Here is a 55,990-nt window from a genome sequence, read left to right as displayed (position 1 = left end):
TCATTTGGAACTGCTGCCGGCCGGATCGCTGGTCCCCGAAGTGTCTGTCCAGACGGCCACGGCGCATCCCGCCATGCTGGCTGCCCATCTGACTGCTGCTGCAGCCACCGTGCTGCTACTGCGCCGGGGCGAGCATGCTGCCGCCGCGCTGGCCGGAACAGTGGCCCTGGCTGCTCCCCGCAGATTGAGCAGCTGGCGGCCGATTCCCAGGGCCCGGCTGGCCGCCCCGGTGAAGCTGCTGGTCCAGCCCTTCGCGGCCTTGGGAGTGCCGCTGCTGGTCTTGCGGCACCGCGGTCCGCCATTGCGTCACGCTTTCTGACCCGCGCACTGCGCCCCCCTGACGAAAGAACGTGATGAACCACCCTTTGAACATCCCTGCTCCGGTCCGCGTCAGGACCGATGACTCTTCGGTCTCCCGGCGGCGCCAGGAGGAACGCCTCCGCGCTGCGCGGCAAGCCACGGCCCGCCGGCTGCTCGCCTCTGCCCTGATCGCCATGCTGCTCTGGCTGGCCTTGGCGCTGGCGGTGGCCCGCCCCGCCGCGGCCCACGACGAACTGATCGGCTCGACACCGGAGAACGGTGCCGTCCTGGACGCTCCGCCGACAGAAGTCACGCTCACGTTCAGCGCCAACGTGATGGACATCGGCGCCACCACCCAGATGCTGGACGGTGAGGGCACCGATTGGGCCGCCGGCGCGCCGGTGCTGAGCGGCAGCAAGGTCAGCATTCCGCTGCGGGACGGCATGCCGGACGGTGACTACCAGTTGGGTTGGCGGGTGGTTTCCAGTGACGGCCATCCCATCGAGGGCACCCTGAAGTTCTCGGTAGCAGCGGGGAGCCCTGCAGCGACAACAGCCGCCAACGCGTCGGCGGCTGCCGGACAAGAAGCTGGTCCCAGCAATCTCGGACTCTTCGTCGCGCTAGGGGCCGGCGCGCTGGCCATCGCCGCTGGTTTGGCCGCCTTCGTGCTCAGCAAGCGGGGCGGGGGCAAGGAGGCTCGTGGCTGAGCGGTTGGCTCCACCAGCTAAACCGCGTGCCGCGGCGATCACTGCGGACGGGGTCGGCAGGGGATGGGTCCTGGCCGGAGCCATTGTCCTGGTCCTGGCCCTGGTTGCCGCCCTGCTCTATTCCGGGGCTGCCGCCGCCCGGCAACTGTCCGATCCCGGTGCCCTGACCCGGTGGGCGCTGCCGGTGGCCAAGGCAGCAAACAACACGGCACTGGCTGCGGTGATCGCCTCGCTGCTGTTCGCCGTCGGGATCCTGCCCAAGCAGTTGCGTCCCAACCGCAGGCCCGGCAAGGGCGACGACGGGCCAGAGCACCCGGCATTCACGGCCGCGCTGAGGCTGGCCGCGGTCGCGGCAGTGGTCTGGACGCTGGCCGCGATGGCCGTACTGGTCTTCAGCTTCTCCGACATCGCCGGCCTGCCGGTCAGCGGGGATGCCAGCTACACCGCCGGATTCGTGGGATTCATGACGGATATCGGCACCGGCCAGGCGTGGCTTTCCATCACCATCGTGGCCGCCATCGTGGCCACGCTCATCTTAGGGATCCGCTCGCTTCCGGGGCTGGGCATGACGCTCGCGCTGGCCACGATCGGCGGACTGCTGCCGATGGCCCTGATCGGGCACTCCGCCGGCGGCGACGACCACTACGGAGCGGTCAACTCGATCGGCCTGCACCTGCTGGGCGCCTGCCTGTGGGTGGGCGGCATCATTGTGCTTGCGGTCATTTCCGGAACGCTGGGCACCAAGGACATCACCGGCCAAGTGCTGCGCCGCTACTCCTCGCTGGCGCTGATCAGCTTTTTCCTGGTTTTCTTCTCCGGCATCATCAACGCGTCGATCCGGATCACTTCGCTGGACCAGCTCTCCAGCCCTTACGGTGTGCTGGTGGTGATCAAGGCCCTCGCCACGCTGCTGCTGGGGGCGATCGGTTTGATGCACCGGCAGTGGATCATCCCCGAGTTGGGCACCAGGTCCGGCAAGCGGGTCCTGTGGCAGCTCATCACGGTGGAACTGCTGATCATGGCAGCGGTGTTCGGGATTGCCACGGCCTTGGCGCGCACGGCGCCGCCCACGCCGGAAGAGCTGCCGGTGGACGCCTCCCCGGCGCGCATTCTGACCGGCTACGACCTTCCGCCCGAACTGGTCAGCGGGAGCTGGCTGACGGTCTGGCGCTGGGACTGGCTGTGGGTCACGTTCGCCTTGGTTGCCGGAATTGCCTACCTTGTGGGCGCCGTCAGGCTGCACCGCCGCGGCGACCGCTGGCCGGTGGCACGGACCGTCAGCTGGATAGTGGGCTTGCTGGCGCTCACATACGTCACCTCCGGGGCCCCGGCCGTCTACGGGATGGTGCTCTTCAGCGTGCACATGCTCGACCACATGGCGCTGACCATGGTGGTGCCGCTGTTCCTGGTTCTGGGCTCGCCGATCACGCTGGCGCTGAAGGCACTGCCGCCCCGACGGGACGGGAGCATGGGCCCGCGTGAATGGATCCTCTGGCTGGTGCAGTCGAAATACTCGCAGATCGTCACCCACCCGCTCTTTGCCGCCGCGAACTTTGCCGGTTCGATCATCATCTTCTACTACTCTCCGCTGTTCCGGTTTGCCTTGGACGAACACACCGGCCACGAACTGATGAACCTGCACTTCCTGCTGACCGGCTATCTGTTCATCCTCACGATGATCGGCCAGGACCCGCTGCCGCGGCGGGCCCCGTACCCCATGCGGTTGTTGATCCTTTTCGCCACCATGGCCTTCCACGCCTTCTTCGGCGTGGCCCTGACCAGCTCGACCGCCTTGATCCAGGCCTCCTGGTTCGGCAGCATGGGCCGGGACTGGGGCCTGTCGGCCATGGAGGACCAGCAAGTCGGCGGCGCCATCATGTGGGGCGTCGGCGAAATCCCCACCCTCTGCGTCGCGGTCGGAGTGGCGATCAGGTGGTCGCGCTCGGATGCCCGGGAAACAAAGCGTAAAGATCGTTCAGCCGAGAGGAATAACGACGCCGAGCTGGCGGCTTATAACGATATGTTTGCCGAGATGGCCCGGCAGGACGCACGCATTGTCCCGCCCGGGGCCGTCAGGCCGGCCGCCGGTCACCGCGCGCCAGCCGGCAACCAGCACGTACCGAAAACCACCAACGGGCAGCAGCCCGCTCCGGACCCGGATAACGCCGGCCGGAGCCAAGGAGAATCCAGATGACTGAGGCAGCCGAGACCATCCGCACGAGCTACCGGGTCCGTGGCTCCGATCTTGTGGGCCGCAACTGGCTCAACACCGGCGGCAAACAGCTGGGACTGGAAGACCTGCGCGGCAAAATCGTGCTGTTGGATTTTTGGACTTTTTGCTGCATTAACTGCCTGCACGTGCTGGACGAGCTGCGGCCGCTGGAAGCGAAGTACAAGGACGTGCTGGTCACGGTCGGTGTGCACTCGCCCAAATTCGAGCATGAGGCCGACCCGGTGGCGCTGGCCGCGGCCGTGGAGCGCTACGAGATCCAGCATCCGGTGCTGGACGACCCGGAGCTCGACACCTGGCAGGCCTACGCCGCACGGGCGTGGCCGACGCTGGTGGTGATTGACCCGGAGGGCTACATCGTGGCGCACCTGTCCGGCGAAGGCCACGCCGGTGGCCTGGATTCGCTGATCAAGGAACTGGTGGCCGAGCACGAGGCCAAGGGCACGCTGCACCGCGGCGATGGCCCCTACGTTCCCGCGGAGACCACCGCCGGCGACCTGCGCTTCCCCGGCAAGGTCATACCGCTGCCGGACGGCGTGGGATCCGAGGGCGGATCCTTCCTGGTAACCGACACCGGACACCACCGGCTGGTGGAGCTGGCGGCTGACCTGTCCACGGTGCTCGCGACCTACGGCTCCGGCGAGAAGGGCTGGCAGGACGGAGCTGCCGGCGAGGCGAAGTTCAACGAACCCCAAGGCCTGGCCCTGCTGCCGGAGGAAATCCGCTCTCAGGCGGGCTACGACGTCGTGGTTGCAGACTCGGTGAACCATCGGCTGCGCGGTCTGTCGCTGGCCACCGGCGAGGTGACCACTGTGGCAGGCAACGGGGTGCAGCGCCTGCTGGATGCGGACACGCAGCGGACTGCTCCGGGGTTGGCGCAGGCGGGTCCCGGATCCGTCGCGGACGAGGCCCCGGCCGGCGACGCACTGGAAGAAGAGCTTGCCGAAGCCATCGCTGCCAGCTGGGCCCAGCTGGCAGCCGACCCGCTGGCTGTCTCGCTCAGTTCGCCCTGGGATGTCTACTGGTCGGAGCAGCTGAACGCTGTGGTGATCGCGATGGCCGGCGTGCACCAGATCTTCACTTTGGACCCGGTCTCCGGCCAAGTGGCCATTTTGGCCGGTACCGGGCTGGAAGGCCTGCAGGACGGCGACGCGACCGTGGCGTGGTTTGCCCAGTCCTCCGGCCTCGCCGGTGACGCGGCCGGCAACATCTGGGTTGCGGATTCGGAAACGTCGGCGCTGCGCAAGATCTCCTTCGTGGACGTCAACGGCGAAAACCGGGTGCAGGTGTCCACCGCCATCGGCGCCGGCCTCTTCGATTTTGGCTTCCGCGACGGCGCCGCCGCCGAGGCGCGGCTGCAGCATCCTCTGGGTGTGGCGGTCCTGCCGGACGGCTCCGTAGCAGTGGCCGACACCTACAACGGGGCGGTGCGCCGCTACGATCCTGCCACCGAGACCGTCTCCACGCTGGCGCGGGGGCTGGCCGAGCCGTCCGATGTGCTGCTGGATACTTCGGCCGTGGCTGATGGCGGCGAACCGCTGCTGCTGGTGGTTGAGGCGAACAAGCACCAGCTCATCCGGCTGCCCATCCCCAAGGAAGCGCTGACCGTGGACGAGGGCGCCTCGCAGACGCAGCGGCCCAAGACCGAGGTGTCGGCCGGTCCGCTGGCGCTGACCGTCCGCTTCGCCGCCCCCAAGGGCCAGAAGCTGGACGACCGCTGGGGCGATCCCACCCAGTTGAAGATTTCTTCCTCACCGGAGAACCTGCTGGTTTCCGGCGGCGGCACCTCGGTGGGCCTGCTGCGCGAACTGGTGCTGTCCGACGAAGTCACCGAGGGCGTCCTGCACATCACCGCCCGGGCGGCGGCGTGCGACGGCGAGCCCGGCGGCGAGATCCCCGACCACGCCGCCTGCCACCTGTACCAGCAGGACTGGGGCATCCCGGTAGTCATCGGCTCGGGAACCGGGGAGCTGACGCTGGACCTGCGCGGGCTGGACTAAACCGGCCGCGCACCCCACCAGACAACGGAGGCGGACAGAGAATCCTGTCCGCCTCCGTTGTTTCTGTGGTGGGCCGGGCTCTTAGTACTCCACCACGGGGGTGAGGGTCACATTCTTGTCATTGACGGACAGCTGGCCGGTGAAACGGAACCTTTGCTCCAGTTCGCGTTCCACAGACGCGCCGGTGAACAAGTCGATCTCCACCACGTTCAGCTTCGCCACTCCGCTCAGCGGGTTTAGTACCCAGCTGCCCTTGAACGGTTCCACCTTGACCTCGGGATACTTCACGATCGACCAGTCGATGGTGTTGTCCTGGACCCGGTCCATGGAGGCGCTGAACGGACAGCCGGAGGGCTGCAGCACGCGCTGCTCCGCACACGAGTCAAGGAATGCGTTGACCTGGCCGCTCAGGTCGTCCAGCAGCTTGGGCGTGGCGGCGGTCGCCAGCGAAAGCCGGGCGTCTTGGGCGTTCTGCGGGCCGGTCAGTACGGACTCGGCCACCGGTGCGGCGAAGTAGTCGCTGGCGTAGTGGGCCTCGAAGCTGCCGGGGTAGAACACGGCGAAGGAATTCTTGCCGTCCGGCAGGGCTACCCGGGTGCCGTTCAGCGAGGCTTCGTTTTCATTGACCACGTCCACGCTGATGGTGGGCAGTGTGCTGGGCACGAACGACCACTGGTTGAAAAACAGCCACGTGGTGCCGGTCTTCTCCAAGGCGAAGGTGGTGCTGTGGGCGACGCCGTCAACCGTGTAGCTGACCGTCTGGTCCACCCTGTTGTCGCCCGCCGGAACCGGGTCCTGGATTTCCAGGTTGGCCAGCGTGTCCACCGAGGCCTTGAGCGCGGCGCCGTCGAGCATGGCGGCGTTGGCGTCGGGCACGGTGGCGTGCAGCAGACCGAGCGCGGTCCCGCCGTCGCCGTCTTTCAAGGCGTTGAAGTAGGCCTTGACCTGGTGCTGCGGGCTGAACACGAATGCATTGACCAGCACAATAGTCAGCGCGGCAGCGGCCACGGCAAGCATCAGGCACAGCAGCCACGTGGCCACGGTCCTCAGTACTTTCGAATTTCCCACCATACCTACGTTACCCGCTGGCGGAACGTTCCCCCGGATCGGCAAGAGGCAGGTTGCAGCGTTGGCGACGGCGGTGCGGCTGCTACCAGCGCCGGCGCCGCCGCCTGGTTCCGAACAGTCCTCGCACCAGTTCCCGCCCCAGGACCGAGACGGTTTGCAAGGCAAAATCCTTGACGGCGTCGTTGTCTGCGCTGCCCTGCGGCGGCGCTTCCGTCCGGGGTGGCGGCGTTCTGCGCGGCTCGGGCTGCCGCGGGGGCGGGCTGTCCGGAGCCGGTGGGGCAGGCCTGGCGGGACGGGTGGACGGGCGGCCTAAGATGGTTTCTTCGATCCGGCGGGCCTCGGCGTCGATGTCTTCCGGGGTCGGTGGCGCGGTTGGCTGCGTCTGCGGGCCGTCCGCCGTCGTGCTGGCCTTGCCCGACCCCGAGCTGCCGGACGTGGAGGCGGCGGGAACCGGAGCGCCGGTGAGTTTCTCGAACGCCGAGCGGCTGTCCACCACTGGCCCGTAGACCGGCATCAACGAGGAGCCGTCCACAATGGCCTGCACGGTGGCAGCCGGGGAGGGGCCCATGGTGGAGCCGGGGGAGCAGAGCCGGGTCCAGGCCACCGGGGTGGGGGCGCCTTGCTCGTTCATCACCGTTACGACCGCTTCGCCGATCCCCGCGCTGGTCAGCACTTCCTCCAGGTCGTAGTCGCTGACCGGGAAGGTGGAGACGGTGGACTTCAGTGCCTTGGCGTCCTCGGGAGTGAAGGCGCGGAGCGCGTGCTGCACGCGGTTGGCCAGTTGGCCCAGCACGTCGGCCGGAACGTCGCGCGGCGTCTGGGTCACAAAGAAGATGCCGACGCCCTTGGAGCGGATCAGCCGCACCGTGGTGGCGATGGATTGCAGGAACGCTTTGGACGCGTCGCGGAAGAGCAGATGCGCCTCGTCCAAAAAGAACACCAGCTTGGGCTGTTCCGCGTCCCCCACCTCCGGTAATTCCTCGAATAGGTCGGCGATCAGCCACATCATGAAGGTGGAGAACAGCAGTGGCCGCTGCTGCAGCGCGGACAGCTCCAGGCAGGAGATGATGCCGCGGCCGTCGGCGGCGGTGCGCAGCAGATCAGCGGTGTCGAACTCGGTCTCGCCGAAGAACGTGCCCATGCCTTGGGCCTCCAGGGACACCAGTTCGCGCAGGATCACTCCGGCAGTGGCCTTGGAGAGACCACCCAGGTTCTCGAGGGCCTCTTTGCCCTCGTCGGAGACCAGGAACTGGATGACGGCGCGCAGGTCGGCCAGATTGTAGAGTTCCAGATCGTTCTGGTCCGCATAGTAGAAGACCAGCTGCAGGCTGGATTCCTGCGTCTCGTTCAGTTCCATCACTCGGGACAGCAGCAGCGGGCCGAAGTCGGAGATCCGGGCGCGGACGGAGACACCGGTGCCGTCACCGCCCAGCGAGAAATACTCCACCGGATAGGCAGCCGGCTTCCAGTCCTGCCCGACGGCTGCCGTCCGCGCGGCGAGCTTGGCGCTCCCCGCGGACGGGGTGGAAAGGCCGGTCAGGTCGCCCTTGATATCCGCCAGGAACACGGGGACACCGTGCGCCGAAAGCTGTTCGGCGATGACCTGAAGCGTGATCGTCTTGCCGGTGCCCGTGGCGCCGGAGATCAAGCCGTGCCGGTTCATCATGGACAGCGGCAGCCGGACCGCTGCCTCCGGCTGCACCTGGCCGTCCACCAGTGCCGCGCCCAGATGGATGGCCGGCCCGTCAAAGCTGTAGCCCTGCCGGATTACTGCCGTATGTTCTGCCGGAGTCCGCACCATGGCAGAAGCGTAGACCACGCAGGGTGTCAGCCAAAGAGCCGGCTGCGTCGGTCTCTGCCATAATCAGCGCATGGAACTGGCACCAGAGGACCTCAGGCATCTGCGCCGCTGCGTGGAACTGGCACGTGAAGCGTTGGACGACGGCGACGAACCGTTCGGCTCGGTGCTGGTCGATGCCGGCGGCAACGTGTTGTTCGAGGACCGCAACCGGGTCAAGGATGGGGACCAGACCCGGCATCCGGAGTTCGCGATTGCCCGCTGGGCGGCCAGCAACCTCGCCCCCGGGGAACGCCTCACCGCGACCGTTTACACCTCCGGCGAGCACTGTCCGATGTGTTCGGCGGCGCACGGCTGGGTAGGACTGGGCCGGATCATCTATGCCGCGTCGTCGGAACAGCTGGGCGGCTGGTTGGCGGAATGGGGCATCGGGCCGGCACCGGTGGCCGCGTTGCCGATCCAGATGGTGGCCCCGGGGATCGAGGTCGGCGGTCCGTCAGCGGAGCTCGCGGACGAGGTCCGCGGGCTGCACCAGCAGTTCCACCGGCGCTGAACGGGACCGCCGGCCGGGACCTCTACGCGGGGAGGCTACTTCACCGCGTACGGCGGGCGCATCAGCTCGTCGTCCACGGACTCCGCCGGGTCGGAGCCCAGTTCAACGATCTTGTTGCCCGCGTCCACGTGCACCACGGAGGGAACGAAGGACCGCGCCTCGGCGTCGGTCATGTCCGCGTAGGTGATCAGGATGACCAGGTCGCCTACATGCATCAGGTGCGCGGCCGCCCCGTTGATGCCGACGACGCCTGAACCGCGTTCACCGGCGATGGTGTAGGTCTCCAGCCGGGCGCCGTTGGTGACATCCACGATGGACACCAGCTCGCCGGGCAGGATATCGGCAGCGTCCAGCAGGTCAAGGTCCACGGTCACGGACCCGACGTAATGCAGATCGGCGTGCGTCACCGTCGCACGGTGGATCTTGGACTTGAACATTTTGCGCATCATCGGGTCCTAGTTTAGTCTCCCGTAGGCAACCGGTGAAACGGATCCGCTTCTGGTCTGCCAGAAGCGCCGCGACTAGGGTGGAGCCACCGGCAGGCGGCGATGTGATCCATCGAAGCGGGAGGCGTCCATGAGTTCGGATATCGGCAAGAATCGGTACGACGACGGCGGTCCGCGGCCGGCCGCCGATGCTCCGGCAGGAGCCGGGGAGCCTTTGGAGCCTGGGCCGGCGCCTACGGAGGCAGCAGCCCCGCCCACGCAGGCCATGCCTGCTGCCACCCCAACAGCTCCTGCGCCCACCCAGGCAGTACCCGCCGCGGACCTTGAGCCCCCGCCCACGACTGCTTTCGACCGCCCGCCCACCGCGGACAGCCTGGACCCGGATGCCCGCGCGCAGTTCATGGACCCGGACGAGGACCGGCCGATCGCCGCAGAACGGACCTACAGCGACACCAGCGCCTATCGGCCTGAAGCCGCCCTCGATGCGGAGTCACTGTACCTGCGGGAACACAATGCCTATGGCGGGATCAGGTTGGGCTCGGCCTTCTTCGGCTGGCTGACCGCATCGGCCTTGGTGGTGCTGATCGCGTCGGCGGTTGTCGGTGTCGCCGCCGCCTTCGGGATGGCCAATGAGACCGAAGTGCGCGGCTGGGTGGACAACATGATGGAAAGCAACGGTGCGACAGCCATCGCCGCGGCGGTAGCGCTTGCCGGCATCGTCTTGCTGGCCTATTTCGGCGGCGGCTATGTGGCGGGCCGGATGGCGCGGTTCGACGGCATCAGGCAGGGACTGGTGGTATGGCTTTGGGGCATTGTGATGTCGGTCGTGGCGGGACTGATCGGTCTGACCGTCGGCGGCTTCCGCTTGCTGACCGGGCCGGTCGTGCCTGTCGTTGAGCGGCCCCTCCAGGAGCTGACCTTCCCGGCGCTGATCACACTGGCAGTAGTGTTGTTGGCCAGTCTGGCCGGGGCCCTTTTAGGTGGCGCCGCCGGCATGCGCTACCACCGGGCAGTTGACCGATCCGGCTTCGAACCCGACGAGGACATCGACGAGTAGCAGGGCAAAGAGGAGCACCCCGGCCCAGGGGCCGGGGTGCTCGTGGAGCGGGCGACGGGAATCGAACCCGCGTATCGAGCTTGGGAAGCTAGCGCTCTACCATTGAGCTACGCCCGCACAGGATCCGGCGTGGAAGCCGGATCCGGTCAAACAATGAAACCGAGTTTACCCCAGGTCAGCGAGGAGCCGGAATTCAGACCGGCTGGCCCGCCGTGGCGGCTTCGCGCTCGCGGGCTTCGCTGATTTCTTCGGCCCGGGCAGCGTTGGCTTCTTGGGTCAGAGCGGCCCCGGCTTCGGCATCACGAGTCAGGTTTTCCCCGGTTTCAGGATCGAACAGGTGCATCTTGCGGGTGTCCAGCCAAAGTTCGGCCGAGCGCCCGCCGCGGATCCGGCTTGCGGCGTCCAGCGTCACCACGATCTGCGGCCGCAATTCGTCCGCGTCCATGTCCCTGGCCAGCGAATTCAGCAGGTCGCGGACCTCCGGATCCGGGTCGAAATCGATGTAGCCGTACTGTTCGTTGCCGAGCCACTCGGTGTGGGTCAGTTCGGCCGTGAACGTGGAACCCATGTCCTTCTTGTGCTCTTCCACCAGCGAAGCATCTTCGAAGAATTCCGGCCGCAGGCCCACCAGAACTATTTTCTTGCCCGCGGCGGCTCTGGCCTTGTCCTCGGTGACCGGAACATTTCCGATGGGGGTCCTGAGGACGTTGCCCTCCACGGTGGCCGGCAGGAAATTCATCGACGGAGATCCGATAAAGCCCGCCACGAACAGATTGACCGGCTGCTCGTACAGTTCACGCGGGGAAGCAATCTGCTGCAGCACCCCCTTCTTCAGTACGGCCACCCGGTCACCCAGGGTCATGGCCTCGGTCTGGTCGTGCGTGACGTAGACGCTGGTGACACCGAGCCGGCGTTGCATCTGGGAGATTTCGGACCGCATCTGGCCGCGCAGCTTCGCGTCCAGGTTGGACAGCGGTTCGTCGAACAAGAAGGCATCGGCTTGCCGGACGATCGCCCGCCCCATGGCCACGCGCTGCCGCTGGCCGCCGGAGAGATTGCCCGGTTTGCGCTCCAGGTGGTCGGTCAGCTCCAGGGTCTTGGCGGCGTCCGTAACGAGCTTCCGGATTTCGTCCTCGGTGTGCTTGCCCTTGGCCAACCTCAGCGGGAAGGCGATGTTCTCAAACACGGTCAGGTGCGGGTAGAGGGCGTAGTTCTGGAAGACCATGGCCAGGTTCCGGTCCCGGGGCGCCTTCTCGTTGACGCGCTTGCCGTCGATCAGCAGGTCACCCGAGGTGATGTCCTCGAGCCCCACGATCATGCGCAGCAAGGTTGATTTGCCGCAGCCGGAGGGGCCCACCAGGATGATGAATTCGCCGTCCTCGATGTCGATGCTGACGTCGTTGACTGCGGGGAAGCCGTCGCCATACTGCTTGACGAGGTTTTGCAACGTGATCGATGCCATGGGATGTCCTTTCCTGCCGCGGGCCTAGCCCTTGACGGCGCCTTGGGTCAGGCCGGAGACGATTTGGCGCTGGAACAGCAGGACCAGCAGCACAATGGGAATGGTGACGATGATGGCGGCCGCGGAGATCGCGCCGACCGGGGACTCGAACTGGGAAGCGCCGGTGAAAAAGGCCAACGCAGCAGGGACTGTCCGTGCGGCCTCGGTGGAGGTCAGCGAGATGCCGTAGACGAAGTCGTTCCAGGCGATGAAGAAGGCGATGATCGCCGTCGTGAAGACCCCCGGGGCGGCCAGCGGCACGATCGCCTTGCGGAACGCCTGCCACGTGGTGGCGCCGTCCACCTGCGCGGCTTGTTCCAGTTCCCACGGGATCTGGCGGAAGAACGCCGCCAGCGTCCAGATGGAGATGGGCAGGGTCAGCGACAGGTAGGGGATGATCAAGCCCGGCCAGGTGTCGTACAGCCCGATGCTCCGCCACAGGTTGAACAGAGGGGTGACGATTGAGATTACCGGGAAGATGGAGACTGCCAACGCGGTGGTGAGGATGACCTTCTTGCCGGGGAAATCCAGCCGGGCAATGGCGTAGGCGCAGAGCGTGGCCAGGACGACGGCGATGAATGTTGCGATCAGCGCGATGCCGATGGAGTTCCACAAGGAGCTCAGGAACAACTCCTGCGCTGTGCCGACCAGGATTTGTTCATAGTTGGTTCCCGTCCAGGTGGTGGGCAGGAACTTGCCTGTGGTCAGGTCACTGGGGAGTTTGAACGAGGTAGCCATGATGGACGCCACCGGGAACAGTGCGTAGAGCAGCACCAGTACGGAAATAATAATCCAGGTAACCCGCTCCTTGGTCCGTGATGCTCTCATCACCTACCTCCTCTCTGGCCGGCAAGGTCCACTTTGAACAGTTTGATGGCGATGAAACAGATCAGCAGCACGCAGACGAACAACAGCACGGACACCGCGGAGCCGAGGCCGATTTCCAAGCGCCCAATGGATGTCCGGTAGGCAAGGAGCGAGAGCACCTCGGTGTTGAACGCGCCGTTGGTCATGATGAAGACGTTGTCGAATATTCGGAACGCATCGAGCGCCCGGAACAGCACGGCCACCATGATCGCAGCCTTCATGTTCGGCAGGACCACCCGGCGCATCCGCTGCCACCACGTCGCGCCGTCCACTTCCGCGGCTTCGGTCAGCTCATCGGGCACCTGCGCCAGGCCGGCCAGCAGCAGCAGCGAAATGAACGGGGTGGTCTTCCAGATTTCGCTGGCCATGATCACTGCCAAGGACGTCCACGTCCCGGCGAACCAGTTGAGGTCAGGGCTGATTCCGGGCACCCAGTTAAACCAGGTGTTGACGAAGCCGGAGTTAATATCGAACATGTAAAACCAAGCAAACGCGGAGACCACGGTGATGATCCCGTACGGGACCAAGATGGCGGTGCGCAGCCAGCCGCGCACTGCCTTGAGCGCCTTGTGCATCACCAGCGCCAGTGCGAAACCCAGAATGAGTTCCACGACGACGGTCACCACCATGATCAGCAGCGTCACCCCGAGGTCCCGCCACCAGACCACGTCCGTCAGGACCACGCCGTAGTTGCCCAGTCCGACGAATGCGCGTTCGTCGGGGGCGGTGAGCCGGTAGCTGAACAGCGAGTCGAACACTGCTTGCAGGATCGGGTAGGCCGTGACGGCCAGCATGATGACAAAGGCCGGGCCTGCCAGCCACCAGCCCAGCCGGCGCTCCGCTTTGGCACGCTCACTGTACTGCTGGACGGCGCGGCGCTTGCTGGCCCGCCCGGTTTCGCCGTCCGGGAGAGTGGGCGTTTCGGTCGTGGTGCTCACAGCAGGTTCTCCCCCCGTAGGACGGAAACAATGAAGTCAGACGTCTCCTGCGGCGTGATGGAGGGATCCACCTGATCCGGCGGGGCGAAATTCTGCTGCAGGCTGGTGGAAACCTCGTTGTAGAAGACCGTCTGCGGACGCGGCGCCGCCAGTTCCAAGGACTCGCGGATGGTGTCGGCCATCGGGAAGGCTTCCTTGATCCGCGGATCGTTATAAGCCTCGGTGTTCGAGGGCGGGTTGCCATTGGTAATGAAGTACTCAGCCTGGTTCTCCGGGGAGACGATGCACTCGATGGCCGCATAGGCCAGATCGGGGTGTTCGCTGGCCGCCCCCACGCCCAGGTTGATGCCGCCGAGCGGCGGCGCAGATTGCTCGCCTTCCGTCATCCGCGGGTAGAGCGCCCAACCGATGTCCTTGAGCACCGATGGATCCAGGGAGCCATCCTCCACCGCGGCGTTGGTCGCCGGCCAGACGAACGGCCAGTTGACCATGAACGAGCCTTTGTCGCCTTGGAACAGGATCATCGAATTGTTCTCGTCCTGGGTGGGCAGCCCGGGCCCGCCCAGGCCGTCCTTGCCGATGGTGGAGATGACCTGGGCGGCTTCCTTGCCGGCCTTGCTGGCCAGACCCAATTGAATCTGGTCGGCCTTCGCCTCGGGGTTCTCCAGAATGTGGCCACCGGCCGATTCGACCAAGGCATTCAGCCAGACGGTCATGGATTCGCCGCGCTGGCCCTGCACGCCCAGGAACTTGTCTTCCTTGGAAGCGGCCTCGATCAGTTGTTGCCAGGTGACCGGTTTCGTCATGTCCAGTCCCGCCGCCTTGGCCACCGACTTCCGGTACCAGAGCAGTTGCGTGTTGGCCCAGAACGGAACGGCTACGAGTTTGTCTTTCCACGTGGCCCCGGTGAGAGCCCCCTCCACGACGTTCTGCGTGGTGCGCTGCGCGACCGTCTCCGGGACAGGAGCCAGGAATCCCGGCTCCGCCAGTTCGGGGATGAAGGGTGGATCAAGGCTCATAATGTCCAGCGACGAGTCGCCGGCTGCCAGCCGCCGGGCCAGCTGCTCCCGTTGCGATGCGGCGTCATTGGGCAACAACGAGGTCTCGATCCGGTACTCGCCGCCGGCGGCCTGGGTGCACTTTTCGGCAATCGCTGCCTGACCGCCGGCGTCCGGGTTGATGTACCAGGTCAGGGTGGGAGGGCCCTCGTCGGCGCTGCAACCAGCCAGCAGCGTGGCTCCCAGCGCCAGCACCACGGCTGCTCCGATTCCAGCTGTAGCGCGCCGGTTGCGCGGCCGGTCTCCGTCTCTGGGCATCAACTAGCCTCCACGTTCTGGTTGAGCTCCGGCTGCCCGGCTTCTGTCGCTTGTATGTGCCACGCAGCCTCGTAGGAGTAGAGCGTATTCTCCTGCAGGCAAATGCGCCATGGTTCGCGCAGGCGCGGGACCGGCCAGCGGTGGGAATACGGCGAGCAGGATGGGGTGTTGTGCCGCATACCGTCCGGCATCTGCGGGCGCAGTGTGAGGGGAAGGCGAACATGGGGAATTCACGCGGGAATGCAGCCAATGACGCCCGGCGGCGGGAAAGCTGGCTGCGCTTCCGGGATAACCGGAATCAGGCCTTGGCCGTCGATTACGGCTGGCTGACCCTGACCTCGCTGCAGTGGTTGCCCGCCGAGCCAGCACCGCTGGACCAGGTCACGGGCCTGTGGAGTGCCACAGGGCCGGCATCTGCCGGCGGACACGCCACCCTGACAGCCAACGCCGACGACGGCTTGTACTTCATGGAGACCGGCGAGCCGGCGGTGGGGACTTTTACGGCCACCTTGGGCAATGAGGAATCGCTGCTGTGGGTGCGCCGCGGCAGCATCGCCGTCGAACTCGCCGCGCGCGGCGACCGCTATGCGGTCCGGACGCGGGACAATAACTCACCGGTACATGCGGACTTCAAGGCTGTCCCGGTCTTCGATTACAACCCGGACCTGGTGGTGACCGGCCGATTCGACGAATACGACCAACCGCGGACCCTGCACATCACCACATCGAACCCAGACGTTCCCGGCGCCATCACCGCGGTGGGCACGGTCAGCTTCGAGCTGGACGGCTCCCGGCACACCCTGGTGGCCGAACCGGAAAAACTGGGTGCGTTGTCGCTGAACTTCCATGACGCCACCAACGGCGACACCACGGCGGGTTGGCGTTCCGTCGCCACACGCCGTCCCGGGCCCGACGGAACCGTGCTGATCGATTTCAACCGCGCCACGAATTTTCCCAGCGCTTTCACCGACTTCGGCACCTGCCCGATGCCGGTTGACGGCAACGTCATAACAGCCCCGGTGGAAGCCGGTGAACGCCGGGCGCGCTGACTTCCCACGATGGCGCCCAACGCCGGTCTGGGGGAGGATCGTCGAATGGGACCGACAGCGGACGACTTCCGCATCATCACAGACGACCTGACCGGCCGCTTCAGCGAATTGCCGGACGATGCCTGGCGCAAGCCGGCGCTGGAGCTGGCGTGGGACTGTCGCGAAACAGCCGCGCACCTCATGGACGACTTCGCGTTCTACGCGATGCAATTGTCCGGCCGCCAGCCGCCACAGGACGACTACGTGGCGCTGGTGGATCCGCCGGCTTGGCGGTCAGGCGGGCCGGACATCTTGTTTTGGCCCGATCCGGCCACGGGGACTGCCGGAATCGTCAGCTGCTTCGATGCCGCGGCCGGCCTGCTGTATGCCGTCACCGCCACTGCGCCGGCAGGGCACCGGGGCTACCACCCGGCGGGAATCTCGGACGCGTCCGGTTTTGCAGCCATGGGTGTGGCCGAAGCCGTGCTGCACGGCTTCGATATCCTCGCTGCCCAGGGGATCGACTACCGTCCGGACGACGGGGTGATCGCGCGGGCGATGGACCGGATTTTCCCGGCGGCGGAGCGGACGGGCGATGTCTGGCAGGACCTGCTGAGGGCCAGCGGCAGGACCCCCGAAACCCGCGGACAGAAGTGGCGGTGGGACTCGACGGTCCGCGGATGAGTCCGGCGGGCGGGAGCGGGGCGGGGGCCGTAGGCTGGTAGCAGTCCTGCGAGGATGCAGGGGAACCGACGGAAGCCGCTATGACCGTAGACAAGAACACCCGCCGGCTCGAAGACCATATCGAGACCGATTTTTCGGACAAGATGAGCTATGGCTCCTACCTGTCCCTGGACCAGTTGCTCTCTGCCCAGCACCCGGTGAGCCGTCCGGAGCACCACGACGAACTTCTGTTCATCATCCAGCACCAGACCTCCGAGCTGTGGCTGAAACTGGTGCTGCATGAGTTGCGCACGGTACGGCAGAAACTGCGCGACGACGACCTGCGCTTCGCGATGAAGGGCATCGCGCGGATCAAGCACATCCAGCGCTCGCTGACCGAGCAATGGTCGGTACTGGCAACGCTCACGCCGTCCGAATACGCGGAGTTCCGCGGGTCGCTGGGATCGTCGTCGGGCTTTCAGTCTTACCAGTACCGTGCCGTGGAGTTCATGCTGGGCAACAAGAACAAGGGCATGCTGGACGTCTTCTCGAATGATCCGGCCGCACAAGCCTTGCTCGCTGAACTGCTCAATCAGAGCAGTGTGTACGACGAGTTCTTGGCTTATCTGCACCGGCACGGCTACCGGGTCCCGCCGGAACTGCTGGACCGGGATGTGACCGAGGCGCACGTCTTCAACCCGGAACTCGTGGAAACCTTCACATCCGTCTACGAGAACGCCGGGCAAAACTGGGACGTCTACGAGGCCTGCGAGGAACTGGTGGACCTGGAAGACAACTTCCAGCTCTGGCGCTTCCGGCACCTGAAAACAGTGGAGCGGACCATCGGCATGAAGCGCGGCACCGGCGGGTCTTCCGGCGTTGGTTTCCTCCGCCGGGCGCTGGAGCTCACGTTCTTCCCCGAGCTCTATGCGGTGCGCACGGAGATCGGCCAAGCTGGACCGGTCGACTAAGGCGGTGCGGGAGGGCTGCCGGCGGAGGCCGTTCGTTCCCCCGCCAGCAGCGGCCTGGTGGCCGCCAACACACGTTGCGCGGCCCGACTGATTCCATGGTCGCACCCCGACGCGGTTCGGGACAGGGGGTGAAGCACGGAAGCTCCAGGCTGACGGCCGCGTCATGCGGCAGGGGAGGGGGCTGGTCCCGTGTATTTTTAGAGTGTGCTGATCTCCGACCGTGATATTCGTGCCGAAGTGGACTCCGAACGCATCATTCTTGATCCGTTCCAGCCGGACATGATCCAGCCCTCGAGCGTGGACGTGCGGCTTGACCGGTTCTTCCGGCTGTTCGACAACCACAAGTACGCACACATCGACCCGCAGCTGGAGCAGCCCGAGCTCACCCGGTTGGTGGAGGTGGACCCGGAAGAGCCACTCATCCTGCATCCGGGCGAATTTGTCCTCGGCTCCACGTACGAGACGGTGACACTGCCCGACGACATCGCCGCCCGGCTGGAGGGCAAGTCCTCGCTGGGACGGCTCGGCCTGCTGACCCACTCGACGGCAGGATTCATCGATCCCGGTTTTTCCGGACACGTGACGCTTGAGCTCTCCAACATGGCGACGCTGCCGATCAAGCTCTGGCCGGGCTCCAAGATCGGCCAGTTGTGCTTCTTCCGGCTGTCGTCGCCGGCCGAGCACCCATACGGTTCCGGCGAATACGGCAACCGCTACCAGGGCCAGCGCGGCCCCACCGCATCGCGCAGCTACCAGAATTTCCACCGCACGGTCATCGAACGCTGATCCGGCAGGCTGCAGCCCGCAGGAGTCAGGCCGCGGGAGTGGTGGCCCGCTGGATCTTTGCCGGCGTTTTGACCGGGAGCAGCATCAGCAGGCCAGCCAGCAGCACCACCAGGATGCCCAGGATGCCGTAGCGCTGTTCGCCGAAAACGGTAATAAACAGTGCGAACAGCGATGGTGCCAGAAAGCTGACGGCCCGGCCGGTGGTGGCGTAGAGGCCGAAGAACTCGCCTTCCTCGCCGCGGGGCGCGAGCCGGGCCAGATAGGCGCGCGACGACGACTGGGCCGGTCCGACGAACAGGCACAACAGCAGGCCAAACACCCAGAAAGTGGTATCGCCGGTCCAGGTGTTGCCGAAGAACACATGGTCGCCGGCGCCCAGCACGAAGATGGCGGCCGCCGCGACGATCAGTCCGGACAAGGCCCAAACGATGACGTTCTTCGGGCCGACCCGGTCGTCCAGCACCCCGCCGCAGACGGCACCGAGCGCCGCCACGACGTTGCCGGCGATCGCGAAGACGATCACCTGGCTGAGCGAGAAGCCGAAGGTGCCGGCGGCGATCACCCCGCCGAAGGTGAACACCGCGGCGAGCCCATCGCGGAAAATGGCACTGGCAATCAGGAAGAAAATTGTGTGGGGGCTGGAGCGGAAGATTGCCTTGATGCGGCGGAAGAGCAGCCCGTAGGACGCGAAGAAACCCAACGACGCGGCCGCCGGCTGCCGAGGGATCTCCGGAACGGCAAACAGCACTGGCAGCGCGAAGACCATGAACCAGACGGCGCAGAACACCGCCACCAGACGGATGTTCAGCCCGTTGTCCGCGGTGGCCCCGAACCAACCGGTCTCCGGCAAGACGAACCCGACGAGTACCAGGGCCAGCGCGACGACCCCGCCAACATAGCCCATCGCCCAGCCGAAGCCGCTGACTTTGCCGATCGTCGATGGGGTGGAGATTTGCGTGAGCATCGCGTAGTAGTTCACGTTCGCGAACTCGAAAAACACGTTGGCCAGCGCGATCAGTGCCACGCCGAGGAACAGGAACCCCGGCGACGGGAACACGAAGAAGCAAAGGCCGGTCAGCACGGCCACCGCCACACTGTTGACGCCAAGCCATAGTTTGCGGCGGCCGCCGGTGTCCGAACGCTGACCGGTAACCGGCGCCAGCAGTGCGATGGCCAGCCCGGCTATGGCCAGTCCGTAGCCGAGGATTTCCGAAGCGAACGCCTCGCCGCCGAATGCATCGCTGGTCAGGTAGACGGTAAAGACAAACGTTGTCATCACGGCGTTAAAAGCGGCTGACCCCCAGTCCCAGGAAGCCCAGGCCAAGACGTGCTTCTTATTCAGCCGTTCTGCTGCCGCACCGCCCGCTTCTTGGGTTGCCGGGATGCCCACCGAGTCAGTCATACCGCGATGCTATCCGTTTCGCCCGCTGCGAACTTTGAGCAGCGCCGCGAGCCCCGTGAATCTTTGCCGAACAGTGAGTCCGAAGGCCAGGCGGGGGAGGTCGGACGGCTGGAGATCACGCCCCGCGGGGGCGGAACCGTTTATGCCATGGGTAGAATGGAGCATCGCCCTGTCCGCCTAATCCTTGCAAAACCTGAAGGAAGTTCCGGAGTATCCTCGTGCTGATTGTGCTCACCATGCTTTTTGCGGTGGCCTTTGTAGCGCCTTTGATTTTCCGGAAACTCGGCCGGTCAACTTTCTACATTCTGGCTGCGGTTCCTGCCGCCGGCTTCATCTGGCTGATTGCCACGTTCGGCAACTACACCAACGCGAACCAGAAAGCACTTGACGGCGCTCCCAACGCTCCGCCGTCGGAAGTCTTCGCCTGGGTGCCGGGCCTGCAGCTGGAGCTGGCCTTCCGGATGGACACGCTGGCCGCGGTGCTCTGCATCCTTATTCTCGGTGTCGGGGCCCTGGTGCTGTTCTACTGCGCCCGCTATTTCAAGGCCGACGATCCTGACATCGGTCCTTTCGGTGCACAGTTGCTGGCCTTCAGCGGCGCCATGTTCGGCCTGGTCACCGCTGACGACCTGATCCTGATGTACATCTTCTGGGAGCTGACCAGCGTTCTCTCCTACCTGCTGATCGGGTATGCCAGGCACCGACTGTCGGCGCGTAGGTCGGCGCTGCAGGCCTTGATGGTCACCACCTTGGGCGGCCTGGCGATGCTGGTCGGCATCCTGATGATCGGGCAGACCGCCGGCACCTACCGGACGTCCGAGATCCTCGCCAATGCCGATTCGCTCCTTGCCCACGGACAGATCATCGACATCGCTATCCTGCTGGTGCTTGTTGGGGCAATCAGCAAGTCGGCCTTGGTGCCCTTCCACTTCTGGCTCCCGGCGGCGATGGCCGCGCCGACGCCGGTCAGCGCCTACCTGCACGCCGCGGCCATGGTCAAGGCCGGCATCTACTTGGTGGCCTTGCTGGCTCCCGCATTCTCCGGCACCGAGTACTGGCATCCTGTGGTGCTGGGACTCGGGCTGCTGACCATGCTGGTGGGGGGTTGGCAGGCCCTGCGCCAGCACGACCTGAAGCTGATCCTGGCCTACGGCACGGTCAGCCAGTTGGGTTTCCTGACCCTCGTGTTCGGACTGGGCTCCCAGGAAGCTGCCTTGGCCGGCATGGGCATGTTGCTGGCCCACGGCTTCTTCAAGGCGACGCTGTTTCTGGTGGTGGGCATCATTGACCACCAGTCCGGAACGCGTGACATTCGCGAACTGTCCCATCTGTACCGCCAAGCTCCGAAGCTCTTCGTGGTCGCCTTGATCGGCACTGCCTCGATGGCCGGCCTGCCTCCGTTGTTGGGCTTCGTTGCCAAAGAGTCGGTCTACGAAGCCTTCGTCCACCGTGCGGAGGCGTCCGGCTGGGTGGGCGGTCTGCTGCTGGCGGGCATTGTGATTGGCTCCATCCTGACGTTCGCCTACAGCGCCCGGTTTATCTGGGGCGGATTCGCGGCCAAGCCAGGACTGGAGGCCATCGAGTTCAGACCGGTTCCGTGGGCCTTCCTGGCCGCCCCGGCCATTCTGGCCGCGGCCACCGTGAGCTTCGGGCTGTGGCCGGTGCCGGTAGAAGAGGCCGTCGCACCGTATGCAGGACTTTTCCCGCTGGATACGGTCGCCACGCATCTGGCGCTCTGGCACGGATTGACGCCGGCGCTGGGCCTGACAGCCATCACCCTTGCCGCCGGCGCAGCTTTGTTCATGCTGCGCACGCCGGTAGCCGCCTTCCAGACGAAGATCCATTTCATCCCCGAGGCAGACCGGATCTACCGCGGCATCATCAACGTGCTGGACGAGGTGGCCATCTGGGTCACCGGCCGCACCCAGCGCGGTTCGTTGGTCTTCTATCTGTGCGTGATCCTGATCGTGGCCATCGTGACGCCACTGACCGCCGTCGTGCTGATGGATGCCCCGCTGCCGGAAAGCCTGGTCTGGTTCGATACGCCGGCGCAGGCCATCGCAGGGCTGATCGTGGCGGCCGGAGCGCTGGGTGCCATCCGCGCGAACAAGCGCTTCATGGCGGTGCTGATGGTCTCGGTGACCGGCTACGGACTGGCCTTTATCTTTGCCATCCAGGGTGCTCCGGATCTGGCCTTGACCCAATTGCTGGTGGAAACGATCTCGCTGGTGGCCATCGTGCTGGCGCTGCGTTCCCTGCCGGCGCGGCTATGGCTGCGCACACCCGGGCGTTTCAAACTGCTGCGCGCCATCATCGGTGCGGCGTTTGGCCTGACCATGATCGTGATCGCGATGACCGCGATGGCGGCACGCACGGCAGATCCGATATCACTTGCCCTGCCGAAGTTGGCCTACGAGGACGGCGGCGGCAGGAACATCGTCAACGTCATCCTGGTGGACATCCGGGCATGGGACACGTTCGGCGAAATTTCCGTGCTGGCTCTGGCAGCTACCGGTGTGGCCAGCCTAATCTTCATCCGCGGCCGCGGGGACAAGCGCCCGCTGTCCGTGGACGCCGTGGCCAGCGGCTCGGTGGGCCGCGGCTACGAAATGGTGGCGCACTCGGACCGCGAGGCCGCAGCACTGGCGACTGCCCGCAAGTTCGCCGTGGTGCCGCGCGATGCCTGGCTCGTTGCCGGCCGGACGCTGGCGCCGGAACGCCGGTCGATCATCTTCGAGGTGATCACCCGGCTGCTCTTCCACTCCGTGATGATCTTCTCCGTCTACCTGCTGCTGGCCGGCCACAACCTGCCCGGCGGAGGTTTTGCCGGCGGGCTGCTGGCGGGCATCGCACTGACCGTCCGCTATCTGGCCGGTGGGCGCGTCGAGCTGGCTGAAGCGACGCCGGTCAGTGCCGGCCTGCTGCTGGGCGTGGGGCTTGCCGCCGCGTCCCTGACAGCCGTCGTCCCGATCTTCCTGGGCGGCCAGGTCTTCCAAAGCGCCATCATTGAGTTCAGCCTGCCGGTCTTCGGTGACCACAAGTTCGTCACCTCGACGATTTTTGATATCGGCGTCTACCTGGTGGTGGTCGGGTTGGTGCTGGACGTTCTGCGCAGCTTCGGCTCGGAAATTGACGAACGAACCGAAGAGCGTACTGCCCGCAGCCGAAAGACGTCGGAACTTCACGCGCCGGCAACGATCGAGGAGGAGGTGTCCTCATGACGGTCAACCTGACACTGCTGCTGGTGATGGGCGTGCTGTTCGCGGTGGGCGTCTACCTGATCCTGGAACGTAGCCTGACCCGGGTGATGCTCGGCCTGATGCTGATCACCAACGGCGCGAACCTGCTGCTGCTCAGCACTGGCGGGCCCGCCGGACTGGCGCCGATCTTCGGCGTTGACGTCCCCGCCGAGGCCTACAGCGATCCGCTGCCCCAGGCCTTGATCCTCACGTCCATTGTGATCTCCTTTGCGGTCACGGCGTTCATGCTGGCCATCATTTACCGCTCTTGGGTGCTGGGACGGCAGGACGAGGTCCAGGACGATATCGAAGACCGCCGCGTGGCAAACCAGCCGACCTTCGATGCGGAAGACGACGCCGAGATCCCGGCCGAAACCACCGAGTTCGTCCCGGCGGACGAGGCGGAGGAAACACCTGCGACCAACAGGGCCCGGATAGAGAGGGAGAAGTGAACGCCGCACTGATCGCGCCGCTGGCAGTAGTCCTGCCGCTACTGGGCGCTGCCTTGGCGTTCGTCCTGATCCGCCATCCAAACGCCCAGCGCCGTACCGGTGCCATTACGCTGACCGTGACGCTGGCACTGGAGGCCGTCATGCTGGCCTCGGCGTGGGCCAACGGAGCCCAGGCCGTGAACATCGGCGGCTGGATTCCGCCGTTTGGCATCACCATGGTGGTCGATGAGCTTTCCGCGCTGATGCTGGTGGTCTCCTCCGCCGTCAGCCTGGCGGTGCTGCTGTATGCCTCCGGCCAGGGCATGACCGACAGCGATGAAGAAGGTCCGGTCTCGATCTTCCACCCCACCTACCTGATCCTGGTGGCCGGTGTGTCCAACGCGTTCCTGACCGGCGACCTGTTCAATCTCTATGTGGGCTTCGAAATGCTGCTCACGGCCAGCTACGTGCTGATGACCTTGGGAGGCACCAGCCCGCGCATCCGCGCAGGGGTGACGTACGTCGTCGTCAGCGTTATCTCCTCAGTGCTGTTCCTGGTGTCTATCGCGATGATCTACGCGGCGACCGGAACGATCAACATGGCGGACCTGGCGATCAAGCTCGGCGAGTTGGAACCGTCGACGCAAATGACGCTGCACCTCATGCTGCTGGTGGCCTTCGGCATCAAGGCGGCGGTCTTCCCGTTGTCCTTCTGGCTGCCCGACTCCTACCCGACGGCGCCGGCGCCGGTCACCGCGGTGTTCGCCGGCCTGCTGACCAAGGTCGGCGTCTATGCCCTGATCCGCACCGAGACGCTGCTGTTCCCGGGGGACCGTCTGAACACGTTCCTGATGGTGGTGGCCGTGCTGACCATGCTGGTCGGCATCCTGGGTGCCGTGGCACAGATCGACATCAAGCGCATGCTCTCTTTCACGCTGGTGAGCCACATCGGCTACATGGTGTTCGGGTTGGCGATGTCCTCGGTGGTGGGCCTGGCGGCCGCGGTCTACTACGTGGCGCACCACATCACCGTGCAGACCAGCCTGTTCCTGGTGGCCGGGCTGATTGAACGCCGCGGCGGCACCACCAACATGGACCGGCTGGGCGGCCTGGCCAAACTGTCGCCGTTGCTGGCCATCTTGTTCTTCGTCCCGGCCATGAACCTTGCCGGGATCCCGCCGTTCTCCGGTTTCCTGGGCAAGATCGGCTTGGTGCAGGGAGGCGTGGACCTGGGCACGCCGATCGCCTGGGTGCTGGTGGCGGGCAGCATGATCACGTCGCTGCTGACGCTGCTTGCTTTGGCCCGGGTCTGGAACCGCGTGTTCTGGCGGCGCCCGGAAGATGCCGAGCACCCGGATCCGGTCTTGGTGGCAACCAAGCCCGACGGGTCGGCTGTACGGACGACCCGCCACGTGGAGGACCATCCGCACGGGCGGTTCACCGGGCGCGGCATCGTTCAGCTGCTGCCCATGCCGATGGTCTGGCCGACGATCGGGCTGGTGGCGATGGGCCTTGCCCTGACGGTATTCGCCGGCCCGCTCTTCGAACTGAGCGACCAGGCGGCACGGGAGATGCTGCAGCGCACGCCGTATATCGAGGCGGTCCTAGGGGACGGCGCCATGCAAGGTGGTGGCCAATGAGGAAACCGCGTATTTCCATCTGGATCGAGCTGCCGCTGCTGGCTTGGCTGGTCTTCCTCTGGGGCGCTTTGTGGCAGGATTTCAGCGCCGGCAATCTGATCTTCGGTTTGCTGATCGCTCTGCTCATCGTGAACCTTTTCTACCTGCCGCCGGTCGAACTCAGCGGGCGCTTCAATCCACTGGCAGCGGTGATCTTCGCCGCGACCTTCGTGTGGAAAGTGGCGGTGGCGAGCTTCGAAGTACTCTGGCTTGCCCTGACCACCGGCCCGAAACTGCGCAACGCGGTGGTGGCGGTGCGCTTGCGAAGCCACTCGGACCTGCTGGTGACGGCCACTGGACATGCCATCTCGTTGATCCCGGGCAGCTTCGTGGTGGACGTAGACCGGTCCACCTCCACCCTCTACCTGCACGTGATCGACGTGGCCACCAAGGAAGCCGCCGAAGACTTTCAGGCCGAGGTGCGGAACATCGAGGCCGGCCTGATCCGGATGATGGGGACCAAGGAAGAACTGGAACTGGTCAAAGCTGAAGGTGCCGGCAGAAGAGGAGCAGCGTAAACGTGGAAATCATGTCGCTTGCCCAAATCGTCGTCATGGTCATTCTGGCCCTGTCCGCTGTGCTGGCGCTGGTCCGACTGGTCCGCGGGCCGTCGCTGCTGGACCGGTTGCTGGCCATAGACGTGCTGCTGGCGGTAGTCTGCGCCGGACTGATTGCGGACATGGCCGTCGGCGGCCACATGAATAATCTGACGCTGGTCGTGGTGATCTGCCTGGTCGGCTTCATCGGTTCCGTGGCCGTGGCCCGATTCGTCACCGATGGGCGGCCCCGTGAACACTGACCTGATCCTCGACATTGCCACCGCCGCCTGCTTGATCACCGGCTCGGTGATGTCCTTGGCCGCGGGCATCGGCCTGCTGCGGTTCCCGGACCTGCTGTCGCGGATGCACGCCGCCACGAAACCGCAGGTGTTCGGCTTGCTGCTGCTGCTGACAGGTTTAGGACTCCAGCTGGGCAGCTGGGCGGCGGTGCCCGTGTTGCTCATCGCATGGCTGTTCCAGCTGCTCACCGTGCCGGTCTCGGCACACATGGTGGGCCGCGCCGGATACCGCACCAAACACTTGCGGAGGGAAATCCTCAGCGTGGACGACCTCGACGCGGTGGTGGAAGCGGCAGCCGAAGAAGAGCCGGAAGCGGAGCTCGACGCCGCAGCGGTGGACGCCGGCGAGGCCGACGCGGCCGAGGCGGACGCTGCTGCGGCCGAGCCCGCAGACGCTGCGGACGGCGCTGCTGCACTCGGCACGGACCCCGGGGTCGGTGACAGGCGAAGTGCGGCGACGGCGGCTGGTCGAGTCCGGAAAGACCACGACTCCGCCGGACCGCACAAGTCCTAGTGCCCCACAGGGTCTGGTTCCGCACAAAGTCCAGCGCCGCCCAAGGACCAGGAGAGCCGACGGGGACGAGGCTGCAGCCCCGTCCCCGCCGGCGTGTTCCTTACGCGCTCTAGACGAGTTCCGGGGTCTTTTCGTAGTGCCGGACTGCCTTGGCGGTGGCCCGCTTGAGCAGTACCTGGATTACCCGGCCAACCGTGCCCGAGACTACCGCGAAAATCACGGCAGACCGCAGGCTGTTTTCCAAGTCATCGTCGGCCTGAGGCGCGTCGCGGCCGGTGACCTTCTTCCACACGTAGCCCAGCACCTTGGTGGCTGCCAAGCCCGCACCTACACTCACCAGGGTGCCTAAGAGCCTTAGTACAACGGTCATGCCTGCTCCTTTCCGGGGCACAGCGTCCCCGTGTCATCAGCTCTGCCGTTCCCAGCCTACTGCCCGGCACCCACGCGTCCCGCCGCCGTCGTGCATTTTCCCGCGTTTTCCCGCGGATGGTGGCCGAATGGGCCGCCGGACCGGCCGAGTGTAGACTGGGTGCTGCTGCTAGACAGCACCTATAACGACAGGGGAGCGTCCGACCGACCGGCACACGCCGGACACGGGAGGGACGCTGAGAGTGCGGAGAGACCGCAGACCCTCGAACCTGCTCCGGTTAGTACCGGCGAAGGGAGTCGAGTTCTCGGGGCGCGCCGCGTGGGCCGCCCTCCCCTCCTGCACCCAGGAGGATTAAAGTGAGTACCGTTTCGAATGCACCCACCACGCCCAGTCCCTCGCGCACGCCGCGATATCGCTGGCGAGTGGTGGACATCGTCGTCGCCTCGGTGATTGCCGTGGCCGTCGGCGTCATCTTCTGGGCCTGGTCCGCGGCTTGGCCGCTGATCGAGAGCCTCACCGTGGCGTTCCCGCCCTCCGCCGGCCTCTACACCGGCGGATGGCTCATGGCCGGGGTGCTGGGCGGGCTGATCATCCGCAAGCCCGGCGCCGCAATCTACTGCGAGGTGCTGGCCGCCATCGTCTCCGGCCTGCTGGGCACCAGCTTCGGCATGAGCGTGCTGGTTTCCGGCCTGATCCAGGGCCTGGGCGCCGAAGTCGTCTTCCTGCTCTTCCTCTACCGGAAATTCAACCTGCTGGTGGCGATGCTGGCCGGTCTCGGCGCCGGCCTGGCGCTGTCGATCAGCGAGAACATCCTCTACAACATGCTCTGGGCGCCCGAGTGGCAGTTGGCCTACGTGGGCTTCGCCGCAGTGTCCGGCGTGGTGATTGCCGGGTTGCTGCCGTGGCTGGCGGTCAAGGGCCTGGCCAGGACGGGCGTGCTGTCCTCCTTCGCGGCGGGCCGCGCGGCAGACGTCTGAGCCGTTCCATGAAACTGCAGAGTACGACGGCGGTGTCCGGCCCGGTGCCGGTCCTCGCCGAGGGATGGGGCTGGCGGCATGCCGGCCGCAAGGATCCGGCGGTCAGCGGGGCCAGCTTCAGCATTGCAGCCGGTGAACGGGTGCTGTTACTGGGTGCCTCCGGCGCCGGGAAGTCCACGCTGCTGCACGCGATGGCGGGCGTGCTCGGCGACGACGGGGAAGGCGAGGAAGTCGGGCGGCTCACCGTGGCCGGGCTGCGTCCCTCGGAAGCCCGCGGCAGGGCCGGGCTGGTGCTGCAGGACCCGGAAAGCCAGCTGGTGCTGGCGCGGGTGGGCGACGAGGTGGCCTTCGGGGCGGAAAACCTCTCCGTCCCGCGCGGACAGATCTGGGACCGGGTCCGCGAAGCGCTGGCCGACGTCGGACTGGAGGTGCCGCTAAACCATCCCACCGCGGCCCTGTCGGGCGGGCAGAAACAGCGGCTGGCGCTGGCATCGGTCCTGGCCATGCGGCCGGGGCTGCTGCTGCTGGACGAGCCGACCGCGAACCTGGACCCGGAGGGCGTGCACGAAGTGCGCGACGCCGTGGCCCGGGTGCTGGACCGGACCGGTGCCACCTTGGTGGTGGTGGAACACCGCGTGGCCGTCTGGGCGGACGTGGTGGACCGGGTGATCGTGCTGGCGGCCGGAGGCGGCGTGCTGGCAGACGGCCCGCCGGACAAGGTGCTGGCCGAAAGCGCCACCCGCGCCCGGCTGGTGGCGGCCGGTGTTTGGGTTCCCGGACATACGCCGCGGCTCCAGCTGCCCGCGGCCCCGGTTGCCGGCGGGCCGTTGCTGCAGGCGGTGGGATTGGACGCGGCCCGGAGCCGGAAGACCGGGCCGGTGCTGCGGGGCGTGGACTTGGACCTGCTCAGCGGACACGCGCTGAGCATCACCGGACCGAACGGCGCCGGCAAGTCGACGCTGGCCCTCACGCTGGGCGGCCTGCTGGCGCCCGCCGGGGGAGGGCTGTTCGCGACCCCGGCGCTGCACCGTGGCGCGGCGCAGTCCCCGGTGAAATGGAAGTCCGCCCAGCTGGTGGCCCGGATTGGCAGCGTGTTCCAAGAACCGGAACATCAATTCCTGACCAGCACCGTGGCCGACGAACTGGAGTTCGGTCCGCGGCGGGTGGCGAAGCTGCCCGAGCCGGAGGTCCGGCAGTTGGTGGACAGCATTGCCGAACGGCTCCGCCTGACCCGGCTGCTGCGGGCCAACCCGTTTACCCTCTCCGGCGGCGAGAAGCGCCGGCTCTCGGTGGCCACCATGCTCGCCACCAGTCCGGACATCCTGATGCTGGACGAGCCGACCTTCGGGCAGGACGCCAACACCTGGGCTGAACTGGTCACGCTGCTGGCCGAGTTGGTGGCCGAAGGCAAGAGCGTGGTGTCGGTGACGCACGACGCCGACTTCACCGCGGCGCTTGGCGGCACGGCTGTGCGCGTGGACGGCGGCGCAGTCCAGCCGGTGCAGGCGCTTCGGAGGGCAGCATGAGCGTGGACTTGATGACTCCGCGGCTGACCGCCTCGCCGTTCAGCCGAGCCAACCCGGTGTCCAAGCTGGCTGCTGCCGCCGTCATCACCGTGGTGGTCATGCTCAGCGTGGACTGGGTCAGCGCGTCGGTCGTGCTGGCGGCCGAGCTGCTGCTGATGCCGGTGCTGGGGGTGAACCCGTGGCTGCTGTTCAAGCGCGGCTGGCCCTTGCTGGCGGCGGCGGCGACCGGGGCCTGGGCCACGGCATTGTTGGCGGAGAAGACCGGAGCGGTGCTGTTCCAGCTCGGGCCGGTGGTGTTCACCGAGGACTCGGTGGCCGGCGGAGTCGCCATTGGCCTGCGCTCGCTCGCCGTCGCCCTGCCGGGCATTTTCCTGCTGTTGACCACCGACCCGACCGATCTGGCCGACGCGCTGGCGCAGAAGCTCAAGCTGCCGCACCGGTTCGTGTTGGGAGCGCTGGCCGCCATGCGGTTGGTCGGGCTGTTGGTGGAGGAATGGCGCACCCTGGGTCTGGCCCGCCGTGCTCGGGGGGTCGGGGCGGAGAACCGGCCCTTGGCCAAGGCCGGTGCGTTCCTGGGCCAGGCGTTCGGGCTGATTGTGCAGGCCATCCGGCGGGCCACCCGGCTGGCGGTTGCCATGGAGGCGCGCGGTTTCGGCGCGGGTCAGCGGACCTGGGCGCGTGAGTCCAGCTACAGCACGGTGGACGTTTGGGTGCTGCTGGGCGGCGTACTGATTGCGGGCGCTGCGGCCGCGGCCGCTGTAGCCGCCGGCACCTGGAACTTCATCTTCATTTGAGCCTGGGGCCGCTGGCTTCGGGCCCCGGGCCCGGACGGCGCCGGGAGTGCGCCGCAGCTACTCCCGGCTGCCTTCGGCCAGCAGCGCGGTGAGTTCCTCCGTCAGCTCCGGCGACATCGGGATCTCCTTGCCGTCGATGCTTTTCACCGGTGCCAGCAGTCGGATGCTGGAGACAAGCCAGACGGCATCGGCCTCGTAGAGGTCGTCCGGTTCCAGCGGGCCGTAGCCCAGCTGCCATCCGGCTGCGGCTGCCGCCTTGAACAGCACCGCCTGGGACGTGCCCGGCAGGATGCCGCTTTCCAAAAGCGGGGTGACCAACGTCCGAACGCCATCGCGCACCCGAGCCATCAGCACGGTGGAGGTGGGTCCTTCGAGGACGCGGCCATCGCTGGACGTGAAGATGACGTCGTCGGCGTCGTTCTTGCGGGCGTAGCGCAGCGCCGCCATGTTGACCGCATAGGAAAGCGTTTTCGCGCCCATCAGCAACCACGGGGCTCGTTCGGCCAGCGAGCTGTCATAGCCGCGGTCCAGCAGCAACACCGAGATCCCGTCGGTGCGCTGGCGCTGTCCAGCCGACGGCGGCAGCGAGGCCTGGACCCAGGCGGTGGGTGCGGTGGCGCCTTCCACGCCGCGGGTCACCAGTAGTTTGATGACCAGCTCCTCGACCGGCGGGTGCTCCGCGATCGCCGTCTTGATGGCACGCTCCCACGCGTCTGCGGGCGGCAGCTCCAAATCCATGGTCCGGGCGGACGTCGCCAGCCGGTCCAGATGCGCCTGCACCTTGCGCGGAATGCCGTTCACCGCCAGCAGGGACTCGAAAATGCCGTCGCCACGGGTGGCACCGAGATCGGTGGCCATGAGCTGGGGCTGTGTTGCATCTGCGATGCGGCCCGCCTCGTAGGCGGGGTCCAAGAACACCAGAACTGTCATATGCCCAGCTTAGTTTGTCGCTGGCCGCCGGGTAGGCTAGGGAGGATTGCGCCGGCACACGGCGGGAGGGGAGGAGCAGCCGCGTGCTGTGGTCGTTTGCGGGGCTGGGCACATTCCCCGACTGGGTCGTCGCCATTCTCGGCGTGATCGACATGGCCATCCGCATCATCGCCTTGGGTGTGATTCCCGGCAACCGCCGGCCCAATACCGCCATGGCGTGGCTGCTCGCCATTTTCTTCATCCCGCTGATCGGCCTCCTGCTCTTCTTCATGTTCGGCAGCTACCGGCTCTCGGAACGCCGGATCGCCAAGCAGGCGGAGATCAACCGCCGTGTCTGGGCCGCCACTCATGACCTGGAGGAGCCCCGCAGCCAGCGGGACGCACCGGCCTGGGTGCATTCGGCGGCCGAGCTGAACCGGCGGCTCGGTGCCTTCCCCATCGTGGACAGCAACCATGTGGAGCTGTACCCGGACTACGACGCCTCGATTGCCGCGATGACCAAGGCGGTGCGCGAGGCCCGCGAGTACGTGAACATCGAGTTCTACATCATGAGCAGGGACGCGACCACCGGCGAACTCTTTGCCGCGCTGGAGGAAGCCGCAGCCCGCGGCGTCCGGGTGCGCTTGTTGTTCGACCACATCGGAGCCCTCCGCGTGACTGGCTACCGCAAGTTCCGCCGCTGGCTGGACACCACCCAGATTGACTGGCGCCGTTCGCTGCCGGTGCTGCCGGTCCGGGGCCAGTGGCGCCGGATCGATCTGCGCAATCACCGCAAGATCCTGGTGGTGGACGGGCGGGTGGCCTTCACCGGATCGCAGAACCTGATCGAGCCCGGCTACCGGCGCACCTCCAGCGAAAGGATCGGCCGCAAGTGGGTGGAACTGATGGCGCGCTACGAAGGGCCCATCGTCACCGCACTGAACGTGGTGTTCGCGACCGACTGGTTAAGCGAGACCGACGACATCCTCGAGACCCAGCTCTTCACTCCGGTTCCATCCCGCGAGCCCGGCCCGATGACCTGCCAGGCGCTGCCCAGCGGCCCGGGCTTTGCCACCGAAAACAACCTGCGCCTGTTCAACACGCTGATCTATGCGGCAGTGGAGCGGCTGTCCATCTGCAGCCCGTACTTCGTGCCTGATGATTCGCTGCTCTATGCCATCACGACGGCGGCGCAGCGCGGGGTTGACGTGGAGCTCTTTGTCTCGGAGCTTGGTGATCAAGCGCTGGTCCACCATGCACAGCAGTCCTACTACCAGGCCTTGCTGGAGGCCGGCGTGCGGATTTACCGCTACCCCAAACCGCTGGTGCTGCATGCCAAGCACTTCACGGTGGACAACGAAGTGGCCGTGATCGGTTCCAGCAACATGGACATGCGCTCCTTCTCGCTGAACATGGAAGTCTCCGTGATGATGCTCGGCGACCACATCGTGGAGGAGCTATCCGATATCCAGGACAGCTATCGGGTGATTTCCAAGGAGCTCACCCTGGAGGAGTGGAGGAAGCGGCCGCGCTGGCAGCGCTACGTGGACAACGTGGCCCGGCTGACCGCCACGCTGCAGTAGCCGGGTGCGCTAGTCCGGGAACACCGCCCCCAGCGCCGAGAGCACGCCGAAGGCCTTGGCCCGCACCTCGTCCCACTCGTCGTCGGGCACGGAGTCGGCCGTGATCGCCCCGCCGACGCCCAGGCTGAGCCGGTTGCCGTCCATCACCAGCGTCCGGATCACCACGGACAGGTCCGCGGCCCCGTCCAGCGAAAAGTAGCCCACCGCGCCGGAGTAGACGCCGCGCGGTCCGGTTTCCAGCCGGTCCAGGATGTCCATGGTGCTGATCTTCGGCGCGCCGGTCATCGAGCCGGCCGGAAAGGCTGCCGCCACGGCTTCGGCTCGAACAGCGCCGGGCAACAGCTGCGCGTCAATGGTGGAGACCATCTGGTGCACGGTGGCGTAGGACTCGATGGCGCACAGCCGGCTGACCCGCAGCGAACCCGGTACGGCAAAGTGGCTCAGGTCGTTCCGCAGCAAGTCCACGATCATGATGTTTTCGGCCCGGTCTTTGACGCTGCCGGCAAGTTCCTGCACAACTGCCGCGTCGGCGTCGGGATCCTGCAGGCGGCGCCGGGTGCCTTTGATCGGTTCGGCCCGCAGGCCGCCGTCGGCAGCAATGCTGAGGAATCGCTCGGGAGAGGTGCTGGCCACGGTGAGTGACCCAAACCGCAAGAGGCTGGCAAAAGGCGCAGGATTGCGACGGCGGAGGAGCAAGTAGGTGTTGAGCGGATCCAGCGGTTCTTCTGCGGTGGCGTGCAGGTGGGTGGTCAGGCACACCTCGTAGGTATTGCCCTCACTGATTTCCGCCTGGGCTGCGCGGATCTTGGCCAGGTAGGCCTCGCGTGAGTCGCGGGACTGGAAAACCGGGGCGGTGGCCGGCCTTACCGGGTCAGGAGATGCGCCGGAAGCCGGTGGCAGGCTGCCGATGACTGCTGCAGTTTCGGCAATCCAATCAGTCGCTTCGGCCAGCTGGGACGGCCCGGCCAGGGCCAGCAGCCATGTGCACTGCCGGACATGGTCCAGCAGGACGGCGCGGCCGGCGAACAGCAGCGCGGCATCCGGGGCGGCGCTGTGGGCATGGTCCGGCAAGTCTTCCGGCAGCCCGGGGCAGGTGTCCTTGCCGCCGGTTTCACGTTTTAGCTCGTAGCCCAGATAGCCCAGCCAGCCCAACGCGAAGCTGCCGGGGACGTCCTCGGGCGCGGTGGCCGGGCGGTGTCGCCAGGCGCAGTCCAGCCAGCGAAAGAACCCGCCGCTGATCCGTGCGGTGGTGTTGTGCTGGCGCACCAGTGTGGTGCCGTTCCGGTGCTCGGCCCATTGACCGAAGCTGCCGCCGTCGTCGGCCATGATGCTGATCCGGTTCCGGTCCGCGGCTTCGTGGACGTTGGAACTGTCCAGCCAGACGCTGCGGGCCGAGCCGGCGTACAAGCGACGGTAGGCCGCCTCGGCGTCCGGATAGGCATCCACGCGTTCGGCCACCAGCCGGACGCCCGCGCGCGCCGTCCGCTCCGGGGCCAGAGCATGGTCAAGTGCGGGCAGCGAGGCCAAGGCCGACAGGACCTGCTCGGGGGCAGCGCCGGTGCAGCAGGATTCGACGACGATGTCCGCGGCGGCAGCTACGTTGTCGCCGGCCAGCCAGGCCTCCTCCTGGTCCGCCCACATGTCCCAGAACGGTTCATAGGTTGCACCGTCGCGGGCCAATGCCCTGGTCCGCCGGTCAACGGACGGAGCCTGCAGCCACACCACGGCGTCAAGCAGGCCGCGGGCGGCGGCGTGCGCAGCTCCAACTCCCTCCAGAACCACCACGTCGGCGGGTTCCGTGACCCGGGAGGCACCGTCGTCGTCCTTGTTCCAGTCCCACGCAATCCAGCGTCCGGGCTCGCCGGCTGCCAACGGACGCAGCACGGTGTCCAGGTAGCGCTGCTGTCCGCCGGCCAGTCCGTGCCAGCCCGGGTAGATGTCCTCCAGGTGGAACAGCGAGACGCTGCGGTGGATCCGCAGCAGCGCTGCCAGTTCCACCGCCAGCGTGGTTTTGCCGGATCCGGAGCGCCCGTCGACAGCAATCAGGACCGGCTTAGCGGGCATCGAGTTCCTTGCGGACGAACTCGATGATTCCCTTCAGCGCGGCGTCGATCATCTGCCAGCTGGCGTCGAAATCGGCGGCCTCACCGAACCACGGGTCGTAGATCCCCTGGGCCGAGGGAGCAAGGTGGCTGACGGCGGGGTCGAAGGAGCGCCACAGCCTGATCTTGTCCCGCGCTGCGTCGTCCGGCGCGCCGTTCCGCAGGTGGTCGTAGTGGTCCACGTCCAGGGCCAGGATCAGGTCGCGTTCGTCGTACCAGGAGATGTCGAACTGGCGGGCCCGGTGGTCCAGCGCGGTAAGGCCGGACTGCGCCAGGCGCTCGCCGGCCCGCTGGTCGATCGGCCGCCCCAGTTCCCAGCCCGTGGTGCCCGCGGAGTCCACGCTGACCTGGCCGCCCAGCCCGGCTTCCTGGAGGGCGCGGGCCAGCATCCGCTCGGCCATGGGCGAGCGGCAAATGTTGCCGGTGCAGACAGCGATGATGCGGTACATATGTCGAGTCTATGAGAAGGCGGCTACAGGAAAGCCAGCATCAGGCCGACCGCAATGAAAAGTACACCGAAGGCCCTGTTCATCACGGTCAGTCCGCGCACCGTCCGGGTGAACCGCTGGAAGGACCTGGCCGCCGCGGCGAAGAAAAACCACATGACCAGGATGTCCACCACGATGACGGTGGCTATCATGACCAGGTACTGCGGCAGTTGCGGCTGGTCCAGCCTGATGAATCCGGGCATGAACGCCAGAAAGAAGACGATCGCTTTGGGGTTGAGCAGGTTAACCCATACGCCGCGCTGGAACATGGAGAAGGCCGGCTCGTCGCGGCGCGCCGCTTCCACCTCCGCGCCGCCCTGCGGCGTGGCGAAGAACTGGCGCAGGCCAAGGTAAATCAGGTAGGCCGCACCGGCATACTTGATGGCGGCGAACAGCGCCGGGGAGTTGGAGACCAGCAGGCCCAGGCCCAGCGCCACAATGGCCACATGGATCACCAGCGCGGCCTGCTGGCCCAGGATGCCCCAGATGGACCGTTGGAAACCGGCATTGAGCGAGTTGCTCATGGTGTTGATGGCACCCGCGCCCGGGGTGAAGCTAATCACTACCGTGGCGCCCAGCAGCGCCAGCCAGATGGAGAATTGCACCAGATGATCCTACTGTGAGGGCCAGCACAACCCGGTCAGGTGTTCTACGAGGTTACGCGCCCTTTTCCGGCGCGCCCTTTTTCAACGCCGCCTCTTCCAACTCGCCGGGTCCCAACACCGCCTCTTCCAGCACCGCCATGGCCGCGTTGTGGCCGCCGAGACCGCTGACGCCGCCGCCGCGGCGGGCACCGGCACCGCACAGCAGGATTCGGTCATGGGCGGTGGCCACGCCCCAGCGCCGGGCGGGGGTGTCCAGTGGCTCGTCGTCTTCGGCGAACGGCCAGTCCAGCGGTCCGTGAAAGATGCTCCCGCCGGTGAGGTTCAGCGCCTGCTGCAGGTCGAGCGTGGTCTTGGTTTCGATACACGGTTCTCCGCGGTCGTCGCGCAGGATGCAGTCTTCGATCGGCTCGTCGAGCACCGAATTAAGCGAGGTCAGCACGGCCTGCTGCAACTGCGCGCGGATCGCGTCGTTGTTCTCCTCGGTGAGCAGCCGGTGCGGGGTCTGCAGCGTAAACACGGTGAGGGTCTGGGCGCCGGAGGCCTGCAGTTCAGGCGAGAGGATGGACGGGTCGGTGAGGGAGTGGCAGTAGATTTCCGCGGGCAGCGGATCCGGAATCCGGCCGTCGACGCCTTCCGTGAAGGCCCGCTCCAGCTGTGAGTACAGCTCGTTGATGTGGAAGGTCCCGCCAAAAGCCGCTTCCGGCGCCACCGTGCTGTCCCGCAGTTTCGGCAACCGGGACAACAGCAGGTTCACCTTGGCTTGTGCGCCCTCGGGCGGGGGACCCGGCGGCGTGGCCGGTTCGGCGCCGCCGGCGGCCAGCAGCCCGTTCAGGACCGTGGGCGAGACGTTGGCGAGTACCCGCTTCGCGGAAACAACGACGTCGGTCCCGCCGTCGTTGTACCGCACCTCTCCGTCCGGGGTCACCGCGATGGCCTCCGCCGAGGTGCGCAGTTCTGCACCGGCGCGGCGGGCGGCCGTTTCCAGCGCGGCGGTGACGGCGCCCATGCCGCCCTCGGGCACGTCCCAGTCGCCGGTGCCGCCGCCGACCACATGGTAGAGGAAGCACTTGTTCTGCTGCAGGTCGGCGTCATGGGCGCGGGCAAAGGTGCTGATCAGCGCGTCGGTAAGCACCACGCCGCGGACCGTGTCCGAGGCGAAGCTGCGCTCCAGGACGTCGCCGATCGGCCGGTCGATGAAGTCGTTCCAGGTCTCGTCGTCGCCCAGCCGGCGGCGCAGCTCGGAGCGGCGGGGCAGCGGTTCGGTGACAGTGGGCCAGACCGCCCGGGCCAGCCGGCCGGTGCGCTGGTAGAACTCGGTGAAGGCGCCGAAGTCTGCGGCGGCGCCTACGGCGCTGAAGGACGAGCGGGTGGCCTCCGGGTCCTGGTTGTCCACCAGCAGCCCGGTGCTCGTGCCCGGCAGCGGAGTGTAGGACGAGTAGCGCCGGCGCAGCAGCCGCAGGTCCAGGGCCAGGTCCTCGATGATGCGCCGCGGCAGCAGGCTGACCAGATACGAATAGCGGGAGATGCGGGCCCCGGTGCCGGGGAAGACTTCCGCGGATACCGCCGCACCCCCGAGCCGGTCTTCGCGCTCGAGCACCAGCACGCTCTGTCCGGCGCGGGCCAGATAGGCGGCGGCAACGAAGCCGTTGTGGCCGCCGCCGATGACCACGACGTCATACTGTCCGGGCATGTCCGCCAGATCCTGTCTGCTATTGGGTCAGGGTTTGCGGGCCAGGATCTCGCCGTTGGGAATCAGGAACCAGGCATCCGGCGCGTCGGCCCAAGCCAGCCAGCCCTGCGCAATCCGCTCCAGCCCGGCCTGGTCGAGCAGCCCGCGTTCCAGCGACTGTTCCGCGTAGGCCGAGTGCAGGACGCGCTCGGACCACACGTCGCCCTGCCAGCGGCGCTGTTCTTCGGTGGCGTACAGCCAATTGGACGACGACGGGGTGATCTCGCGGAAGCCTGCTGCCTGCGCCCAGGAAATCAGGTGCCGGCCGGCGTCCGGTTCCGCCCGGTTGCCGCGGGCAATCTGCTGGTAGGTGTCCATCCAGTCGGTGAGTTCGGGCAGCTCCGGGTACCAGCTCATGCCGTGGAAATCGGCGTCCCGCACGGCCACGATGCCGCCGGGCTTGACCACCCGCCGCATTTCGTATAGTGCGGCCACCGGATCGGTCAGGTGCTGCAGGACCTGGTGGGCGTGGACCACGTCGAAGGTGTCGTCGTCGAACTCGAGGTCATAGATGTTGCCGCCGACGAACGTGGCGTTCTCGATGCCGCGCAGCGCGGCGAGTTCGGCCGCCTGGGTCAGCACGTCATCGGACCGGTCCAGGCCGATGACCTGCCCGGGGGCGACCAGTTCGGCCAAATCAACGGTAATGCTGCCCGGGCCGCAGCCCACGTCCAGCAACATCATGCCGGGCTTGAGTTCGGGCAGAAGATAGGCTGCGCAGTCCTCTGCGGTGCGGATCGCATGGGCGTTGACCACGCTTTTGTGGTGGCCGTGGGAGTAGACCTCGTCCTTCATAGTGGGAGACTACTCTGCGCCCCTGCCGGCAAGTAGCTGCCGTGCCGGAATGTTGCGCTATTTGTCGACTCCGGCGGGCCCGTTCTCCGGCTCGTCGCTGCCTTGGGGCGCGTCGCCGGCCGGATTCCCGTTGCCGGCCAGGTCTTCGCCGCGGTCGGCGACCTCCAGGCAGGCAGCTGACGTGGCGGTGATGATGTCGGCCAGGAAGCCGGCGAGCCGCTGGCGGTCCTCCGCTGGGTAGCTGTCCAGTACCTGGCCGATGTGCCGGGCCAGCGGGGCGAACATCGCGCCGCCGGTGGCACGGGCCTTGTCCGTCAGTTCCAGGTACACCTTGCGGCGGTCGGTGTCGCTGCGCGTGCGGTTGACGTGCCCGGAGCGGTCCAGCCGGTCGACCAGTGCGGTGGTTGCCGGAGAGCTGAGGTGGAGTTCGGTCCGCAGCAGGCCGGGAGTCACGGTGCGGCCGGCGGCGGCGGCCCGGACCATTGCCGCGAGGGCGTTGAGGTCGGTGCGGTGCAGGGCATCCCGTTCGCTGACCGCCTCGATGTAGCGTTCGCTTTCGACGACGAACTCCTGCAACAGCAGCATCAGCCGGTCTGTGCGCGGTTCCACATGCCCTCCTTCCATCAATCCCCTCCACAGGATAGTTCACCCAGCGGTTATCTCCAGCGTGGAACTACTCTATAGTGGAGCTTGTTTTCGCTGCCCAGATTCCGAAGGACCGATTGCCATGGCCCGCTGGATCAGAATGCTCCTTCCCGCCTTGGTGGTGGTGGCCTGGCTGGCCGCCGCCAGCCTCGGCGGGCCGACGTTCGGCAAGCTCTCCGACGTCTCCACCAACGACCAGGCCGGATTCCTGCCGGCCAGTGCCGAGTCCACCGCCGCCGGTGAATGGCAGCAGCGCTTCCGCGGCTCCGACGCCGTGCCGGCCATCGCCGTCGTCGAATTTGCTGAGCCGATCCAGCCGCAGCAACTGGCAGACTACGCGCCGCTGGCCATACGGCTGGCGGAAGCGGCCGGCCTGGACAGCGGCGGTGCCAACCAGGTGGTGGGGCCCGTTCCGTCCGAAGACTTCGAAGCGGTGCAGTTCATCGTGCCGGTGCCGGAGAACCTGGATGCCGGCGAGGTGGTCACCGAACTGCGCGCGGTGCTGGCGGCCGGGCTCCCGGACTCCGCCACCGGCTACGTGACGGGCCCGGCCGGGTTCATCGCCGACCTTGTCGAGGCCTTCGGCGGCATTGACGGGTTGCTGCTGGGAGTGGCGTTGGGGGCCGTCTTCGTGATCCTGCTGCTGGTCTACCGCGCGCTCCTGCTGCCGTTCCTGGTGCTGCTGACCTCCGTGTTCGCGCTCTGTGCGGCCATTCTGGTGGTGTACTGGTTCGCGCTGCAGGGCTGGATCCAGCTCAGCGGCCAGAGCCAAGGCATCCTGTCCATCCTGGTGATCGGCGCCGCCACTGACTACGCCTTGCTGCTGACCGCCCGCTACCGCGAGGCGTTGGGGGAGCAGGAGTCGAAGTGGGCGGCGATGAAGACCGCCTACCGCGGTGCGGTCGAGCCCATTGCCGCTTCCGGTGCCACCGTGATCCTGGCGCTGCTGTGCCTGCTGTTCTCCGACCTGAACTCCAACCGCAGCCTGGGGCCGATCGCAGCCATCGGCATTGTGTTCGCCGTGCTGGCGGCGCTGACGTTCCTGCCCGCGGTCCTGCTGTTGACCGGACGCAGCGCCTTTTGGCCGCTCGTGCCCCGCCCCGGGCATCGCGCCCACATCGGCCAGCCCGAACACCCGGTGGCCGGAACCGAGGGCCTGCGCGGGTTGTGGCTCCGGATGGCCCATCTGGTGGCCCGGAGGCCGCGGGCCACCTGGATGGTGTCGGTGCTGCTATTGGCTGCCGGGGCGATGGGCGTGCTGCAGCTGCAGGCGCACGGAGTGCCGCAGTCGGAGCTGGTCCTGGTGACGACGGATTCGGCGGACGGACAGGACGCTTTGGTTCGGCATTTCGACGCCGGCGCGGGCAATCCGGCAGTCGTCGTCGCCGACGGCAGCCAGCGGGACGACGTGCTGGAGGCGGTCCGGGGCGAGGAGGGGGTTGCCTCGGCCGAGCTCTTCACCCGGGACGACCAGGTGGTGGAGCTCGACGGCCGGGTGATGATCAATGCCACGCTCAAGGATGTGCCCGACTCCGACGCGGCCGAGGCCACTGTTGCCGACCTGCGCACTGCTCTGGACGCAGTCGATCCGCAGGCCCTGGTTGGCGGCGTCACTGCGGTCGCGCTGGATACGAGTGTCACGGCGCAGGCCGACCTGTTGAAGATCGCGCCGATGGTGCTCGGCGTCATCCTGGTCATCCTGATCTTGCTGCTGCGCTCCATCCTGGCGCCGGTGCTGCTGATCCTGTCCGTGGCGCTGTCCTACCTGACCGCGCTGGGCGTCTCCGCGCTGGTCTTCAACCACGTCTTCGGATTTCCGGGGGCGGATGCCTCGGTTCCGCTGTACGGCTTCGTCTTCCTGGTCGCCCTGGGGATCGACTACAACATTTTCCTGATGACCCGGGTGCGGGAGGAATCGCTGCGGCTGGGCACCAGGCCCGGCATCCTCCGCGGGCTGGGCTCCACCGGCGGCGTCATCACCTCGGCCGGCGTGGTGCTGGCTGCCACCTTTGCCGCGCTGGGCGTGATCCCGATTCTGTTCCTGGGCCAGCTCGCCTTCATTGTGGCCTTCGGTGTCCTGCTGGACACTGTGCTGGTGCGTTCGCTGCTGATCCCGGCGCTGTCGTACGACATCGGGCCGAACATCTGGTGGCCGTCCAAGCTTGCCCGCAAGGAAACCTCGCAGCGTGAGCTGGTGGGAGCAGGCAGCGGGCATTCCGCGGGCTGACAGCAGCGCTGCCGGGTTGGCGGCGCACGGCGGGGGGCGAGGGTATCAACCAGTGCCCCCGCCGTCGTTGCCTTGCAGTGCCAAAGTTGAGCGAGATGCGCTCAACTTGATTGACAAAGCGAACAGCCCGAGTAAACTTGAGTGCAGAAGGCTCAATAGCCGCCGCTCCCGGCGGTGGCCGCCGGTTCAGTTCCGGCGCCCGGGCCGCCACAGTGAACAAGGCCGCCGCTGCGGCCGCAAAGGAAGGACACGCGTATGTCTCGTGCAGTAGGTATCGACCTCGGAACCACCAACTCCGTTGTCTCTGTTCTGGAGGGTGGCGAACCCACCGTCATCGCCAACGCCGAGGGTGGCCGCACCACTCCGTCCGTTGTCGCTTTTTCCAAGTCCGGCGAGGTGCTGGTCGGCGAGATCGCCAAGCGTCAGGCCGTGAACAACATCGAGCGCACCATTTCCTCGGTCAAGCGCCACATGGGCACCGACTGGAAGGTCGAGATCGACGGCAAGAACTACACCGCCCAGGAAATCTCCGCCCGTGTGCTGCAGAAGCTCAAGCACGATGCCGAGTCCTACTTGGGTGAGAAGGTCACCGACGCGGTGATCACCGTGCCGGCGTACTTCAACGACGCCGAGCGCCAGTCCACCAAGGAAGCCGGCGAAATTGCCGGACTGAACGTCCTGCGCATTGTGAACGAGCCGACCGCTGCCGCGCTGGCCTACGGTCTGGACAAGGGCAAGGAAGACGAACTCATTCTGGTCTTCGACCTCGGCGGCGGCACCTTCGACGTGTCCCTGCTGGAAGTCGGCAAGGACGAGGACGACTTCTCCACCATCCAGGTCCGCGCCACCTCGGGTGATAACCGCCTCGGCGGCGACGACTGGGACCAGCGCGTGGTGGACTTCCTGCTCCAGCAGGCCAAGGCCAAGGGCGCTGACCTGTCCAAGGACAAGATCGCCCTGCAGCGCCTGAAGGAAGCAGCCGAGCAGGCCAAGAAGGAACTCTCCTCTGCCTCCTCCACCAACATCTCGCTGCAGTACCTCTCGGTCACCCCGGAGGGCCCGGTCCACCTGGACGAGCACCTCAGCCGCGCGAAGTTCCAGGACCTGACCAAGGACCTGCTGGACCGGACCAAGAAGCCGTTCCACGACGTCATCAAGGAGGCCGGCATCAAGGTTTCCGACATCGACCACATCGTCCTGGTGGGCGGCTCCACGCGCATGCCGGCAGTGGTTGACCTGGTCAAGGAGATGGCCGGCGGCAAGGAGCCGAACAAGGGCGTGAACCCGGACGAGGTCGTGGCCGTGGGTGCGGCCCTGCAGGCCGGCGTCCTGAAGGGCGAGCGCAAGGACGTGCTGCTGATCGACGTGACCCCGCTGTCGCTGGGCATCGAGACCAAGGGCGGCATCATGACGCACCTGATCGAGCGCAACACAGCCATCCCGACCAAGCGGTCCGAGACCTTCACGACAGCTGACGACAACCAGCCGTCCGTGGCCATCCAGGTCTTCCAGGGCGAGCGCGAGTTCACCCGCGACAACAAGCCGCTGGGCACCTTCGAGCTGACCGGCATCGCCCCGGCTCCGCGCGGAGTGCCCCAGGTGGAGGTCACCTTCGACATCGACGCCAACGGCATTGTGCACGTCTCCGCCAAGGACAAGGGCACCGGCGCCGAGCAGTCGATGACCATCACCGGCGGCACCGCGCTGTCCAAGGACGACATTGACCGCATGGTCCGTGAAGCCGAAGAGCATGCTGCCGAGGACAAGAAGCGCCGCGAGGCCGCCGACACCCGCAACTCGGCCGAGCAGCTGGCCTACTCCGTTGACAAGCTGCTCGCCGACAACGACGACAAGCTGCCGGAAGAGGTCAAGACCGAGGTCAAGGCCGACGTCGACGCTTTGAAGTCTGCCCTGGAAAAGCAGGACAACGACGACGAGGTCAAGGCCGCGTTCGAGAAGCTCCAGACGTCGCAGTCCAAGCTGGGCGAGGCCATCTACTCGCAGGCCCAAACTTCCGGCGCAGCCGGAGCCGACGGCGCTCCCGCCGGTGCGGGTACCTCCGGGACCGGCGCTGACGAGGACATCGTGGACGCTGAAGTGGTCGACGAAGAAGACGAGAAGAAGTAACCATGGCGGAAAACGGTAACGAAGAAGAACACCAGTCAGAGCCGGTGAACTTCCGCGACAACCGCAAGATCGACCCGGAGACCGGAAAGGTCCGCGGAGCTGCTGCCGGTAGCGGCAACGGCAATGCTGACCAGGCTGCAGGAACGACTTCCGCAGCCGGTCAGGGTGCGGACGCGGACGCGCTGGCCCAGGCGGAGGAAATCCTCAACGGGGCCGAGGTCCCGGCGGGGGAGTCAGTTGCCCAAGGCACCACGTCGCAGGAAGCCGAGGAGCTCAAGAACGATCTGCTCCGGCTGCAGGCCGAGTACGTGAACTACCGCAAGCGGGTGGAACGCGACCGTGCGGTGGCTGGCGAGATGGCCGTCATCGGCGTGCTGAACTCGTTGCTTCCAGTCCTGGATGACATTGACGCAGCGCGCCAACACGGCGACCTGTCCGACGGTCCGTTCGCGGCCATTGCCACCAAGCTGGACAACGTGCTGAAGACCTACGGCCTGACCCGTATCGAGGAGACCGGCGTGGAGTTCGACCCGAACATCCACGAGGCCCTGATGCAGCAGCCCGACGCAGAGGTGGAAGTGGACTCGGTCAGCCAGATCCTGCGGCTGGGCTACAGATCGGGTGACCGCGTGCTGCGCGCTGCCCAGGTAGTGGTGGCAGTACCGGCTGAATGACGCCCCCGGGTGCCATGACGCTTGAGAACAGATGACGGGTTGGTTTCCGGTCCGCCGGAAGCCAACCCGTCATCGTCCGGGCCGGAAGGCCCATAGACTTTTGTGAAACTGAAAGGAGGCGCCTGCATGGCTAGCCAGGACTGGGTCGAGAAGGACTTCTACAAGATCCTCGGTGTCTCCAAAGATGCGTCTGACGCAGACATCAAGAAGGCGTACCGCAAACTCGCTCGGACGCACCATCCGGACACCAATTCGGGCGATGCTGCCTCGGAGAAAAAGTTCAAGGACGTCTCCGAGGCTTACTCCGTCCTGTCCGACCCGCAGGAGCGCGAGCAATACGACGCGATCCGGGCGATGGGCAGCGGCGCCCGCTTCAGTGCTGGAGGGCCGGGCGCCGGAGGGCCTGGTGCCGGCGGCTTCGAGGACATTTTCGGCAACCTGTTCGGCCAGGGGACCCGCACCCGTACCAGCACCGCCGGCAACGTGCCGCCGGAGTTCGCGGACCTGTTCGGCGGCTTCGGCGGCTACCAACAGCAGCCCCCGCGCAAGGGCGCTGACCGCACCGCGAGCACCAGCATTTCCTTTGCCGGTTCCATCAACGGCACCACCATCGGATTGCGCGAGCCCAGCGGCGAAGTCATCGATGTGCGGATCCCCGCCGGTATTAAGGACGGGCAGAAGGTCCGCGTCCGCGGCAAGGGTCAGCCGGGTCCGGCCGGCGCCGGCGACCTGATGGTGACCGTCAACGTCAAGCCACACCCCTTTTTCCAGCGCGACGGCGACAACATCCGGATCCACGTCCCGGTGACCTTCCCGGAGGCCGCGCTAGGGGCGCAGATCGAAGTGCCGACGCTTTCCGGTGAATTCGTCAAGGTCAAGGTGCCGGCCGGCACGCCGTCCGGTCGGACACTGCGCGTGAAGGGGCGCGGGGTGAAGACGTCGAAGGCCACCGGGGACTTGCTGGTAACCATCGATGTGGTGGTTCCGCAAAACCTTGGCAAGGAAGCAGAAGACGCAGTCAACGCCTTTGCGGCGGCGACAGCAGGATCGGACCCGCGCGGCAACCTTGCCGCCAAGGCACGGTTGTAGCGGGCCGGATTTTCAGCAGACCGGAAGGACCGGGCGGTAAACGCGCGCAGCGCAGGAGGGAGAGCACCGTGGGTATAGATGTGGATACGCCGATTTTCGTGATTTCTGTGGCCGCCGAACTGGCTGACATGCACCCGCAGACCCTGCGCCAGTACGACCGCCTCGGTCTCGTCTCACCGTCGCGTCAGCGGGGCAGGCAGCGCCGCTATTCCCAGCAGGATGTGAATACGCTGCGCGAAGTCCAGCGGCTGTCCCAGGAAGGTGTCTCGCTGGAAGGGATCAAGCGGATCCTGCAGTTGCAGAACGAGGTTGCTGCCCTGCGGGCCCAGGTCCGGGATTTGTCCGAGGAACTGATGTCCCAGCAGCGCCGCGCGGATTCCAGCCGCGTGTTCGCCGCGGGGCTGGCCGGAGACGTGGTCAGTCTGGTCCGCGGCCAGCGGCCTCGTCCGCGCAGTCAGGCCCTGGTGGTTTGGCGCCCGCAGCGCTAATCCGTTCGCGGGCCGCCGCCCGCCGTGCCAGTTCCATGGCTCCGGCAATCCGAGCGGCCAGCGCTCCGCCCACCCCCGGGACGGCCAGCAACTCCTCGACCGAGGCCTGCCGCAGCCCGGCCGGACCTCCCAGTTTTTTCAGGACCGCCTGCGCTAGTTCGATGCTGCTGGCCGTGCGGGATCCGGAGCCGACTACCAGCGCCATCACTTCGGCGTCGCGCAGCCGGCGCATTCCGAAACGGGCAAGGCGCTCGCGCGGCCGGTTTTCTTCGGGCATCTCGGCAATGCTGGTATGGCTGTTCATGGCTTCACGGTAAGGCCGCAACACGCCAGCCCCGGAGGCCCTGCCGGCCGGTTGTGGACGGCGGCTGCTTGAGCCCGCTTGTGTAGGCAGGCTCCCTTGGCAGGGCACACCTCAGCCGCGAACCGCAAAGCTTGCGGACGCGTGGCGACGGAGTAAACCCGCAGCTGCCGTGCCCCTGCTGGGCAGCTGCGGGCGGATGGTGGCGCGTATTACTTGATCATGTCCCCGTTGGGGGCGACCACGTACCAGACCTCGTTCACGTCCTGCCCGGTGGTGTCGCCTGGGGATTTGTCCTTGGCCCAGTAGTAGATGGGCATGCCGTTCAGGGTGACTTGGTGCAGCCCGTCCGGAGTCTCGATGAGCCCCACCTTGGCGGTAACCCCTTCCAATTTCGGCTTTGTTTCAGCCAGTACCGGCGGCCAGGCCGCCAAGCACTCGCCCGTGCAGGCGCTCTTGCCCGAGTTGGGAACATCTTTGGTGAAGTAGTAGACGGTCATCCCTTTGCCGTCCACTACGATCTTGCCAAGCTTGGTCTCCGCGGTGGTCAGCGTGCTGGCGGCGCCGGCCGCTTCGCCGCTGGACTGCCCGCCACCCGACATCTGCGGAGAGGGCGATTCGCTGGCCATGCCGGATTCGCTGGCCATGCCGGATTCGCTCGCCGACGGCGCTTGCGTCGCGGCGGGCCCCTCGGTACCTGAATTGCCGCCACAACCGGCCAGGACCAGCATGCCAGCGGCCAGCAGGGCGGCCCGGGCTGTCTGTGTGATTTTCATGTGGGTTCCTTTGCCGTCTCCCCGGGCGCTGCCCGGAGTGCGGTGCCGCGGGGTGCGACCCGCTATTGGAAAAGACGCCGCACGAGCCCACAATGGTTCAACGCCGGGTGGACGGCATCTGTCGGCACCACGCCGGGCGGACGGCATCTGTCGGCACCATGCTTCTGGGAACGGGTGAACCGACAGGCCGCCGCCGTCGTCGTACTGGGTAGAAGAACCGGGCGCCGACGCCGCCGGCTTCTGACGGTGCGGTTTCCCGCTCAGGGAGGAGGCAGCCGTGGCACTTGATGACGAGGCCGTGGCCCGCCTGTACCGCGAGCACGCCCCAGCGTTGCGGCGGTTCGTGCGCGCAGCCACCTCCAACGCCGACCAAGTGGAGGACGTCGTTCAGGAAACCATCCTGCGGGTGTGGAAGCGCGGCCCGGAAACGGACAACATGCGCGGCTACCTGTACCAGACGGCCCGGCACGTCATCATCGACGGCTACCGGCGCCGCAGCCGGCGGCCGGAAGAGACCGAACTGGGCGAAGACGAGCCGAACGGTGACGAAGACCCGTTTGATCGACTACTGCTGCGGGTGGTCATGGAGGAAGCTCTGGCGCGAATCAGCACGGACCACCGCAATATTATTGTCGCCTTGCACTACCAGCGGCTCACTGCTCCTGAAGCCGCGCAGTCGCTGGGCATTCCGCTGGGCACAGTGAAGTCGCGAGCGTTCTATGCGGCCAAGGCTTTACGGTCGGTACTGGATGAGATGGGGGTGGGTCAGCCGTGAATACCAGCGAGGAACAGCACCAACTGCTCGGCCTCTACATCCTGGGCGGACTGGATCGTCATGAACGGGCGTTCTTCGAAGAGCATCTGGCCGACTGCCCGGAGTGCCGGCGGGAAGCCGCCGAACTGGAATCGCTGCCGGACCTGCTGGACGCACTGCCGCGCAACGTGGCGCTGGACCTGGAGTCCCCGCCGCCGCAGGAAGTCGAGCAGCGCACCCGCGAACTGATGGATGAACTGGCCCGGCGGCGAAGGAAAGAACGACGACGATGGACCGGGCTGGTGGCGGCCGTGGCGGGGGTGTGCCTGGTGGCCGGGGCATCGGTCGGGCCGCTGCTGGCCCAGCAGCAGCAACCGCAACCGCCGTCGGACACCTACACCATGACTGCCGACGGCGGCCTGCAGGTTGAGGTTGCGCTGCTGCCCAAGACCTGGGGGACGGAGATGGAAGTGGCGGGGCAGGAGCTGCCGGAGAGCGGCATCCTCACCCTGTGGGTGACCGGCAAGTCCGGCTACACCTATCAGGTGGCATCCTGGCAGGGCACTCCGGCCGGCCGGGCCACCCTCACCGCGGCTTGCGCCATGGACACCGACCAAATCGCCTCGGTGGAACTACGCAACGAGTCGGATACCACGCTGGCGGCGGTGACCACCGACTGAGCCCGGGCGGGCGGATCAGTTCCGGTGGGGATCAGTTCCGGCGGTAGGCGAGGTCGAAGATCATCCGTCCCGCGTCGTGTGCCTTCTGCTCGAAGCTGGTCATGGTCCGGCCGTCGAAGCGGGGCGCCCAGCCGCCGAGCTCGTCCATGCCCTCACCGGTGCTGGCGTTGCCGGTGCTGACCGGAACCTTGCCCTCGCGGACCGGCGCGCCGCCCACTACCCCTTCGACGCCGCTCTCCCACACCTGGGTCAACGGGCTGTCGGCGCCGCTGCGCTCGCCGGCGTGCAGATTGGTGAAGTCCGGCGACGCGTCGGCAACCCGGCGCATTTGGATGGCGTAGTCGGACCAGTCCGTGGCCAACCGCCAGATCCCGCCCGGCTGCAGTACGCGGGCGGCGAGCCTGACGAAGCTTTCCTGCACCAGCCGGCGCTTGTGGTGGCGGGTTTTGTGCCAGGGGTCGGGAAAGAATACCCAGAGCTCGGCGAGCGAGGACTCGGGCAGCATCGTGGCCAGGGCTTCGGGTGCGTTGACCTGCGCGACGCGGACGTTGGTCAGGTTGCGCTGGCCGATCCGCAGCAGGGTCTGCGCCAGCCCGGGACGGTACACCTCCAAGGCAAGGAAGTTCCGTTCCGGGTCCTGTTCGGCGGCATGGCAAACGGCTTCGCCCAGGCCGGAGCCGATCTCCATTACCAACGGGGCTTCGCGCCCGAAGGCGGCTGCCGCATCGAAAACGTAGTCCGGGTCCACGGTGGTGTCGCCGCCTGCCCGGGGGAGGTCGATGGCGAACTTCGGTGCGTAGTCGTCCCAGGCCTGCTGGCGCCGGCCCTGCAGCCGCGAGCCGCGGCGCACAAAGCTGACCGGCTGGGCGAGGTGGACGGGCGGCGTGAGGCGCGCACCGACGTCGTCCGCGGAAGAATCAGGGGTGGGGGAGTTGCTGGTCATCCCTACCAGCGTATCGCCAGTGCGGGTGCGGCCCGGCCGTGCTGCTAGACTGGGGGTACTCGAAAACGTCATTGATGCGTTTTCCTGCGTCGATGAACGCTTTCATTTGCACCGCTGCTTTTCCGTCTGACGACGTGACCGGACTGATCCGGGGCGGTTGGCACTGTCTGATTTTTCTTCGGCGACCCTGGGCTAACCTGCCGCGGGGACACTGACCGGAAGACATTTGCACTTATTATGACTACTTTTGCTGCCCTTGGCGTGCCCAAGCCCCTCGCTGCGAAGCTCGCCGCCGACGGCATTGAAGCGCCGTTCCCCATCCAGACCGAGACGCTGCCCGATACGCTGGCCGGCCGCGATGTGCTAGGCCGCGGCCGCACCGGTTCCGGCAAGACGCTGGCCTTTGCGCTGCCGCTGGTGGCACGGTTGGCGGAGCGCGAAGCCGCCCATTTCCGCAAGCCGGGCCGCCCGCTGGGTCTGGTGCTGGCGCCCACCCGCGAGCTCGCCACGCAGCTTAACAACACCATCGAGCCGCTGGCCGCGGTGCTGGGCCTGAACACCACCGTGATCTACGGCGGCGTTTCCCAGCAGCGCCAGGAAAAGGCGCTGCGCGCTGGCGTGGACATTGTGATTGCCTGCCCGGGTCGGCTTGAAGACCTGATGAAGCAGAAGATCATCACGCTGGAATCGGTGGAAATCACGGTACTGGACGAGGCCGACCACATGGCCGACCTGGGCTTCCTGCCCGTGGTGAAGAAGTTGCTGGACACCACGCCGACCGGCGGCCAGCGCCTGCTGTTCTCCGCCACACTGGACAACGGCGTGGACAAGCTGGTGCAGCGCTACCTGTCCAGCCCGCTGACGCACTCGGTGGACGACCCGCAGGCAGCGGTCACCACGATGGAACACCACGTGTTCGTGACGCGCGACGCTACGGAAAAGAAGCAGGTGCTCAACAAGCTGGCAGCCGGCACCGGCCGCCGCGTGCTGTTCACCCGCACCAAGCACCACGCCCGCAAGCTGGCCAAAGCGCTGACGGCTGCCGGCATCCCGGCGGTGGACCTGCACGGCAACCTGTCGCAGAACGCCCGCGACCGCAACCTGGCCGAGTTCTCCTCCGGCGACGTACGTGTGCTGGTCGCTACCGACGTGGCGGCCCGCGGCGTGCACGTGGACGATGTGGAACTGGTGATCCACGTTGACCCGCCCACCGAGCACAAGGCGTACCTGCACCGTTCGGGCCGGACCGCTCGCGCCGGTTCCGATGGCACCGTGGTGACCCTGGCGCTGCCGGCAGAGCGCCTGGAGGTCGGCAAACTGATGAAGGCCGCCGGAGTGGACGTGGCGTTCGAGAACGTCACGGCCTCCTCTGAACTGCTGGCGAACCTGGTGGGCGAAGTCGCCGCGCCGGTGGATCCGCAGCTGCGGGCCCAGCAGCAGGCAATGAAGCAGCCACAGCGCGGCGGCGGTACTTCTACCGGCGCCAACGCCCAGCGCAAGCGGGCCCTGCGCACCGGTGGCGGCCGCAGCAACGGTGGCTCCCGCGCCGGAGGAGCACCCCGTACCGGCGAAGGCCGCCAGCAGGCCGGTGCCGCCCGCGGCGGTCGGTCCGAGGCCGGTCAGCGCCAGCCGTCACGCGGCGACAACCGCGGCCGTTCGCAGGACGTTGCCGCCCCCAGCCACGGCGGCCACCGGAGTTCCTCCGCGACTTCGGCTTCAGCCGGGCGCCAGGGCCAGACGGCCGGGGGCGGCCGCACCGGCTCGGGCGGCTCACGCTCCGGCGGTGCGGGCCGTTCGGGCGGCGCTCCGCGCACGGCCGGCGGTTCGCCGCGCGCTGCCGGCGGCACCCGGCCGGTCTACCGCTCGGAAAGCCCGGCCGCCGAGCGTCCGGCCCGGCGCGGACCGCGCCGCGCAACCGCTCCGGCCTCCCAGGAGAAGCGCCGCACCAGCTAGCGGGTCCAGTCAGCTAGCCGGTCCAGTCAGCTAGCCGGTCCGACTAGCCAAGCCGACTAGCCAAGCCGACTAGCCAAACCTGGCCCGACTTCGGAGACCACCACACTAATAAAGGCCGCAGGGCCGACCCTCCATCTGGCAGGGCGGCTCTGCGGCCTTTGTTGTGCCGTGGGGCAGTTGCGACCCGCGGCCAGATATATCCCCGTCGTCCAAGTCAGGGGTTGTAGGGGGTGCCCTCGCCGAGGACCCCTGAGTTGGTCCCGAACGCAGGGGCCGTGGAGGATGATGTCGAAGCCGGGCCCTGACCTGGCGCTGATCGGGTGCCTCCACCAGGGGGCCACGCCCGCCGCGTCGGACAAAGCGCATGCGCTGCCGGAAGTCAGGGCTCAGGGGCCGCTCAGGGACATCCCGCATAGCGGGCCGGGCACAACAACGGTCAGAATGGTGGCATGAAGGCCCTTCTAAACATTATCTGGCTGCTTTTCGGCGGCATCTGGCTGGCCCTGGGATACTTCCTCGCCGGCATCGTGTGCTGCCTGCTGATCGTCACGATCCCGTTCGGCATTGCGTCGTTCCGGATTGCGGGCTACGCGTTGTGGCCGTTCGGGCGCATGGTGGTGGACCGAGGCGGACGCACCTACTTCCTGTCCACAGTGGGAAACATCATCTGGATCTTCGTTGCCGGCATCTGGATCGCGATCGGGCATGTGCTGACGGCCATCGCGCAGGCCATCACCATCATCGGGATTCCGCTGGCGATTGCGAACCTCAAAATGATTCCGGTGTCGCTCACCCCGCTGGGCAAGGAAATTGTGTCAACCGACCGGACGTTCCGCGGTTTTGTTGCCGGGTATCAGCCGGGCACGGCTGCCTGGCGCTAAAGTGTGCGCCCGGCCCGCGCCGGCTCGAGGCAGGGCGGGGAGCACGCGTCGCCGCACCGGGCGGCAAGCGTCGCCAGCCCGGGGAGGCACGCTACTCGATCGTCATTCGGCGGCTGTCGCTGAGCCCCGGGCCGCGGCGGGCCGATGCGGGCACCACAAACCGCCGTCCTGTCACGACGGTGGGCACTATCCGGGCGAAATTGTTCTTCTCACCGGACTGCCAAGGGAACAGCGGCAGCAGGGCCGATTCCAGAACATCGTCGATGCTGGTCATCCGCTGGGCGATGCCTCGCGCCACCGCGCTCCACGCAACGCTGGTGTCCGGATTGAACCCGTCGACCTCCAGCACTACCTCGTTCGCCAAGGCAGCGTCGAGCTTGGTCCCCGGGGCGGAACGGAATACTAGACTTCCGTGGTCGACGACGTAATTGACCGGGAAGATCTCCGGGTGCGACTCGACGATGACGCCGAGCCGGCCAAAGTCTGCGCTGCGGAACAATCTCCAGCAATCGTCCGCCGGCAACTGGGTGGTTGATGACGGCATCTCGTTCGCGGTGGTCATGGCATCAGTGTATTGGTCCGCGGCGGGCCGGGACAGGGCCGCGACTCCGCCGAATACGCGCGGGTTTGCCGCCGCAGAACCGGCTCGGAAATTCACGGCCGATGTGGTGCAATGCTCCCCATTATGTGTTGGAATTACCACACGGGCCGCACGCGGCTGAAGGGGAAGGCCGGGCGCATCGATCGGTCAGTGGGGGGAGACAGCGCCTGTGCCCATGAGGAGGAGGCTCTGCCATGTCCGAACTGACTTCGGATCTATCCGGCGAGTGGCGGTTCGATCCGGCGCATACCCGGATCGGTTTTTCCACCCGCCACGCTATGGTGACCAAAGTCCGGGGAGCGTTCAATGACATCGAGGGCGTCATCCACGCCGACGTGGACAATCCTGCCAATTCCTCAGTCAGACTCACCATCAAGGTCGCCAGCATCGATACGCGCAGCCCGCAGCGCGACCAGCATCTGCGGACCAACGATTTCTTCGATGCGCCGAACTACCCGGAGATCACGTTCGTCAGCACCCGGATCGATCAGGTGGAGGCCGGAAACTTCATTGTGAACGGCGACCTCACCATCCGCGGCGTCACCAAACAGGTGGCAGTGCCGATCGACTTTATCGGCGTGGAACGGGACCCGGGCGGCCAGCTGCGGGCAGGCTTCGAAGGCTCCCGGCGCATCGACCGCCAGGACTTCGGCGTTAAGTGGAACACGGCGCTGGACTCGGGCGGCATGCTCGTCTCCGACCGCGTGATGCTGGAATTCGAAGTCTCCGCCGTCAAGGTGGAGTCCACCGCCCGGCAGTAAGGGACTTGCGCACCGCGCCCGGCTGGAGGCGGTCACCGTCGCCGGCGCCAGCTGCGCCGGTGAGAGCGAGTGCTCAGCCCTCGGCCGGATAAACCGAGACCAGTGCTGCAAAGCCGCGCCCGCTGACCTCGGCCGGAACTGCCGAGCCAACCACGGTGTCGTACGTGTCCAGCGGGTGGTTGGTGCCGTCCGCCGTCGCCTGCGCCTGGCCTTGCAGCAGCATCAGGAACTGTCGGTCGGCAACAGCCAAAGTTTGTTTCTTGGAGAGCTCGACGATCAATAGTCCCGCGCCCCAGGTCCCACGCCGGGCCATGACATTCAACGCGCGGCACGGTCCGGTGGGCAGGCTGCATTCGGCGCTGCTGCCGCCGTCGAACCGGAAGGGCCGGAAGCGTTCCATCTTGTGCTGGACGCCGTCCACAGTGAGGAAGGCGACGTCGCCGTCCACCACGGTGAAGATCCGGTCCATGCCGGGAAATTCGGAGAAGCTGCCGTCCGAACCGATGTCCGCCAGGCTCAGCCGCCAGGCCGGGAGCCCGTCAGCGCCCAGGGCGCCGGCCGCCACTTCCCGAGTCACCCCGCCGCCGTTCCGCCACCGCTGTTCCGTCAGCGACGCTGCAGGGATGATTTCCATGGGACTCCTTGTCCGGATGCTAAAGCTGCCGGTCCCAGTTCAGCACATATGCATCTTGGTAGCCGTCCGGACCGCTGATGGCAGCCGACGCGTCGCGTTCGAAGCCCAGCGACGTGACAATGCGGATGGACGCGGTGTTGTTCGGATGGATCAGCGCGAGGATGGGCGGGAGCTCCAGGAATTCATTGACATGGACGACGACGGCGCCCACCGCCTCGCGCCCGTACCCTCGGTGCCACACGGAGGGGTCGAAGCGGAAATAGAGGTTCAGCACCGGCCGGCCGGACAAGGAAACATGCTTTACCCCGGCAAACCCGATGGGGTCTTCGCGGCCGGGAAGGCGGACGGCGAAGTAACCCACGCCGTGGTTCTCCCACTGGGCTTCCCAGCGCTGGAAGAGCCCGTCGGCTTCCTCGTTCCATTGCAGCGCCTCCGAAGGATTGAAACGCGTGGTGCGCCGGTCGGAGAGGATGCGGAACATGGCGTCGATATCTCCCGGGGTCGGCTGGTTCAGCAGCAGCCGGGCGGTTTCCAGCATCGTTTCCATTGGCCGCCCACCTCGGTTCTGAATGTTGGAGCCTGTCCCGCCTATAGCCTAGGCGTCCCGAGCCCTTCCGGGCAGGCCGTGGGAGCGACAGGATAGTAGGTGTCAACGGATCCCGCAGCCTGTGGATAACTTTACTTTGAAAGTTGAGTTGACTAGACTCAAGTTAGCTATTTTGACCAGTACCGCTGCGGCTGGCCAGATCCGTTACGGAGGATGAGGAGATAAGCGTTGGACGCTAAATTCACCACCAAGAGCCAAGAAGCGCTGTCGGCTGCTGCCATGAATGCGTCGACGGCGGGCAATCCGCAGATTGAGCCAGCCCACCTGCTCAAGGCCCTGATGGACCAACGCGACGGCGTGGCCGTCGCCGTGCTGAAGTCTGCCGGCGCGGATCCGGATTCGGTCAGCGTGCAGGCGAGCACCGCGATCAAGGCGCTGCCGTCGTCGTCGGGGTCTTCGGTGGCGCAGGCCCAGTATTCCCGGGGGCTGCTGCAAGCTGTCCAGGCTGCCCAGCAGGAGGCGGAGCAGTTGGGGGATTCCTATGTCTCCACCGAACACCTGCTGCTTGGGCTCTCGGCGGACAGCGGCGCCGTCGGGAAGATCCTGCGGGACGCCGGAGCGTCCCATGAGGCGCTGCTCGCCGCGCTGCCGGGCGTGCGCGGGGACCGGAAGGTTAACAGCGCGGACCCCGAAAATACGTTCCAGGCGCTGGAGAAGTTTGGTACCGACCTGACCGCCATTGCGCGTTCCGGCAAGCTGGATCCGGTGATCGGCCGCGACGCGGAAATCCGCCGCGTGGTCCAGGTGCTCTCGCGCCGGACCAAGAACAATCCGGTGCTGATCGGCGAGCCCGGCGTCGGCAAGACCGCCGTGGTCGAGGGGCTGGCGCAGCGGATGGTAGCCGGCGACGTACCCGAATCGCTGCGCGGCAAGACGCTGATGGCACTGGACCTCGCGGCCATGGTGGCCGGTGCCAAGTACCGCGGCGAGTTCGAGGAGCGGCTGAAGGCCGTGCTGGAGGAGATCAAGAACTCCGACGGACAGATTGTCACCTTCATCGACGAGATCCACACCGTCGTCGGCGCCGGGGCTTCCGAGGGATCGATGGACGCGGGCAACATGCTCAAGCCGATGTTGGCCCGCGGTGAGCTGAGGCTGATCGGCGCCACCACGCTGGACGAATACCGCGAAAACATTGAGAAGGACCCGGCGCTTGAGCGCCGCTTCCAGCAGGTCTACGTGGGCGAACCGAGCGTGGAGGACACCATCGGCATCCTTCGCGGGCTCAAGGAACGCTACGAGGCGCACCACAAGGTCTCGATCGGCGACTCGGCCCTGGTGGCCGCGGCGACGCTGTCCAATCGGTACATATCCGGCCGGCAGTTGCCGGACAAGGCCATCGACCTGGTGGACGAGGCTGCCTCCCGGCTGCGGATGGAAATCGACTCGGCGCCGGAGGAGATCGACCAGCTGCGCCGCTCCGTCGACCGCCTCACCATGGAAGAACTGGCGCTGGCCAACGAAACGGACGCGGCCTCGCGGGAGCGGCTGGAGGCGCTGCGCGCCGACATGGCGGACAAGAAAGAACAGCTGGCCGGCCTTAACTCCCGCTGGGAAGCGGAGAAGGCCGGACTGAACCGGGTGGGCGACCTGAAGGCCAAGCTGGACGAGCTGCGCTCGCAGGCGGACAAGTCCCAGC

52 protein-coding genes, 1 tRNA gene, 1 pseudogene and 1 riboswitch (2 of these 55 running past the window's edge) are annotated in these 55,990 nt (G+C 66.6%); of the genes and pseudogenes, 31 read left to right on the top strand and 23 right to left on the bottom strand.

The features are described from left to right. The 4 genes in view from AC5RWX_RS16330 to AC5RWX_RS16315 are tightly spaced (at most 34 nt apart) and all read left to right on the top strand, a layout consistent with a single transcriptional unit that may run on beyond the window. Positions 1–319 carry the 3' portion of a hypothetical protein gene (locus tag AC5RWX_RS16330; protein ID WP_493939213.1) on the top strand. The gene continues 290 nt to the left of window position 1, outside the view, so the window shows 319 of its 609 coding nt (coding positions 291–609); the start codon falls outside the window, past its left edge; the stop codon is at positions 317–319. Positions 320–353: 34 nt separating this feature from the next. After that, the gene (locus AC5RWX_RS16325) at positions 354–1,007 is read left to right on the top strand and encodes a copper resistance CopC family protein (RefSeq protein WP_493939212.1); all 654 of its coding nucleotides are present in this window, start codon (positions 354–356) and stop codon (positions 1,005–1,007) included. Then, positions 1,000–3,201, top strand: a complete 2,202-nt coding sequence (locus AC5RWX_RS16320) for a bifunctional copper resistance protein CopD/cytochrome c oxidase assembly protein (RefSeq protein WP_493939211.1) — start codon at positions 1,000–1,002, stop codon at positions 3,199–3,201. The genes AC5RWX_RS16325 and AC5RWX_RS16320 overlap by 8 nt, the downstream gene beginning before the upstream one ends. Next, positions 3,198–5,237 (top strand): NHL domain-containing thioredoxin family protein, encoded by a 2,040-nt coding sequence (locus AC5RWX_RS16315; protein WP_493939210.1) that lies wholly within the window; start codon positions 3,198–3,200, stop codon positions 5,235–5,237. The genes AC5RWX_RS16320 and AC5RWX_RS16315 overlap by 4 nt, the downstream gene beginning before the upstream one ends. A gap of 81 nt (positions 5,238–5,318) precedes the next feature. Here the strand turns inward: AC5RWX_RS16315 and AC5RWX_RS16310 are convergent, their stop codons facing one another. Together AC5RWX_RS16310 and AC5RWX_RS16305 are read right to left on the bottom strand one after the other, a co-directional pair. Next, entirely contained in the window at positions 5,319–6,305 is a 987-nt protein-coding gene (locus AC5RWX_RS16310) for a hypothetical protein (RefSeq protein WP_494097612.1), read from the bottom strand. An 82-nt stretch (positions 6,306–6,387) separates the two neighbouring features. Beyond that, positions 6,388–8,106, bottom strand: a complete 1,719-nt coding sequence (locus AC5RWX_RS16305) for a helicase HerA-like domain-containing protein (RefSeq protein ID WP_493939208.1) — start codon at positions 8,104–8,106, stop codon at positions 6,388–6,390. A 70-nt stretch (positions 8,107–8,176) separates the two neighbouring features. Between AC5RWX_RS16305 and AC5RWX_RS16300 the strand changes: the two genes are divergently transcribed. After that, entirely contained in the window at positions 8,177–8,656 is a 480-nt protein-coding gene (locus AC5RWX_RS16300; RefSeq protein WP_493939207.1) for a nucleoside deaminase, read from the top strand. Positions 8,657–8,691: 35 nt separating this feature from the next. Here the strand turns inward: AC5RWX_RS16300 and panD are convergent, their stop codons facing one another. Continuing rightward, positions 8,692–9,105: an aspartate 1-decarboxylase gene (gene panD / locus AC5RWX_RS16295; protein WP_493939206.1), complete on the bottom strand. Its 414-nt coding sequence runs from the start codon at positions 9,103–9,105 to the stop codon at positions 8,692–8,694. Positions 9,106–9,232: 127 nt separating this feature from the next. Here panD and AC5RWX_RS16290 point away from each other — a divergent pair, with 127 nt between their 5' ends. Further along, entirely contained in the window at positions 9,233–10,159 is a 927-nt protein-coding gene (locus tag AC5RWX_RS16290) for a hypothetical protein (RefSeq protein ID WP_493944958.1), read from the top strand. Between the two features lie 43 nt (positions 10,160–10,202). Here the strand turns inward: AC5RWX_RS16290 and AC5RWX_RS16285 are convergent. The 5 genes from AC5RWX_RS16285 to AC5RWX_RS16265 form a co-directional block, all read right to left on the bottom strand. After that, positions 10,203–10,276: transfer RNA gene (locus AC5RWX_RS16285), tRNA-Gly, on the bottom strand. 76 nt (positions 10,277–10,352) lie between these two features. Then, on the bottom strand, positions 10,353–11,621 hold the full coding sequence (locus tag AC5RWX_RS16280; protein ID WP_493939204.1) for an ABC transporter ATP-binding protein: 1,269 nt from the start codon (positions 11,619–11,621) through the stop codon (positions 10,353–10,355). A 24-nt stretch (positions 11,622–11,645) separates the two neighbouring features. Further along, positions 11,646–12,488, bottom strand: coding sequence for a carbohydrate ABC transporter permease (locus tag AC5RWX_RS16275; RefSeq protein ID WP_493939203.1), 843 nt, complete (start codon positions 12,486–12,488; stop codon positions 11,646–11,648). After that, positions 12,488–13,465: a carbohydrate ABC transporter permease gene (locus AC5RWX_RS16270; protein ID WP_493939202.1), complete on the bottom strand. Its 978-nt coding sequence runs from the start codon at positions 13,463–13,465 to the stop codon at positions 12,488–12,490. The genes AC5RWX_RS16275 and AC5RWX_RS16270 overlap by 1 nt, the downstream gene beginning before the upstream one ends. Next, the gene (locus tag AC5RWX_RS16265) at positions 13,462–14,781 is read right to left on the bottom strand and encodes an extracellular solute-binding protein (RefSeq protein WP_493944957.1); all 1,320 of its coding nucleotides are present in this window, start codon (positions 14,779–14,781) and stop codon (positions 13,462–13,464) included. The genes AC5RWX_RS16270 and AC5RWX_RS16265 overlap by 4 nt, the downstream gene beginning before the upstream one ends. 221 nt (positions 14,782–15,002) lie before the next feature. Here AC5RWX_RS16265 and AC5RWX_RS16260 point away from each other — a divergent pair, with 221 nt between their 5' ends. The 4 genes from AC5RWX_RS16260 to dcd all read left to right on the top strand — a co-directional run bounded on the left by AC5RWX_RS16260 (position 15,003) and on the right by dcd (position 18,229). Next, entirely contained in the window at positions 15,003–15,830 is an 828-nt protein-coding gene (locus AC5RWX_RS16260; RefSeq protein ID WP_493939200.1) for a DUF1684 domain-containing protein, read from the top strand. A gap of 45 nt (positions 15,831–15,875) precedes the next feature. Continuing rightward, a complete protein-coding gene (locus AC5RWX_RS16255) occupies positions 15,876–16,493 on the top strand; it encodes a DinB family protein (RefSeq protein ID WP_493939199.1) in 618 nt (205 codons plus the stop codon). Between the two features lie 80 nt (positions 16,494–16,573). Next, positions 16,574–17,443, top strand: coding sequence for a tryptophan 2,3-dioxygenase (locus AC5RWX_RS16250; RefSeq protein ID WP_493939198.1), 870 nt, complete (start codon positions 16,574–16,576; stop codon positions 17,441–17,443). Positions 17,444–17,647: 204 nt separating this feature from the next. Next, the gene (gene dcd / locus AC5RWX_RS16245) at positions 17,648–18,229 is read left to right on the top strand and encodes a dCTP deaminase (protein WP_127512972.1); all 582 of its coding nucleotides are present in this window, start codon (positions 17,648–17,650) and stop codon (positions 18,227–18,229) included. A 25-nt stretch (positions 18,230–18,254) separates the two neighbouring features. On the opposite strand, the gene AC5RWX_RS16240 is transcribed toward dcd, so the two are convergent. After that, positions 18,255–19,631 (bottom strand): MFS transporter, encoded by a 1,377-nt coding sequence (locus tag AC5RWX_RS16240; RefSeq protein WP_493944956.1) that lies wholly within the window; start codon positions 19,629–19,631, stop codon positions 18,255–18,257. A gap of 218 nt (positions 19,632–19,849) precedes the next feature. On the opposite strand from AC5RWX_RS16240, the gene AC5RWX_RS16235 reads away from it, so the two are divergent. The 6 genes and pseudogenes from AC5RWX_RS16235 to mnhG form a co-directional block, all read left to right on the top strand. Next, positions 19,850–22,852 (top strand): Na+/H+ antiporter subunit A, encoded by a 3,003-nt coding sequence (locus AC5RWX_RS16235; RefSeq protein ID WP_493944955.1) that lies wholly within the window; start codon positions 19,850–19,852, stop codon positions 22,850–22,852. Then, on the top strand, positions 22,849–23,322 hold the full coding sequence (locus AC5RWX_RS16230) for a Na(+)/H(+) antiporter subunit C (protein WP_493939195.1): 474 nt from the start codon (positions 22,849–22,851) through the stop codon (positions 23,320–23,322). The genes AC5RWX_RS16235 and AC5RWX_RS16230 overlap by 4 nt, the downstream gene beginning before the upstream one ends. After that, positions 23,319–24,941: a Na+/H+ antiporter subunit D gene (locus tag AC5RWX_RS16225; RefSeq protein ID WP_493939194.1), complete on the top strand. Its 1,623-nt coding sequence runs from the start codon at positions 23,319–23,321 to the stop codon at positions 24,939–24,941. Before AC5RWX_RS16230 ends, AC5RWX_RS16225 begins: the two co-directional genes overlap by 4 nt. Next, positions 24,938–25,498 carry a Na+/H+ antiporter subunit E gene (locus tag AC5RWX_RS16220; protein WP_493939193.1) on the top strand — a complete coding sequence of 187 codons (561 nt, stop codon included), beginning with the start codon at positions 24,938–24,940 and terminating at the stop codon, positions 25,496–25,498. Before AC5RWX_RS16225 ends, AC5RWX_RS16220 begins: the two co-directional genes overlap by 4 nt. An 11-nt stretch (positions 25,499–25,509) precedes the next feature. Continuing rightward, positions 25,510–25,779 carry an MrpF/PhaF family protein gene (locus tag AC5RWX_RS16215; RefSeq protein WP_493939228.1) on the top strand — a complete coding sequence of 90 codons (270 nt, stop codon included), beginning with the start codon at positions 25,510–25,512 and terminating at the stop codon, positions 25,777–25,779. Continuing rightward, positions 25,757–26,125, top strand: a pseudogene (mnhG, locus tag AC5RWX_RS16210) (monovalent cation/H(+) antiporter subunit G); the annotation flags it as partial. The gene AC5RWX_RS16215 and the pseudogene mnhG, both read left to right, overlap by 23 nt. A 316-nt stretch (positions 26,126–26,441) precedes the next feature. Here mnhG and AC5RWX_RS16205 read toward each other — a convergent pair. Beyond that, positions 26,442–26,702 (bottom strand): DUF4235 domain-containing protein, encoded by a 261-nt coding sequence (locus AC5RWX_RS16205; protein WP_493939192.1) that lies wholly within the window; start codon positions 26,700–26,702, stop codon positions 26,442–26,444. A gap of 179 nt (positions 26,703–26,881) precedes the next feature. Continuing rightward, positions 26,882–27,014: riboswitch (TPP riboswitch) on the top strand. A 44-nt stretch (positions 27,015–27,058) separates the two neighbouring features. On the opposite strand from AC5RWX_RS16205, the gene AC5RWX_RS16200 reads away from it, so the two are divergent. Genes AC5RWX_RS16200 through AC5RWX_RS16190 form a run of 3 tightly spaced genes read left to right on the top strand, consistent with a single transcriptional unit; the run spans position 27,059 to position 29,999 of the window. Next, the gene (locus tag AC5RWX_RS16200; protein ID WP_493939191.1) at positions 27,059–27,679 is read left to right on the top strand and encodes an ECF transporter S component; all 621 of its coding nucleotides are present in this window, start codon (positions 27,059–27,061) and stop codon (positions 27,677–27,679) included. Between the two features lie 8 nt (positions 27,680–27,687). Continuing rightward, on the top strand, positions 27,688–29,205 hold the full coding sequence (locus tag AC5RWX_RS16195) for an ABC transporter ATP-binding protein (RefSeq protein WP_493939190.1): 1,518 nt from the start codon (positions 27,688–27,690) through the stop codon (positions 29,203–29,205). After that, entirely contained in the window at positions 29,202–29,999 is a 798-nt protein-coding gene (locus AC5RWX_RS16190) for an energy-coupling factor transporter transmembrane component T family protein (protein WP_493939189.1), read from the top strand. Before AC5RWX_RS16195 ends, AC5RWX_RS16190 begins: the two co-directional genes overlap by 4 nt. A 57-nt stretch (positions 30,000–30,056) precedes the next feature. Here AC5RWX_RS16190 and AC5RWX_RS16185 read toward each other — a convergent pair whose 3' ends face one another. Next, a complete protein-coding gene (locus AC5RWX_RS16185) occupies positions 30,057–30,929 on the bottom strand; it encodes an aminodeoxychorismate lyase (RefSeq protein ID WP_493939188.1) in 873 nt (290 codons plus the stop codon). An 83-nt stretch (positions 30,930–31,012) separates the two neighbouring features. Here AC5RWX_RS16185 and cls point away from each other — a divergent pair, with 83 nt between their 5' ends. Then, a complete protein-coding gene (gene cls / locus AC5RWX_RS16180; protein WP_493939187.1) occupies positions 31,013–32,491 on the top strand; it encodes a cardiolipin synthase in 1,479 nt (492 codons plus the stop codon). A 9-nt stretch (positions 32,492–32,500) separates the two neighbouring features. Here the strand turns inward: cls and pabB are convergent, their stop codons facing one another. Genes pabB through AC5RWX_RS16150 form a run of 6 tightly spaced genes read right to left on the bottom strand, consistent with a single transcriptional unit; the run spans position 32,501 to position 38,819 of the window. Then, positions 32,501–34,555 carry an aminodeoxychorismate synthase component I gene (gene pabB / locus AC5RWX_RS16175; RefSeq protein ID WP_493939186.1) on the bottom strand — a complete coding sequence of 685 codons (2,055 nt, stop codon included), beginning with the start codon at positions 34,553–34,555 and terminating at the stop codon, positions 32,501–32,503. Next, complete coding sequence (locus AC5RWX_RS16170) at positions 34,545–35,042, bottom strand: low molecular weight protein-tyrosine-phosphatase (RefSeq protein ID WP_493939185.1); 498 nt, start codon at positions 35,040–35,042, stop codon at positions 34,545–34,547. The genes pabB and AC5RWX_RS16170 overlap by 11 nt, the downstream gene beginning before the upstream one ends. Before the next feature lie 23 nt (positions 35,043–35,065). Further along, positions 35,066–35,686: a LysE family transporter gene (locus tag AC5RWX_RS16165; RefSeq protein WP_493939184.1), complete on the bottom strand. Its 621-nt coding sequence runs from the start codon at positions 35,684–35,686 to the stop codon at positions 35,066–35,068. Positions 35,687–35,738: 52 nt separating this feature from the next. Further along, the gene (locus AC5RWX_RS16160; protein WP_493939183.1) at positions 35,739–37,376 is read right to left on the bottom strand and encodes a phytoene desaturase family protein; all 1,638 of its coding nucleotides are present in this window, start codon (positions 37,374–37,376) and stop codon (positions 35,739–35,741) included. Between the two features lie 27 nt (positions 37,377–37,403). Beyond that, entirely contained in the window at positions 37,404–38,210 is an 807-nt protein-coding gene (locus AC5RWX_RS16155) for a class I SAM-dependent methyltransferase (protein ID WP_493939182.1), read from the bottom strand. A 57-nt stretch (positions 38,211–38,267) separates the two neighbouring features. After that, complete coding sequence (locus tag AC5RWX_RS16150) at positions 38,268–38,819, bottom strand: MarR family winged helix-turn-helix transcriptional regulator (RefSeq protein WP_493939181.1); 552 nt, start codon at positions 38,817–38,819, stop codon at positions 38,268–38,270. Positions 38,820–38,937: 118 nt separating this feature from the next. Here AC5RWX_RS16150 and AC5RWX_RS16145 point away from each other — a divergent pair, with 118 nt between their 5' ends. The 5 genes from AC5RWX_RS16145 (at position 38,938) to AC5RWX_RS16125 (ending at position 45,460) form a co-directional block, all read left to right on the top strand. Next, complete coding sequence (locus tag AC5RWX_RS16145) at positions 38,938–41,082, top strand: MMPL family transporter (RefSeq protein ID WP_493956611.1); 2,145 nt, start codon at positions 38,938–38,940, stop codon at positions 41,080–41,082. Between the two features lie 255 nt (positions 41,083–41,337). After that, positions 41,338–43,209, top strand: coding sequence for a molecular chaperone DnaK (gene dnaK, locus AC5RWX_RS16140; RefSeq protein WP_493939179.1), 1,872 nt, complete (start codon positions 41,338–41,340; stop codon positions 43,207–43,209). Between the two features lie 2 nt (positions 43,210–43,211). Continuing rightward, on the top strand, positions 43,212–43,883 hold the full coding sequence (locus AC5RWX_RS16135; RefSeq protein ID WP_493939178.1) for a nucleotide exchange factor GrpE: 672 nt from the start codon (positions 43,212–43,214) through the stop codon (positions 43,881–43,883). A gap of 126 nt (positions 43,884–44,009) precedes the next feature. After that, on the top strand, positions 44,010–44,972 hold the full coding sequence (locus AC5RWX_RS16130; RefSeq protein ID WP_493939177.1) for a DnaJ C-terminal domain-containing protein: 963 nt from the start codon (positions 44,010–44,012) through the stop codon (positions 44,970–44,972). A 68-nt stretch (positions 44,973–45,040) separates the two neighbouring features. Then, entirely contained in the window at positions 45,041–45,460 is a 420-nt protein-coding gene (locus AC5RWX_RS16125; protein ID WP_493939176.1) for a heat shock protein transcriptional repressor HspR, read from the top strand. On the opposite strand, the gene AC5RWX_RS16120 is transcribed toward AC5RWX_RS16125, so the two are convergent. Together AC5RWX_RS16120 and AC5RWX_RS16115 are read right to left on the bottom strand one after the other, a co-directional pair. Further along, complete coding sequence (locus AC5RWX_RS16120; protein WP_493939175.1) at positions 45,390–45,764, bottom strand: UPF0758 domain-containing protein; 375 nt, start codon at positions 45,762–45,764, stop codon at positions 45,390–45,392. The genes AC5RWX_RS16125 and AC5RWX_RS16120 overlap by 71 nt on opposite strands. A gap of 209 nt (positions 45,765–45,973) precedes the next feature. After that, complete coding sequence (locus AC5RWX_RS16115) at positions 45,974–46,537, bottom strand: COG4315 family predicted lipoprotein (protein ID WP_493939174.1); 564 nt, start codon at positions 46,535–46,537, stop codon at positions 45,974–45,976. A gap of 277 nt (positions 46,538–46,814) precedes the next feature. Here AC5RWX_RS16115 and AC5RWX_RS16110 point away from each other — a divergent pair, with 277 nt between their 5' ends. Further along, on the top strand, positions 46,815–47,312 hold the full coding sequence (locus AC5RWX_RS16110) for a sigma-70 family RNA polymerase sigma factor (RefSeq protein WP_493939173.1): 498 nt from the start codon (positions 46,815–46,817) through the stop codon (positions 47,310–47,312). After that, positions 47,309–47,971, top strand: coding sequence for an anti-sigma factor family protein (locus AC5RWX_RS16105; protein WP_493939172.1), 663 nt, complete (start codon positions 47,309–47,311; stop codon positions 47,969–47,971). Before AC5RWX_RS16110 ends, AC5RWX_RS16105 begins: the two co-directional genes overlap by 4 nt. A gap of 31 nt (positions 47,972–48,002) precedes the next feature. Here AC5RWX_RS16105 and trmB read toward each other — a convergent pair whose 3' ends face one another. After that, positions 48,003–48,914 (bottom strand): tRNA (guanosine(46)-N7)-methyltransferase TrmB, encoded by a 912-nt coding sequence (trmB, locus tag AC5RWX_RS16100; RefSeq protein ID WP_493939171.1) that lies wholly within the window; start codon positions 48,912–48,914, stop codon positions 48,003–48,005. 237 nt (positions 48,915–49,151) lie between these two features. Here trmB and AC5RWX_RS16095 point away from each other — a divergent pair, with 237 nt between their 5' ends. Continuing rightward, entirely contained in the window at positions 49,152–50,867 is a 1,716-nt protein-coding gene (locus tag AC5RWX_RS16095) for a DEAD/DEAH box helicase (RefSeq protein ID WP_493944953.1), read from the top strand. Positions 50,868–51,316: 449 nt separating this feature from the next. Beyond that, entirely contained in the window at positions 51,317–51,748 is a 432-nt protein-coding gene (locus AC5RWX_RS16090; RefSeq protein WP_493939169.1) for a YccF domain-containing protein, read from the top strand. Positions 51,749–51,839: 91 nt separating this feature from the next. Here AC5RWX_RS16090 and AC5RWX_RS16085 read toward each other — a convergent pair whose 3' ends face one another. Then, the gene (locus AC5RWX_RS16085) at positions 51,840–52,310 is read right to left on the bottom strand and encodes a pyridoxamine 5'-phosphate oxidase family protein (RefSeq protein ID WP_493944952.1); all 471 of its coding nucleotides are present in this window, start codon (positions 52,308–52,310) and stop codon (positions 51,840–51,842) included. Positions 52,311–52,543: 233 nt separating this feature from the next. Between AC5RWX_RS16085 and AC5RWX_RS16080 the strand changes: the two genes are divergently transcribed. After that, entirely contained in the window at positions 52,544–53,110 is a 567-nt protein-coding gene (locus AC5RWX_RS16080; RefSeq protein ID WP_493944951.1) for a YceI family protein, read from the top strand. Positions 53,111–53,183: 73 nt separating this feature from the next. Here the strand turns inward: AC5RWX_RS16080 and AC5RWX_RS16075 are convergent, their stop codons facing one another. Both AC5RWX_RS16075 and AC5RWX_RS16070 read right to left on the bottom strand, forming a co-directional pair. Then, positions 53,184–53,744, bottom strand: coding sequence for a HutD/Ves family protein (locus AC5RWX_RS16075; protein ID WP_493944950.1), 561 nt, complete (start codon positions 53,742–53,744; stop codon positions 53,184–53,186). Positions 53,745–53,763: 19 nt separating this feature from the next. Continuing rightward, positions 53,764–54,291 (bottom strand): GNAT family N-acetyltransferase, encoded by a 528-nt coding sequence (locus tag AC5RWX_RS16070; protein WP_493944949.1) that lies wholly within the window; start codon positions 54,289–54,291, stop codon positions 53,764–53,766. Positions 54,292–54,519: 228 nt separating this feature from the next. Here AC5RWX_RS16070 and clpB point away from each other — a divergent pair, with 228 nt between their 5' ends. Further along, on the top strand, positions 54,520–55,990 hold the 5' portion of the coding sequence (clpB, locus tag AC5RWX_RS16065) for an ATP-dependent chaperone ClpB (protein WP_493939164.1). It continues 1,154 nt past the right edge of the window; 1,471 of the gene's 2,625 nt are visible here — the first part of the coding sequence; it begins with the start codon at positions 54,520–54,522; its stop codon lies beyond the right edge, outside the window.

Source organism: Arthrobacter sp. SPT-J7 (assembly GCF_059089965.1).
Note: the sequence above shows the minus strand (reverse complement) of the source record. Positions and strands in the feature narration are given on the sequence as shown.

Coding starts and splice junctions, on each gene's coding strand:
- dnaK (WP_493939179.1), top strand. CDS start 41,338: ATGTCTCGTGCAGTAGGTATCGACCTCGGAACCACCAACTCCGTTGTC.
- AC5RWX_RS16325 (WP_493939212.1), top strand. CDS start 354: ATGAACCACCCTTTGAACATCCCTGCTCCGGTCCGCGTCAGGACCGAT.
- AC5RWX_RS16260 (WP_493939200.1), top strand. CDS start 15,003: ATGGGGAATTCACGCGGGAATGCAGCCAATGACGCCCGGCGGCGGGAA.
- AC5RWX_RS16085 (WP_493944952.1), bottom strand. CDS start 52,310: ATGACCACCGCGAACGAGATGCCGTCATCAACCACCCAGTTGCCGGCG.
- AC5RWX_RS16075 (WP_493944950.1), bottom strand. CDS start 53,744: ATGGAAATCATCCCTGCAGCGTCGCTGACGGAACAGCGGTGGCGGAAC.
- AC5RWX_RS16135 (WP_493939178.1), top strand. CDS start 43,212: ATGGCGGAAAACGGTAACGAAGAAGAACACCAGTCAGAGCCGGTGAAC.
- AC5RWX_RS16280 (WP_493939204.1), bottom strand. CDS start 11,621: ATGGCATCGATCACGTTGCAAAACCTCGTCAAGCAGTATGGCGACGGC.
- AC5RWX_RS16300 (WP_493939207.1), top strand. CDS start 8,177: ATGGAACTGGCACCAGAGGACCTCAGGCATCTGCGCCGCTGCGTGGAA.
- panD (WP_493939206.1), bottom strand. CDS start 9,105: ATGATGCGCAAAATGTTCAAGTCCAAGATCCACCGTGCGACGGTGACG.
- AC5RWX_RS16315 (WP_493939210.1), top strand. CDS start 3,198: ATGACTGAGGCAGCCGAGACCATCCGCACGAGCTACCGGGTCCGTGGC.
- AC5RWX_RS16190 (WP_493939189.1), top strand. CDS start 29,202: ATGAGCGTGGACTTGATGACTCCGCGGCTGACCGCCTCGCCGTTCAGC.
- AC5RWX_RS16090 (WP_493939169.1), top strand. CDS start 51,317: ATGAAGGCCCTTCTAAACATTATCTGGCTGCTTTTCGGCGGCATCTGG.
- AC5RWX_RS16205 (WP_493939192.1), bottom strand. CDS start 26,702: ATGACCGTTGTACTAAGGCTCTTAGGCACCCTGGTGAGTGTAGGTGCG.
- AC5RWX_RS16220 (WP_493939193.1), top strand. CDS start 24,938: ATGAGGAAACCGCGTATTTCCATCTGGATCGAGCTGCCGCTGCTGGCT.
- AC5RWX_RS16230 (WP_493939195.1), top strand. CDS start 22,849: ATGACGGTCAACCTGACACTGCTGCTGGTGATGGGCGTGCTGTTCGCG.
- AC5RWX_RS16095 (WP_493944953.1), top strand. CDS start 49,152: ATGACTACTTTTGCTGCCCTTGGCGTGCCCAAGCCCCTCGCTGCGAAG.
- AC5RWX_RS16145 (WP_493956611.1), top strand. CDS start 38,938: ATGGCCCGCTGGATCAGAATGCTCCTTCCCGCCTTGGTGGTGGTGGCC.
- AC5RWX_RS16275 (WP_493939203.1), bottom strand. CDS start 12,488: ATGAGAGCATCACGGACCAAGGAGCGGGTTACCTGGATTATTATTTCC.
- AC5RWX_RS16115 (WP_493939174.1), bottom strand. CDS start 46,537: ATGAAAATCACACAGACAGCCCGGGCCGCCCTGCTGGCCGCTGGCATG.
- AC5RWX_RS16250 (WP_493939198.1), top strand. CDS start 16,574: ATGACCGTAGACAAGAACACCCGCCGGCTCGAAGACCATATCGAGACC.
- AC5RWX_RS16290 (WP_493944958.1), top strand. CDS start 9,233: ATGAGTTCGGATATCGGCAAGAATCGGTACGACGACGGCGGTCCGCGG.
- AC5RWX_RS16120 (WP_493939175.1), bottom strand. CDS start 45,764: ATGAACAGCCATACCAGCATTGCCGAGATGCCCGAAGAAAACCGGCCG.
- AC5RWX_RS16195 (WP_493939190.1), top strand. CDS start 27,688: ATGAAACTGCAGAGTACGACGGCGGTGTCCGGCCCGGTGCCGGTCCTC.
- AC5RWX_RS16215 (WP_493939228.1), top strand. CDS start 25,510: ATGTCGCTTGCCCAAATCGTCGTCATGGTCATTCTGGCCCTGTCCGCT.
- AC5RWX_RS16305 (WP_493939208.1), bottom strand. CDS start 8,106: ATGGTGCGGACTCCGGCAGAACATACGGCAGTAATCCGGCAGGGCTAC.
- AC5RWX_RS16255 (WP_493939199.1), top strand. CDS start 15,876: ATGGGACCGACAGCGGACGACTTCCGCATCATCACAGACGACCTGACC.
- AC5RWX_RS16155 (WP_493939182.1), bottom strand. CDS start 38,210: ATGAAGGACGAGGTCTACTCCCACGGCCACCACAAAAGCGTGGTCAAC.
- AC5RWX_RS16160 (WP_493939183.1), bottom strand. CDS start 37,376: ATGCCCGGACAGTATGACGTCGTGGTCATCGGCGGCGGCCACAACGGC.
- AC5RWX_RS16240 (WP_493944956.1), bottom strand. CDS start 19,631: ATGACTGACTCGGTGGGCATCCCGGCAACCCAAGAAGCGGGCGGTGCG.
- pabB (WP_493939186.1), bottom strand. CDS start 34,555: ATGCCCGCTAAGCCGGTCCTGATTGCTGTCGACGGGCGCTCCGGATCC.
- AC5RWX_RS16170 (WP_493939185.1), bottom strand. CDS start 35,042: ATGTACCGCATCATCGCTGTCTGCACCGGCAACATTTGCCGCTCGCCC.
- AC5RWX_RS16265 (WP_493944957.1), bottom strand. CDS start 14,781: ATGCCCAGAGACGGAGACCGGCCGCGCAACCGGCGCGCTACAGCTGGA.
- AC5RWX_RS16070 (WP_493944949.1), bottom strand. CDS start 54,291: ATGGAAACGATGCTGGAAACCGCCCGGCTGCTGCTGAACCAGCCGACC.
- trmB (WP_493939171.1), bottom strand. CDS start 48,914: ATGACCAGCAACTCCCCCACCCCTGATTCTTCCGCGGACGACGTCGGT.
- AC5RWX_RS16080 (WP_493944951.1), top strand. CDS start 52,544: ATGTCCGAACTGACTTCGGATCTATCCGGCGAGTGGCGGTTCGATCCG.
- AC5RWX_RS16130 (WP_493939177.1), top strand. CDS start 44,010: ATGGCTAGCCAGGACTGGGTCGAGAAGGACTTCTACAAGATCCTCGGT.
- AC5RWX_RS16185 (WP_493939188.1), bottom strand. CDS start 30,929: ATGACAGTTCTGGTGTTCTTGGACCCCGCCTACGAGGCGGGCCGCATC.